The organism is Halolactibacillus sp. JCM 19043 (assembly GCF_001310395.1).
Classification (GTDB): domain Bacteria; phylum Bacillota; class Bacilli; order Bacillales; family Amphibacillaceae; genus Halolactibacillus; species Halolactibacillus miurensis.
Genome location: NZ_BAXD01000007.1, coordinates 57,672 through 101,903, shown reverse-complemented (window position 1 = coordinate 101,903; position 44,232 = coordinate 57,672). Strand labels below are relative to the sequence as shown.

At 39.6% G+C, this 44,232-nt stretch carries 36 protein-coding genes, 8 pseudogenes and 1 riboswitch (1 of these 45 cut by a window edge); of the genes and pseudogenes, 5 read left to right on the top strand and 39 right to left on the bottom strand.

The window, feature by feature from the left end; translation table 11 throughout:
- Positions 1–137 precede the first annotated feature (137 nt).
- The 22 genes and pseudogenes from JCM19043_RS05975 to pflB all read right to left on the bottom strand — a co-directional run bounded on the left by JCM19043_RS05975 (position 138) and on the right by pflB (position 21,844).
- Positions 138–560, bottom strand: a complete 423-nt coding sequence (locus tag JCM19043_RS05975) for a hypothetical protein (RefSeq protein WP_062320852.1) — start codon at positions 558–560, stop codon at positions 138–140.
- 387 nt (positions 561–947) lie between these two features.
- Positions 948–1,475 carry a type 1 glutamine amidotransferase domain-containing protein gene (locus tag JCM19043_RS05970; RefSeq protein ID WP_062320855.1) on the bottom strand — a complete coding sequence of 176 codons (528 nt, stop codon included), beginning with the start codon at positions 1,473–1,475 and terminating at the stop codon, positions 948–950.
- 84 nt (positions 1,476–1,559) lie between these two features.
- Complete coding sequence (gene thiE / locus JCM19043_RS05965; protein WP_062320850.1) at positions 1,560–2,195, bottom strand: thiamine phosphate synthase; 636 nt, start codon at positions 2,193–2,195, stop codon at positions 1,560–1,562.
- Positions 2,195–2,916: pseudogene (gene thiM / locus JCM19043_RS05960) on the bottom strand (hydroxyethylthiazole kinase). The gene thiE and the pseudogene thiM overlap by 1 nt, the downstream one beginning before the upstream one ends.
- A 65-nt stretch (positions 2,917–2,981) precedes the next feature.
- The gene (gene thiD / locus JCM19043_RS05955; RefSeq protein WP_062320846.1) at positions 2,982–3,830 is read right to left on the bottom strand and encodes a bifunctional hydroxymethylpyrimidine kinase/phosphomethylpyrimidine kinase; all 849 of its coding nucleotides are present in this window, start codon (positions 3,828–3,830) and stop codon (positions 2,982–2,984) included.
- 97 nt (positions 3,831–3,927) lie between these two features.
- A riboswitch (TPP riboswitch) is annotated at positions 3,928–4,033 on the bottom strand.
- A gap of 53 nt (positions 4,034–4,086) precedes the next feature.
- A complete protein-coding gene (lepB, locus tag JCM19043_RS05950; protein ID WP_062320845.1) occupies positions 4,087–4,623 on the bottom strand; it encodes a signal peptidase I in 537 nt (178 codons plus the stop codon).
- 179 nt (positions 4,624–4,802) lie between these two features.
- Positions 4,803–5,408 carry a YesL family protein gene (locus JCM19043_RS05945; protein ID WP_062320842.1) on the bottom strand — a complete coding sequence of 202 codons (606 nt, stop codon included), beginning with the start codon at positions 5,406–5,408 and terminating at the stop codon, positions 4,803–4,805.
- A 19-nt stretch (positions 5,409–5,427) separates the two neighbouring features.
- Positions 5,428–6,390 carry a carbohydrate kinase gene (locus JCM19043_RS05940; RefSeq protein WP_197274753.1) on the bottom strand — a complete coding sequence of 321 codons (963 nt, stop codon included), beginning with the start codon at positions 6,388–6,390 and terminating at the stop codon, positions 5,428–5,430.
- Between the two features lie 10 nt (positions 6,391–6,400).
- Positions 6,401–7,849: a glycoside hydrolase family 32 protein gene (locus tag JCM19043_RS05935; RefSeq protein WP_231631420.1), complete on the bottom strand. Its 1,449-nt coding sequence runs from the start codon at positions 7,847–7,849 to the stop codon at positions 6,401–6,403.
- A gap of 22 nt (positions 7,850–7,871) precedes the next feature.
- Positions 7,872–9,467: an extracellular solute-binding protein gene (locus JCM19043_RS05930; RefSeq protein WP_062320838.1), complete on the bottom strand. Its 1,596-nt coding sequence runs from the start codon at positions 9,465–9,467 to the stop codon at positions 7,872–7,874.
- A 16-nt stretch (positions 9,468–9,483) separates the two neighbouring features.
- Positions 9,484–10,377: pseudogene (locus tag JCM19043_RS05925) on the bottom strand (carbohydrate ABC transporter permease).
- An 18-nt stretch (positions 10,378–10,395) separates the two neighbouring features.
- On the bottom strand, positions 10,396–11,349 hold the full coding sequence (locus JCM19043_RS05920; RefSeq protein WP_062320836.1) for a sugar ABC transporter permease: 954 nt from the start codon (positions 11,347–11,349) through the stop codon (positions 10,396–10,398).
- A gap of 188 nt (positions 11,350–11,537) precedes the next feature.
- Positions 11,538–12,500 carry a LacI family DNA-binding transcriptional regulator gene (locus tag JCM19043_RS05915; protein WP_062320833.1) on the bottom strand — a complete coding sequence of 321 codons (963 nt, stop codon included), beginning with the start codon at positions 12,498–12,500 and terminating at the stop codon, positions 11,538–11,540.
- Between the two features lie 172 nt (positions 12,501–12,672).
- Positions 12,673–13,116, bottom strand: coding sequence for a flavodoxin (locus JCM19043_RS05910; RefSeq protein ID WP_062320831.1), 444 nt, complete (start codon positions 13,114–13,116; stop codon positions 12,673–12,675).
- Positions 13,117–13,165: 49 nt separating this feature from the next.
- A complete protein-coding gene (gene proC / locus JCM19043_RS05905; protein WP_062320829.1) occupies positions 13,166–13,966 on the bottom strand; it encodes a pyrroline-5-carboxylate reductase in 801 nt (266 codons plus the stop codon).
- 255 nt (positions 13,967–14,221) lie between these two features.
- The gene (locus JCM19043_RS05900) at positions 14,222–14,641 is read right to left on the bottom strand and encodes an organic hydroperoxide resistance protein (RefSeq protein WP_062320827.1); all 420 of its coding nucleotides are present in this window, start codon (positions 14,639–14,641) and stop codon (positions 14,222–14,224) included.
- 109 nt (positions 14,642–14,750) lie between these two features.
- A complete protein-coding gene (locus JCM19043_RS05895) occupies positions 14,751–16,073 on the bottom strand; it encodes an APC family permease (protein ID WP_062320825.1) in 1,323 nt (440 codons plus the stop codon).
- A gap of 152 nt (positions 16,074–16,225) precedes the next feature.
- A complete protein-coding gene (locus JCM19043_RS05890) occupies positions 16,226–16,549 on the bottom strand; it encodes a hypothetical protein (protein ID WP_218161163.1) in 324 nt (107 codons plus the stop codon).
- Positions 16,550–16,652: 103 nt separating this feature from the next.
- Positions 16,653–17,468 (bottom strand): ZIP family metal transporter, encoded by an 816-nt coding sequence (locus JCM19043_RS05885; RefSeq protein ID WP_062320822.1) that lies wholly within the window; start codon positions 17,466–17,468, stop codon positions 16,653–16,655.
- A 452-nt stretch (positions 17,469–17,920) separates the two neighbouring features.
- Complete coding sequence (locus JCM19043_RS05880; RefSeq protein ID WP_062320820.1) at positions 17,921–18,520, bottom strand: nitroreductase family protein; 600 nt, start codon at positions 18,518–18,520, stop codon at positions 17,921–17,923.
- A 236-nt stretch (positions 18,521–18,756) separates the two neighbouring features.
- Entirely contained in the window at positions 18,757–19,509 is a 753-nt protein-coding gene (gene pflA, locus JCM19043_RS05875; RefSeq protein ID WP_177220730.1) for a pyruvate formate-lyase-activating protein, read from the bottom strand.
- 78 nt (positions 19,510–19,587) lie between these two features.
- Positions 19,588–21,844, bottom strand: a pseudogene (pflB, locus tag JCM19043_RS05870) (formate C-acetyltransferase).
- A 448-nt stretch (positions 21,845–22,292) separates the two neighbouring features.
- On the opposite strand from pflB, the pseudogene JCM19043_RS05865 reads away from it, so the two are divergent.
- Positions 22,293–23,455, top strand: a pseudogene (locus JCM19043_RS05865) (iron-containing alcohol dehydrogenase).
- A 103-nt stretch (positions 23,456–23,558) separates the two neighbouring features.
- On the opposite strand, the gene adhE reads toward JCM19043_RS05865, so the two are convergent.
- The 4 genes from adhE to JCM19043_RS05850 form a co-directional block, all read right to left on the bottom strand.
- Positions 23,559–26,168, bottom strand: coding sequence for a bifunctional acetaldehyde-CoA/alcohol dehydrogenase (gene adhE, locus JCM19043_RS05860; RefSeq protein WP_062320817.1), 2,610 nt, complete (start codon positions 26,166–26,168; stop codon positions 23,559–23,561).
- A 55-nt stretch (positions 26,169–26,223) separates the two neighbouring features.
- Positions 26,224–26,460, bottom strand: coding sequence for a hypothetical protein (locus JCM19043_RS05855; protein ID WP_062320815.1), 237 nt, complete (start codon positions 26,458–26,460; stop codon positions 26,224–26,226).
- A gap of 342 nt (positions 26,461–26,802) precedes the next feature.
- Positions 26,803–26,973, bottom strand: a complete 171-nt coding sequence (locus JCM19043_RS16315; RefSeq protein ID WP_156321348.1) for a hypothetical protein — start codon at positions 26,971–26,973, stop codon at positions 26,803–26,805.
- Between the two features lie 83 nt (positions 26,974–27,056).
- Positions 27,057–27,833 carry an ABC transporter ATP-binding protein gene (locus JCM19043_RS05850; protein WP_062320813.1) on the bottom strand — a complete coding sequence of 259 codons (777 nt, stop codon included), beginning with the start codon at positions 27,831–27,833 and terminating at the stop codon, positions 27,057–27,059.
- A gap of 178 nt (positions 27,834–28,011) precedes the next feature.
- Between JCM19043_RS05850 and JCM19043_RS05845 the strand changes: the two genes are divergently transcribed.
- A complete protein-coding gene (locus JCM19043_RS05845; RefSeq protein ID WP_062320809.1) occupies positions 28,012–28,452 on the top strand; it encodes a YueI family protein in 441 nt (146 codons plus the stop codon).
- 29 nt (positions 28,453–28,481) lie between these two features.
- Here JCM19043_RS05845 and JCM19043_RS05840 read toward each other — a convergent pair whose 3' ends face one another.
- The 10 genes and pseudogenes from JCM19043_RS05840 to JCM19043_RS05795 all read right to left on the bottom strand — a co-directional run.
- A complete protein-coding gene (locus tag JCM19043_RS05840; RefSeq protein ID WP_062320807.1) occupies positions 28,482–29,666 on the bottom strand; it encodes a PLP-dependent aminotransferase family protein in 1,185 nt (394 codons plus the stop codon).
- A gap of 54 nt (positions 29,667–29,720) precedes the next feature.
- A complete protein-coding gene (locus tag JCM19043_RS05835) occupies positions 29,721–30,515 on the bottom strand; it encodes an ABC transporter ATP-binding protein (RefSeq protein ID WP_062320805.1) in 795 nt (264 codons plus the stop codon).
- Positions 30,515–31,500 (bottom strand): annotated as a pseudogene (locus tag JCM19043_RS05830) (ABC transporter permease). The gene JCM19043_RS05835 and the pseudogene JCM19043_RS05830 overlap by 1 nt, the downstream one beginning before the upstream one ends.
- Before the next feature lie 76 nt (positions 31,501–31,576).
- Positions 31,577–32,566 carry an ABC transporter substrate-binding protein gene (locus tag JCM19043_RS05825; protein ID WP_062320802.1) on the bottom strand — a complete coding sequence of 330 codons (990 nt, stop codon included), beginning with the start codon at positions 32,564–32,566 and terminating at the stop codon, positions 31,577–31,579.
- A gap of 237 nt (positions 32,567–32,803) precedes the next feature.
- Positions 32,804–33,634, bottom strand: a complete 831-nt coding sequence (locus JCM19043_RS05820; RefSeq protein WP_062320800.1) for a sulfurtransferase — start codon at positions 33,632–33,634, stop codon at positions 32,804–32,806.
- Positions 33,635–34,165 (bottom strand): hypothetical protein, encoded by a 531-nt coding sequence (locus JCM19043_RS05815; protein WP_062320798.1) that lies wholly within the window; start codon positions 34,163–34,165, stop codon positions 33,635–33,637. It lies immediately after the preceding gene.
- A 45-nt stretch (positions 34,166–34,210) separates the two neighbouring features.
- On the bottom strand, positions 34,211–35,236 hold the full coding sequence (gene fni / locus JCM19043_RS05810; RefSeq protein ID WP_062320797.1) for a type 2 isopentenyl-diphosphate Delta-isomerase: 1,026 nt from the start codon (positions 35,234–35,236) through the stop codon (positions 34,211–34,213).
- Between the two features lie 44 nt (positions 35,237–35,280).
- On the bottom strand, positions 35,281–36,111 hold the full coding sequence (locus tag JCM19043_RS05805) for a phytoene/squalene synthase family protein (RefSeq protein WP_062320795.1): 831 nt from the start codon (positions 36,109–36,111) through the stop codon (positions 35,281–35,283).
- A 3-nt stretch (positions 36,112–36,114) separates the two neighbouring features.
- Positions 36,115–37,551: an NAD(P)/FAD-dependent oxidoreductase gene (locus JCM19043_RS05800; RefSeq protein ID WP_062320793.1), complete on the bottom strand. Its 1,437-nt coding sequence runs from the start codon at positions 37,549–37,551 to the stop codon at positions 36,115–36,117.
- 132 nt (positions 37,552–37,683) lie between these two features.
- Positions 37,684–39,101 (bottom strand): annotated as a pseudogene (locus tag JCM19043_RS05795) (phytoene desaturase family protein); the annotation flags it as partial.
- Positions 39,102–39,398: 297 nt separating this feature from the next.
- Here JCM19043_RS05795 and JCM19043_RS05790 point away from each other — a divergent pair.
- The 3 genes and pseudogenes from JCM19043_RS05790 (at position 39,399) to JCM19043_RS05780 (ending at position 42,457) form a co-directional block, all read left to right on the top strand.
- On the top strand, positions 39,399–40,271 hold the full coding sequence (locus tag JCM19043_RS05790) for a MerR family transcriptional regulator (RefSeq protein WP_062320790.1): 873 nt from the start codon (positions 39,399–39,401) through the stop codon (positions 40,269–40,271).
- Positions 40,272–40,540: 269 nt separating this feature from the next.
- Positions 40,541–41,786: pseudogene (pepT, locus tag JCM19043_RS05785) on the top strand (peptidase T).
- Positions 41,783–42,457 (top strand): phosphatase PAP2 family protein, encoded by a 675-nt coding sequence (locus JCM19043_RS05780; RefSeq protein WP_062320788.1) that lies wholly within the window; start codon positions 41,783–41,785, stop codon positions 42,455–42,457. Before pepT ends, JCM19043_RS05780 begins: the two are co-directional and overlap by 4 nt.
- A gap of 190 nt (positions 42,458–42,647) precedes the next feature.
- Here the strand turns inward: JCM19043_RS05780 and JCM19043_RS16755 are convergent, their stop codons facing one another.
- The 3 genes and pseudogenes from JCM19043_RS16755 to JCM19043_RS05770 form a co-directional block, all read right to left on the bottom strand.
- Positions 42,648–42,791: a hypothetical protein gene (locus JCM19043_RS16755; RefSeq protein ID WP_177220700.1), complete on the bottom strand. Its 144-nt coding sequence runs from the start codon at positions 42,789–42,791 to the stop codon at positions 42,648–42,650.
- A 105-nt stretch (positions 42,792–42,896) separates the two neighbouring features.
- A pseudogene (locus JCM19043_RS05775) lies at positions 42,897–43,426 on the bottom strand (HD domain-containing protein).
- Positions 43,427–43,596: 170 nt separating this feature from the next.
- Positions 43,597–44,232 carry the 3' portion of an ROK family protein gene (locus tag JCM19043_RS05770; protein ID WP_062320786.1) on the bottom strand. The gene runs 246 nt beyond the window's last position, so 636 of the gene's 882 nt are visible here — the last part of the coding sequence; the start codon falls outside the window, past its right edge; the stop codon is at positions 43,597–43,599.

Genomic DNA, 44,232 nt, shown 5'->3' with positions numbered 1-44,232 from the left:
ACCTTTGTGGTGTCCTTATGGAATCCCCTTCCTCAAACATTCGTGAGAATGTTAGGTGGGGGTAGTTCAATAACTCAACAATAGCGATTCTGCTTATTCACTTATCTAACTAACGCACCATTTATCTGGATTAACTTTTAATTGATAAGTTCCTCAAAGAAGTTCTCTAATTCGGGCGCATCATCAAGGAATTCATACTGTAAATTACTTTCACCAACATCATATCTACTCACATATATTCTCCCATCTATGTAATTAATAATGATCGTTGCCCCTTCTACTGTATCAACAACTACTTGAGCATTAGAAAGCGGGACTTTTTCTTCTGAGATTTTCTGTGGGTCATACTGATTAAACCATTCAACAATTTTTATACATTCACTTTTTGGTACTCTTTTTATATCTGTACCCTTTTCCCATAAGTGAATCGCCTCAACTTGATTTATTGTGATAGGTTGATGAAAATTGGTTAATTCTTTATTTTGCTTATATTGACCCCACCAAAGTGCTGCTATTATTAAAAATACGACAACTGTAAGGATATACATTTTTCTTTTCATATTTACCGCTCCATTATTAATTATAACCAGTTCGTTAGTTGAACAAGTAATAACAGTTAATTTTATCTAATCTAAGTGTATCATAGCGTTCAGTTTTCGCACCAAATTCCTTTTAATAATTATTTTTCTATATCCGTTTTGATTCTCTAGTGTTAAATACTTAAAACCATATAAGATAATTGTCCACATGTTTAATTACAACAGCATAAAATCTCTGTATACATTCTTTTAAATGGCTTGATTTAACTTTTCCTTTTGTTAATCTATCCATTTCTAATCCTCTAAAAAATCAATGAGTCACAATCAATCTCCATTTGACAAAGAACCCATTTTTTTAATTTAACAACATAAAAAGACCGATAGGCTCTAAACCTATCGATCCATTTTTTATAAATCTTTAACGACCGCTTCGATAATTGTTTCCATATACTGCGGCAAGTCACTTGGTCTCCGACTAGAAATAATATGCCCCGATTTGACGACTGGTTCATCAATCCAGGTGGCACCCGCATTTTTTAAATCATCGATAAGCGCTGGTGTACTTGTCATTGTTACATCCCTAACAATATCAGCTGAGATCAGCACCCAACCTGCATGACAAATCTGACCAATCACTTTCTTATCTTGATCCATCGCTTTGACAATATTCAACACACTGTCGTAACGGCGCAGTTTATCTGGCGCCCAGCCACCTGGGACGAGTAACACATCATAATCCGCTGGGTCAATATCTTCAAAGGCATGCGTTGATTCACACGGCACACCGTACTTCCCAGTGTAGACTTTACCTTTTTCCGTACCAGCAATATCGACCGTAGCCCCAGCTTCTCGCATTCTTAGGACAGGGTACCATAATTCTAAATCTTCAAACGCTTCGTCAACAACTTGTAACACGCGTGTATCTTTTAACTTCATCACACTTTAGCCTCCTTAAGTTTTGTCGCTCTTCTTTATGTTTAACCGTAAAATACCCGAGTTAAACTCCACCTTTTGTTGGATTTAATTGTATGACGAAAGAAATGATATAACACTAGCCGAAACATCTTGTTGGTAACCAATCTCTGAAATAACCGCCGCGCCATCAATATGATACTTCTTTAACCGAGGCATATCTCTGGCCCTTAAGCCACCAATCGCAACTATAGGGGTATCTCCTACATGATCTTTAATTGCTTTTAACCTTGAAAATCCAATGGGTATTTTTGCATCTGCTTTAGTTAAGGTTGGATAAATTGGACCTACCCCAATATAGTCAGCGCCTCGTTTTTTTGCTATGATTGCTTCTTCAAGATTCGTTGCCGATATCCCGATAAACATCTCTTTTGGCAACACGGCTCTTGCTTGTTCAATCGACACATCATCTTGACCGAGATGAACGCCATCAGCACCTAGTGCCATCGCCAGTTCAAGATCATCATTCACAACAAATGGTACACGATATTGTCTACATAACGCTTTCACTTTATATCCGTATTCAATAAGGGCAGTACCCTTGAGCGCAAAGGGACCTTTCTCTCGTAACTGAAACATTGTCACCCCACTCTTAAGTGCTGCCTCAATAATCGGTAAACTAGCTTCTTCTATATAAGCCTCACCAAAAATAAAATATAACCTCAACCATTCACGCTGAAACATTAGCTACTCACCTCAATCACAGCTTGTTTTTTCCATTCAGAAATACTCAGGGTAGCTAAACAATCGATAAAATGCATTTGAAAAGAACCTGGTAGTTCGCTTCTTTCTGCCGCTACCTCACTTGCGACAGTATAAAAACTGACTGCTTCTGCCGCAGCTTCGATATAATGATCATCATCAGCTACGGCTAAAAAAGCGGCGATGACAGAGGTAAGTAAACACCCCGTCCCAGTGACCTGTTTTAGTATTGGCGAGCCGTTTTTCAATCGGTAAAGTGTTTTGCCACTATAAATCATATCTTCTTTCCCCGTCACAACAACCGGGATACGATAGCGCCGATAGAAGGCTCTCGCAATCGTCCCTACATCCGTATCAATATCCCCTTCGACACCCTTACCAGCTTGTTTAAGTGAGACAAGGGTCATAATTTCTGCCGCATTGCCTCTGATGAAACTAATCTTTAACGTCTCAAGTAAATGTGTAACGACACGCATCCGGTAATTTGAAGCGCCAACACCAACGGGATCTAACACAATAGGAATCCCTTTTTCCTGAGCTTTTCTTCCCGCTACTTGCATCGCCTGAAACACCGGTTCTGTGATTGTACCGATATTCAAAACAAGCGCATCTGAAATATTTATAATGTCATCCATTTCTTCTTTTTCATGCGCCATAAGCGGCGAAGCACCGAGGCATAAAGCCCGTTTGCGGTAACATTCATCACGACTTGATTCGTGATGTTGTGAATGAGAGGTGCGCGTTCTTTTACTAATTCTAAGTAATGCATTATACCTCACCCCCTCTAGTATCTTGACAAGTGTTTATGTCATTGGGTACCCCTTTTAACCGGTAACCAAAATGATTCGTCGGCCCGTTACCACGTCCGAGGTCAATCCCGTAAAAAATTGCAGCATGAATAAACGCTTTTCCTAAACTGACCGCATCAAGCATCGATTGACCTTTCGCAAGTTCTGCGGTAATAACCGCACTATACGTGCAACCTGTCCCATGTGTATGTTTCGTCTTGACTCTTTCTTTCGTTAAATAGTGCACTACGCCCCCGTCATAAAAGACATCAGTAGCTTCCTCAGTTAAATGCCCACCTTTTACAACTGCAGCGCTGGCACCTAACACATGCACCAGATCTTTCGCGGCTTGTGTCATCTCCTCTAACGTTGTAATCGAACGGTCCAATAACAAACTTGCTTCTTTTAAATTCGGTGTCACAAGTGTTGCTTTTGGAATTAATACTTCCCGAATAACCGCACGAGAACTCTCTTCCATTAAGACATCGCCACTCGTTGCGACCATGACTGGGTCTAATACATACGGAATATCGGGGTATTTTGTTAAATAGTCACCAATCAATCTCATCATTTCTTCGGTCGCAATCATGCCTGTCTTTATCGCATCTGGTTGAATATCATCAAAGACACAGGCCAGTTGCCTGTCAATCATCTCAATTGGTTGATGATGAATTAACGATACACATTGCGTATTTTGCGCAACAACAGACGTAACCACACTCATACCGTAGACACAACGTTCTTCAAATGACTTGAGGTCCGCTTGAATACCCGCACCTCCTGTTGGATCGGTCCCGGCAATCGTTAATGCTGTTTGAACTTTTTTCATTTTCTCCACTCCTTGTAGACGCAAAAAACCGCTCCTCATAGGTCGAGGAACGGTTGTGAGTGTATGATTAAAACGAACGCCAATAAAGACGCTAGGTTTCACAAGAGTCCCACTTCCCTACGTTGGTACTAACCAAATCAGGTTCAAAGGGACCAAAGTGATTCACTTTATCTCAGCACACATGTGCGCCCCTAGCGGTTTCATCCGTATTTATTTGTTAACTTAACCATAGTGAATATGAGAAAGTTTGTCAAGCTTATTGAAGCAAGCCAATATCTTCTGGCGGCCAAATCCGAAAGACGATTTCACCAATCACACTGTCTTCTTCAATCACACCAAAATAACGACTATCCCGGCTATCCGGTCGATTATCTCCTAAGACAAAATACATCCCTTCAGGTACTTCCGTTAAGCCTAATTCATTCATACTAAAATCATCGGTATACGTGTAGCCATCCAACTGACTTAAGACATCTTCTAAATAGACTTCTGGATAACTGACCCCGTTAATGAATAACACATCATCTTTTACTTCAACATAGTCACCCGGTAACCCAATGATGCGCTTCACATAATTCTCTTCAATAACTGAATCAGGTGCAACAAAAGCGATTTGGTCAAACCGTTCTAACTCGCCCAATTTACTTATAATAATTCGGTCACCATCATGCAAGGTCGGTTCCATTGACGTTCCTTTAACAACAGACGGCGTCATCACAAATTCTCTCACGACAAGCACAATCACCAATGCAATCACAATGGCTTTGATCCAGGAAATCAATTCTTTTACCATCTCTAACCCTCATTTATCTTTTTTTCTTATTATACGCGCTTTCCATAAGAAAATCCATGATTTCACTGAACAGACAAAAAACCTCATGCGTAGAAAGCACGAGATTTTAATTTGACTATTTAATTTATGACGTAACCTTTTGATCATCACTCACTATTCATTACGTGATACCACTCAATCTAATCATCCACTTTTAAAAAATGTGTGGCTGCGACTCTCATGAGAACATATGCCATTAAACTGACGCCAAGTAACAAGAATAACGCCGCATAAGCCAACATCACTTGAGCTAACACATAGACTAGACCGACAGATATAATCGTTTGAATCGGTCTTGCGACAGAATAAATAAGCGCGACTTTTGGATAATCTCGTAAAGGAAAATGATAGTGAACAAATACCGGAAATACCGTCATCAAACTTAATATAACGATAGCGGTTAGAAGAATAATGATAAAGAAATAGCCTTTTGAAAATAAGGCGTGATCGATTAATAAGGCCACGCGGTAATTACCATAGAGTATCGCCACGGCTAATACATACAGGTAACCTAACAGATTTGCTTTCAATAGATTTTCTTTATAACTCTTCCAATATTTTTTGAACACATCATCGTCATCTTTAAAGACAATCATTTGTCTTAAAACGTAGAAAAGGGCTGCTAAACTAGGGAAAAAGCCGATAATACCTAGCCCCAATACACTCCCTAACCAAAAACAGATATTTAATAGAATGAGGTGGAAACCAAGTGTACCTACTTTTATAAACCAGCTTTGACGATACATTTTAGTCCACCTCTTTCCATTAATTGATGTATGCTAACACTTTGTCTGCTTCAGGTATTGATTCAATGGCGCCAACTTTGGTGCATACAAGCGCTGCGGTCACATTAGCATAAGTAATCATCTCTGTTAATACTGCTTCATTTTTAATCACTTCAAGCGGTTGAGCATAAGTTGATAACTGAGATAATAATGCGCCAACAAACGCATCTCCTGCCCCCGTTGAATCGATTGCTTCAACTTTAATACTGTTGATTACTTTTTTAAAGTCACGCGTAGACACATAAGTCCCTGCCTTACCTAGTGTCACTGTCACGAGAGACACGCCCTCATCATGAAGCCGATCAACTGCCTCAGCCATATTATCTTGTTGCGTTAATAACAATAATTCCTCTTCACTTACTTTAACATAATTAGCATAAGGTAAGCAGTGATACACCCACTCAACAAAAGCTGGTTGATCATTACCCCAAAGATCCGAACGGTAGTTAGGATCAAAGGCGATAAATTGCTGCCTTTGCTGTCCTTTTTTCATCATGTTGATATACGTTTTGCGAAAAGGATCCGTTAATAAAGCTGTGGCTGAGCCAAAATGCAACGTATGCATCGAATCAATTAAGGTTTGATCAAGATCCTTTCCCTCTAATAATCCATCCGCTCCTCGCATAAATTCAAAATCTCGTTCACCACTTGAATCTAATGATACAAAAGCTAACGTTGTTTTAGCAAGGTTTGTTTTTAATAAATGATCTGTTTTTACTTTTGCGGCTGTTAAGGATTGTTCGAGGAAGGTGCCAAAAGCATCTTCCCCTACTTTTCCGACAAAGTACGCCGCACCACCATGTCTAGCAATAGCCGCCGCCACATTTGCAGGCGCACCGCCTGCTTTTTTCTCAAACGACTTACCTTCCACTAGTGAAACATCTATATCTGTACAAAAAAAGTCAATCAGTAATTCACCAATACATGCGATATTATTCACCATACCTTTTCGTTCACCCCTTACTCAGTCTCATGACTTTACCTGAAACCAATGACGAACGCTGATTAACTGATGTTACCATTAAGTCAGAAAAGCGCTCAAGTGGATAGACAAGGCTTGTTAGTGCTGATGTACCACCGTCAACAAATAGTTCAATCGATGACCGATCTAACACGATCGATAACTGAACATGTCCCGTATTGATTGGTGCCGTTTGCACTTCTTTGAATAATGGCGAAAAGTCTATTTGTCCTGCTTTACTTCGGTCAAGTATTAATATTCTATCATGAGCGTCTAGTGTCAACGTTAATTGATCATCTTCTTGTGACTGGAGTGTGATCACAACCTGATCGGCAGCATCCAGTTGTAACTCTAAATCAATCTGCATCGCTTCTTTAAATGTTGGTACAGTGACGACATCTGTTAAATCACGTGTTGTCATCACTAACTGATCAGTCACATAGGGTGATAGTTCGCTCACTGGCTCCTGCTTAGCAATCAGTGAGTCGCCTTTATGTGTTAATGATAACACGCGAGGTAGTGTCATTTGACTACGCCAGCCACCCGTTGGTACGACATTCGCATAACGCCAATTGCTCATCCATCCTAAGTAAATTCTTCTACCGTCTTCTTCTGGTATATCTGAAAAACTAACACCAGCATAATTATCCCGGCCATGGTCAAGCCAGCGAACATTTGTATCAATCGGTGAAAACACTCGGCCGTCAAAGTCCCCAATGAAATATTGCGTTTTTGAACCTACATCAAGTTTGTCATTATCACCGACACTAACAATCATAAGCCACTTCTTATCAGTGGTTCCGTCGATAGGTAGTTCGAATAAATCCGGACATTCCCAGACCGCTTCTTGATAGCCAACACCTTCACCAAATTCACTTTCAAATCGCCAATCCTTTAAGTCCTTAGATGAATACATCATGACGGTTTGTCCGGTCGCTAAAATCATCACCCATTTATTTGTTTCTTCATACCAAAATACTTTAGGATCTCTAAAATCTATTTTTTCTTCACTTATTAAAACGGGATTCTGTTCATATTTTATCCACGTCTCTCCTTCATCAAGGCTGTAGGCTAAACTTTGATATTGTTCTGGTGGTTGTTGTTCCCGGTCTAAATGATGGGTGAAAATAGCCACTAAGCCATGTCCACCATTAAAAAATCCGGTTGTGTCATGCCAGTCAACAACGATACTTCCTGAGAAAATCATTCCTAGTTCATCAGGGAAAAGAGCAATCGCTCTTTCTTCCCAATGAACCATATCCTCACTTACCGCGTGTCCCCAGTGCATAGGACCCCAAACGGTGCTATCAGGATTATGTTGAAAGAATAAATGATATTTCCCTCGATAAAAGACCATGCCGTTCGGGTCATTCATCCAGTTTTCTTTAGGTGCAAAACGAAGCTGTGGTCGATAATTCTTTCTCTGTTTAATTTCTAGCAAGCTAAACATCCTCTCTATTTTATTATTGCGATCGATCGTATCCTTCTTGTTTAATTTCTAACCATTCTTGCACATTTAATCGTTCTAATTCTGCAAGGTAAGCATCCCATTCTTCATCCGCTTTCCCGTTCGTAATCCATTCCGCTTTAATGCGGTGAATATATGGAATGAGATCTGCTTCAATCGTTGATATACGATCTAATTCATCTTCATCAAAAAACACTTTTGGATAGATATTTTCAGCACTCATGTGCGGTACCATCACGTCATTCATTAAATCAAGTCGCCAAGCAGCATCATCTGGCATAGTTGTATCTTTACCATAGTAACTATCTAAAATAGCAAGCGGCCCGCCTATCGATGTTTTCTCTCTTAATTCTACTGGCGCCGCTCCGTCTAACGGCAAGTGACGTAACATATCTGCGGCTTCATCATATTCAAAGATATTTTGAAGTTCATCATCACCATAGGTTCCCCAGTTGTTTTGAACGGATTGTTTCGGTGCATAAAGCTGATCAATCCATTTGGCCGTAAGTTCTAAATTCTCGTTAGCGCTCGTAATAACCATACGTGAACGATCAAATCCCATCCCATTTGTCCGCGCAACATTCACTGTTCCGTCAGGTCCAGCAAGTGGATTCATTAAGTCATAATTATCACCCATACCGGTAATATTTCCTTTATCCCACGTAAAGTACATACCGTAGCGACCTTCTTGTCCTTTTGCGACGTAAGTTGGCCAATCATGTTCAAATGCTTCGATATCAATTAATTGTTCTTCATACAATTCATTCATAAAATTAATCGCATCTTTATAGCCATCTTGCATAGATGTTAGTAGCACTTCACCGTCATCTGTCACAACGGTATGATCCCAGTTGTCACCAAGGCCAAATGAAGCAAATAAGAAGCCTGGGTCTTGCCCGCCGTCATTAATAATAAATGACATTGGAATTGTTTGACCATCACCTGCAGGGTCGTTGTCTCTAAAAGCAATCAATACTTCTTTTAACTCCTCAGTTGTCTGGGGCATGTCTAACCCTAACTCTTCGATCCATTGAACATTTATCCAAGGGAAATTATCAACTGAGTGAATACTTCCTTTCCCTTCACCAAGTTCTTCAATCCAAGGGAAGGAATAAATATTACCATCAGGTGCAGTCATCATCGCCTCATATTCTGGCGCTTTCTCTAATACCGCTTGTAAATTCGGCATATACTGATCAATCAAGTCATTTAATGGAATAATCGCGCCGTCATTGGCGTAGTTTAATAATTCATAATCACTAAAAGCGGCGTTCATGATTGCATCTGGCATGTCACCAGTTGCTAGGGCAAGGTTTCTTCTTTCACCAAACGTGTCACCGGTAAAGTTTAACCAATCAACATGGACACCTGTTTCTTCTTCTAAACGTTGGAAAATTAATTTATCATTAGGGTCCTCAGGTGCTAACGTTGAGCTTGATGTCATAAACTTTAATGTGACATCCTCTTCCTCTAAAGGAAACTCTATATTTTCTAATTCATAATCATCAGAATGCGCTTGTTCATTACCTCCACCACAAGCTGTTAAAACAAGACTTAACATAACGAGTAATAATCCCATCACTTTTTTCATTTTTATAACCCCCACTTTATTTTAGTGAACCTACCATAACACCTTTTTTCGAAATACTTTTGGAAAAACGGATACATGACCATGAGCGGTAAACTTGCGACAACAATCGATGAGTACTTAATCATTTCAGCAATTCTTTGCATTTCAGCGCGTGCTAATTGATCGGCAATCATACCCGGCGGTACTTCGTTTTGGACTAATATTCGCGAAGTACTAACTGTAATGGATAGAGCGATTGATCATCCAAATAAATCATCGCATTGAAATATGAATTCCATTGACCAATAAAAGCAAACAACGCAATGACGAAAATAATTGGTTTTGATAGTGGTAAAATGACACTTAAAAATATCTTCAAGTCACTTGCACCATCAATTTGCGCTGCTTCTTTTAATTCGTTTGGCACCCCCTTAAAGAATGTTCGTGTAAGAATAATATTCCAGACGCCAACGGCTCCCGGCAAAATAATCGCCCAAGGGGTGTTTAACATCCCTAAGTTTCGGACAACGAGATAGGTTGGAATCATGCCACCATTAAAGAACATCGCGAATAAAAAGAAGATCGTAATGACTTTTTTACCTACGAGTGTTTCAACTGATAAAGAATAACCAGCCAAAACAGTGAAGACTACCGCAACAAACGTAAAACCAGACGCATAAAAGACTGAGTTTAAAAATCCTCTTACGATTGAACCGTCTTCAAAAATTCTGCGGTATCCATCTAACGTCCAGTGATCTGGATTGAATGAAATTCCTTGATTGAGTAGGATATTTGGTTTTAAGAACGACCCTATTAAGACATAGGCAATGGGAACAATAACAGCTAGAACAATTAACACGAGCAATACCTTATTGACGAATAAAATCAGTCGATCAACAGGTGAATTATTTATTAAAGAATGACGTGCCATACAATCAACCTCCTTGTTTTAGTAAAGTGTTTCTCCATTTAATCTTTTTACAACAGTATTCGCAATGACGAGTAAGATCAGACCAATAACTGTATTAAATAGTCCAACAGCGGCACCAAACGACCAGTCACCAGCTAATAACCCACGTTTATAGACATACGTATCAATAATTTCTGATGCCGGTATATTCATATCTGTTTGTAAAAGATATGCTTTTTCAAATCCAACACCCATAATGCCACCAATCGCTAAGATGAATAATACCGCCATGATTGGTTTAATCACTTGCACATCAATGTGCCAAATCCGTTGAAGTAACGATGCCCCGTCAAGTGTTGCGGCGTCATGTAATTGTGGATCAGCATTTGACAATGCGGCGACATAGACGATAGATGAAAAGCCCGCTCCTTGCCATATACCAGAAGTAATAAAGATAGTTCTAAAATAAGCAGGATCAGATAAAAATGATACCGGGTTACCAGTAAACTGCGTAATCAAAGCATTAATTGGACCTGCCGGTGATAAGAAAATAAATAGCATACCAACAATAACAACGGTTGAAATAAAGTGTGGTGCATAAATAACTAACTGAATATTTTTCTTAATATTCATCCGTCGTACTTGATTCAGCATAAGCGCCAGAATAATCGGTACTGGAAAACCAATAATTAAGCCGTAGACACTTAATTTAATCGTATTCATAAAAATTCTAATAAAGTTAGGTGATGTGAGAAAACTTCTAAAGTGATCTAACCCTACCCAGTCACTTCCGAAGATCCCTTTCGTTACACTAAAGTCTTGAAAAGCAATTAACACCCCATACATCGGAATATAATTAAATATAAAAACTAACAATACAGCTGGAAGTAAAAATAGATAAAGAACATAATTCTTTTTAATATAAGCCCATTTCGATTCTTTTTTATCGATGCGGCTTTTCCCACCTTTTCCTCTGCTTGGCTTTTGTTTCATAACGTTTAACACTCTCCCTTTACTTAGTATGCGCTTACAATAGAAGGCGATTAATATGTCAACCGGTTGACATATTACGTAATAAAAACTTGAAATTTATATCTTGATTATAATGACCGCAAGAAAGAATGTCAACCGGTTGACATAAAATAATTTTAAAAAACAACATAGTTTAATAATTGAGGGAACTATGTTGTTTTTCCTTTAATCAATTCTACTGGTAATGTCACATTTTTAACTTCAAAGTTATCTGATTGATTGATTTGTTCCATCAGTATTTCTACAGATACTCGTGCAATTTCTTCAATCGGTTGTTGAATCGTTGATAAATCCGGCAATAACATGCGAACCGCCTCAGCCCCATCATAACCAATGACTTTTAAATCTTCTGGTACACGGATTCCTCTATTCTTTGCCTCATTTATAACCTTCGAAGCAATCATATCATCACTAGCAAAGACAGCTTCTAGATCAAGGTTCTCATTAAACAAGTCTTCTAAGTAAGTATCTGAGATTTCATACGTTCTGTAAGGAAGGTTATTCTTTTTCATCGTATCTTCATAGGCATCTCTTCGCAGGTTTGCGGGGGTTTCTAATTCTCTTGGCCCATTAATATGAATGATTTTTTTACATCCTCGATCAATTAAATGTTGTGTTGCCAGTTCACCACCACGATAGTTATCACTAGAGACAACAGGAATGTGATCGGCTAAAATACGATCAAAACTGACGATAGGCATGCGCGATTTTTTATATAAATCAATGCCACGATTGTGTGCACCTGCAATAATGCCATCAACTTGGTGTCGTTGAAGCATCTCTAAGTATGCACGTTCCTTATCTTCACGCCCGCCACTATTACAAAGCAATACTTTATACCCTAGCGATTCACAAACATTTTCTAAATGATAGATTAACTGTCCATAAAACGGATTACTCGTTGTTGGAAAGATCACACCAACGATAAAGGTTTTATTAATGAATAACGATCGCGCAATCTCATTCGGGTAATAATTAAGTTCTTCCATCGCAGCGTACACTTTTTTACGTGTTTTTTCACCAATATATCCTCGGTCGTTGAGCACACGCGACACGGTTGTTGGTGATACTTCAGCCAATTTTGCTACATCGGCCAATTTCGGTTTTTTCATGACAAATCTCCTATACCTTTTAGTAATGAAACAATCGCATAGTCTCATTGTAAATTAAATTAATTTTTTTGCAAATATATTAACCATCATTTTTCCAAAATGAGTCTATCTTTCTTCTTTCTGCACTAAAAAACCTAACGTCTCATTTAACGTTAGGTTTTTGATTAGCACTTTACTTCGACGCTAGTACATCATCAACCATCGCCCGAGTATGCTTCAGATCTTCTTCGTCTGGATCTAAGTCAACTTTAACGAGTTCACCGTAAACTGTAGCACCGACAGACTCAAAACGTTCTTTAAATTGATCAAGCGCGACGCCGTATAACGGATAAAAAGAATCACATGAACCGAATAAGCCAATGCGTTTACCTGATAAATCCTCATCTTCAACCTCATCATAAAAATCCATCAACTCAAACGGTAAATCCCCGTCACCGTACGTGTAACTACCAAAGAAAATCACATCGTAATCGGCTAAATCGAAGGCATAAAACTCATCACTTGGAATATGGAAGGTACTATGTTCGAGATTTTTCTCGTCTAAGTAACGCTTTATTTCATCAGCAATACACTCCGTATTACCTGTCATACTTGCATAAGCTACTGCTATTTTCATAAATATTCACCTCATCATTATCATAGTGATAATGATTTTCACTGTCAAGTTATTCTTCGTCACCAGAAGCAAAATCAACGCACTTCCGAATTGCCTCTTGAATCATCTGATCAAAGTTATGTTCATCTAATACTTGTAAGCCTTTTTCCGTCACACCACCTGGTGTCGCCACTTCATCCATTAAGTCTTGTGGACATTTTAAATCAGACGTTAACATTTCTGATGCCCCTTTGACCATTTGCGCCACGAGCTGTTTAGCCACAACTTCTGTTACACCAGCTTTTTGCACCTCTTTAATTAACACATCCGCAAACCGGTAGACAAAGGCCGGACCACTCCCGGTAATCGGTGTAATTTGATGCACTTGTTGCTCGGTTAATTTTTTAAACTGACCGATACTAAACAGGATTTTTTCAATATAATATTCATGTTCATCTGTCACATGATGCCCTAAAGTAAAGAGCGTCATCGACTCTGCTTTTGATGCTGCCGTATTTGGCATGAGCCAGCTGACAGGTGTCCCTTCTGGTAAATGTGATTCAAGATATTTTACATCAATCCCTGCCGCAACCGTAAGCACGAGTTGACCATCAATAACGTCACTGAGTGACGCTAATACTTCTTCATGCGCTTCAGGTGGAACGGCTAAAATAATAATATCTTGGTCTGAGACGTGATTTTGCCACTGATTAGTCGTTCTCACACCAAAGCGTGCTTCCACTTCTTCTAATCGTTCACTGTTTCCATTATTTCCAACCAAGATTTCACTAAAATCTGCATGTTTTAAACCATCAATGATCGCTTGCGCCATACGTCCGGCACCAATCATTAAAATCTTTTCTTTTGACATGAAAGATTCCCCCTAGATTCATTTTAACGTACATAGGCTACGTGAATAATTACCCGTTTTTACTCTATTAAAAACAAGCCTCACTCGTTTCTCCATTCTTTACTATACAAAAAAATAATCTTCGAAACAAGGTCATTTAAAAAGAAATCCAACAGGAAGGCATCCAGTTGTATCTTTACATTGTTAGCTTGATTCATAACAAAACAACAAGCACCAAAAGGCACTTGTTGTTTTGACTGAAATATTTAAACGCCGTTACTTACCTGTTACTTTTAACTCAACATCGATGTTACCCCTGGTTGCTTTAGAGTATGGGCAGAAGTTGTGAGCAAGTTCTGCGAGGTGTTCTGCTTCTTCTTGTGAGACCCCTTTAATCTCTACATGTAATACGACACCAATTTTAAAACCGTTATCGCTTGGGTCTTTTAGTAAACTCACATCTGCCGTTAATGTTGATTCAATCTCTTTCTTTTGGCGTTCTGCCATTAAATTTAATGCGCCATCATAGCAAGCGGCATAACCTGCCGCAAATAGCTGTTCAGGGTTAGAGCCTGTTTCACCACTACCTCCGGCTGGGTTCACTAAATTTAAATCGATCAAACCATCATCTGATTTTACATGACCATCGCGGCCACCTGTTGCTGTCGCATGGGACGTAAATAAAACATTACTCATAACTTGATCCGCTCCTTTATAATTAGTTTCATACTATGTTTACCTTCTTAATCGGGTTTCTAAACCCTTCCGTATAAAAATAGTGAATTTAAGTCTTTCTCACTAGTTGTTAGTGATGAGAATGATTTAACTCTCCCTGTTCCCGCTTATGTTTAAGAAAGAATTTTTCCATCAGATAGGTTGCCACCAACACAAGTAATGACACGCCGACAATCAGTAAATCGGTCTGGAATTTATAGATGACAAAAGCAATTAAAACAATACTATCAATCAATATTGCACCACCTACGATGACACGATGACTATTTACCTCATCTTTTAGCTTATAGAATAGTCCCCAGTGGATTAAAATATCCATCACTAAATATAAAATCGCCCCCATCGAAGCAATCCGACTAAGATCAAAGAGCACTGTTAACACCATCGCAATAACGACCGTATAGACGAGTGTGTGTTTTTGAATACTGCCTGGCATACCAAAGTGTGAGTGTGGAATGAGCGACATATTGGTTAGCATCGCCAGCATTCTCGATACCGCAAATACACTCGCGATAATTCCTGAGATTGTGGCAATAATGGCAATAATAACTGTAAACCACACACCAAGTGAACCAAGTGCCGGTTCAGCTGCTGCCGCTAAGGCGTAATCTTTTTGGTTAATAATCTCAGCTAGAGACAAGTTTGTCGACACAGCCCAAGCAATCAAGAGATAAACAACGAGACTAATGATAATCGATAGCGTAATCGCACGCGCAATATTTTTCTTCGGTCTTTCAATTTCTTCCCCTTGATTGGTGATGGTCGTAAAACCTTTAAAACTTAGAATCGTTAACGCAATCGCCGCAACAAAACTGATGCCTGTCACTTCCGGTGTTTGGGATGACGATTCAGGTAATTGAAAACTAAAATTCACAAGCACAAGCCCGGCTCCAGCAAATATCAACAATCCGATAATTTTAAGTAACGAGACAATCGACGTAAATGACTGAATAAAAGCATTACCTGATATATTGACTAAAAAAGCAAACAACAACAGACTAACACCTAAAATTTGTACCCAGTACGAACCGGTATCCGCGTCAAATAACTGAAGCGTATACGTACCGAAGGTACGAGCAACGAGACTTTGATTAATGACCATTGAAAAAGCCATCAGTAACGACGCAAATGCCGCAACCGTTCCTTTTCCATATTCTTTGACTAAGTACATACCAATTCCACCAGCTGATGGATAAGCTTGACTAAGTTTTTGATAAGAGTACGCACTAAAACCGGTGGCGATCCCACCGAGAACGAAAATGAGCGGAAACCATTTCCCACTTAATTCTGCGACTTGACCAAGCAGGGCAAAAATACCTGCGCTAATCATGACACCCGTACCAAGGCCGACCGCACCAATTAGTTTAATGCTATTCTCTTTATATTCACTCATGCTTGACCTCCTTTTGAACGTCATTAAATAACTGACTACTATTAACTTTACCTTCATTATTGGAATTAAAACCAATTTATAAGTATTAAATAAAGAAATGACTTTCGTCGCTTCTTTTTTACAAGTTATCAACTTATATTTAGACGATACTACTATTCATAACGTTTTAGCCATACTTCTAAAATAATGCCGTACACAATACCCGCGAGAAAACTAACGACATCAACATAACCACTCGTCGCATAGAAGGCAAACGACACGAGAAGACCAAGGACTGCACCTCGTAAGGCTACTTGTTTCTTAGTCACTTTCGGCCAAGCAGCACCAATGACGAGCCCCATTATGACCCGGTTATACCAAAGCGCAAACACAAACGTAAGCGATGCATCAAATCCCGAACGAATATAAGCACCAACAACACAGAAAAGCCCTAAAATAATCCCACCTATCAACGACATTTTTAAACGTTTTGTCATCACGCCAAATCACTCCTCCATTTTTTTGAACCATTATATTTAAGTATAGCCTCTTGATATGGATTCAAAACAAAAAAGCCACACTCTACGTGTGACTTTACCTTTAACCTAATGCAACATCTAAAACCATCATCACAGTAAAACCAACCATTAACGCCATGGACGCTAAATCTCGGTTACCATTTTCTTGCGATCCTGGAATGACTTCTTCTGCGACAACGAAAATCATCGCACCGGCCGCAAAGCTAAGCGCTAACGGTAAAATTGGTTCCATCCAGGTCACAAGTAACACACCAATCACTGCTGCAATCGGTTCGACCATCCCAGAGAACTGACCATACATAAAGCTGCGTCTTCTTGACATGCCTTCACGTCTGAGTGGCATTGAAACAGCCGTTCCTTCTGGGAAGTTCTGAATTCCAATACCAATACCAAGTGTGACAGCTGCCGCAAGTGAACTTGTGTCAAATCCAGCCGCAACCGCACCAAAAGCAACCCCAACCGCTAAACCTTCCGGAATGTTATGAAGCGTAATCGCGAGCACTAACAGTGTACTACGACGCCGGCGATCCGGGTGAATCCCTTCTGCCGTATCCAGTCGAGCGTTCGGGTGAACGTGGGGAATAACTTTATCAATCCCCCATAAAAAGATACCCCCTAACATAAATCCAACAGCCGCTGGTAACCAAGCAGGCCACTTATCTTGTTCTGCCATTTCAATAGCCGGTGCTAACAGTGACCAATAACTTGCCGCAATCATCACACCACCCGCAAAACCTAACATCGCATCAAGAAACTTTTGATTCACGCCCTTCGTGGTAAAAACAAGGGCTGCCCCAAGCGCCGTCATCCCCCAAGTAAACAGTGTCGCAACGAGCGCCTGCATGACCGGTGGTAACTGAGTAAAAAACTCTACCATACGTGTAACTCCTTTCTCTTTCCAAATATACTTTGATTTCTTACTATAGTTTTATATTTTCATCTCTATTATGGATTATACCAATATTTTTGCCTTAGGTAAACTTTTTTAAAAAAAAGTATCTTTCATTTGTTGGATATCGTTATTCATAATTTATTCATACTTTTTTTATCCGTGCATCCATTCGTCATTTTTTTAAACACTTAATCAAGAAAAAGCATTCAACTTTGTCGTAGTTGCCGGTTCGTAGTAATGTGTCACATGGTCCATTTTAATCTTATTAAGACGGGGAAGTCCCATCCCTTGCCCAAAGGCGATTCATCCCCACTTACTCATTGGGCTTAGCCATAACATTCCTTGAAGATGGGGGTTTTCTCGCCTAATTTAGATAAAAAATACCTCAATACTGAAGTAGTATTGAGGTAGGCATTATTCCGTCTTCTCGCTTTTTACTATTTAAAAACTTTGATCCGCTCATCTACTGATTGGAAAGTTTTTTCGCCCGGTGCTTCTTCTGGTTTGCCAAACGGCATTTGCGCACGTAAGCTCCATGCTTTTGGAATATCAAAGCGTGCTTTGACATCATCGTCAATCAACGGATTATAATGCTGCAAGGAGGCACCTAACCCTTCTGCTTCTAAGGCTGTCCAGACGACATATTGCAACATACCCGACGCTTGTTCCGACCAGGTTTCGAATTTATCTTTATACAATGGCATTTGTTCACCTAGGCCTTTGACTACCTCAGTATCTTCGAAGAACAACACCGTTCCATAACCCGCTTTAAACGAGTCAATTCGCGCTTTTGTTTTATGAAAATTTTCTTCTTTTACGAGTGGACGTAGATGTTCTTTCGTTAGATCCCAAAGTGCTTTGTGATGGTCATTAAACAAAATCACCACCCGGCCACTTTGTGAATTAAACGCATACGGCGAATGTTTCACCGCAAATTGGACGACTTCCTCAACGTTTTCTTTTGAAACAATCTCTTCATCGCTAATCGCGTAATATGACCGACGTTCCTCAATAGCTTGTCGCAATAATTTTGACATAGAAATATTTCCTCCTTCAGTATGATAAAATTTTTCTGTTATCTGTACTATTACCGAACGATCCCTCCTTTAAACACTGACGATTTTCATTTGTAAGCAACTTATATTGATTCCAAATTAAAATTGGACGCATGTAAAAAGCAATCACCCTTTCACCATCGTTAGCTCACTGCCACACCGTGAGCTAACTCAAAAAGACCTACAAGCAAAAGGCTTGTAGGTCTTGATTATTCTATTTAAGATTGTGGGATCGCAATGGTTTTTTCACGATTTAAAATCGCTTCTGCATTTTTCACTCGGTCTTCAGTCGGTGGTTCAACACCTTCTAATTGATAATCTAAACCGAGGTTTTCCCATTTATACACACCTAACTTGTGATACGGCAACACGTCAATTCGTTCAACGTTAGACAGCGTGGCAATAAAGTCAGATAAGCGTTGTAATAACACATCATCATCACTACCGCCAGGAATTAGCACGTGACGTACCCAAATCGGGACATTCTTTTCATCTAAGTAACGGGCCATGTCTAAAATATGATCATTTGAAACACCCGTAAGAACTTTGTGTTTCTCAGGATCAATTTGTTTTAAATCGTAAAGGATTAAATCAGTGACATCCATTAATTTATCGAGTGTTTCAATAAAGCGAGGGGCACGACTGAAACATCCACCTGATGAATCGATACATGTATGAATATCATGTTTCTTCAGTTCAGTAAACAATTCAAGTAAAAATTCCGCTTGAATTAAAGGTTCCCCGCCACTTACTGTTACACCTCCGCCTGATGAATCGAAAAAATCCTTGTATTTCACAATATCTGTGACAAGTTCTTCCACAGTCATCTCTTTACCGCCCGACATCTTCCATGTATCTGGATTATGACAAAACTGGCAGCGTAATAAGCAACCTTGTGTAAAAATAATATAACGTAAACCTGGGCCATCTACTGTACCAAGTGTTTCAATTGAGTGAATGCGTCCTTTCATGTGAATACCCCCTGATGATAAAAGATATAGGAGGAGACAAGTCTCCTCCTATACGATTATACCTTATTTCAAACCGACTTACATGCTTTCGTGGAAAGTACGGTTAATAACATCGATTTGTTGTTCTCTCGTTAACTTGATGAAGTTAACAGCGTAACCTGATACACGGATCGTTAATTGTGGATACTCTTCTGGATGTTCCATCGCATCAAGTAATGTTTCACGATCAAATACGTTAACATTTAAGTGGTGACCATTTTTCTTCGCATAACCATCAAGCATTGCTGCTAAGTTAGCTTTTTGAGTGTCAGCATCTTTACCAAGTGCTTTTGGTACGATTGAGAATGTGTTTGAAATACCATCCATTGCGTACTCATATGGCATTTTAGCGACTGACATAAGTGACGCTAATGAACCATTTTCGTCACGGCCGTGAAGTGGGTTAGCCCCTGGTGCAAATGGTTCACCTGCCCGACGTCCGTCTGGTGTATTACCTGTTTTCTTACCATATACAACGTTTGATGTAATCGTAAGAAGTGATTGCGTATGTGTTGAATCACGGTAAGTTTTGTGTTGTTTTACTTTATTCATAAAACGCTTCACTAAGTCTGCCGCGATATCATCTACGCGATCGTCGTTGTTTCCGTATTTAGGGAAGTCGCCTTCGATTTCATAATCGACAGCTAAACCGTCTTCGTCACGATGGTACGACTTTTGCGTATTTAATTGCTGAAAGTGAGTCAGCTACAACTGAAAGACCTGCGATACCACATGCCATTGTACGGAATACTTCACGGTCATGTAGAGCCATTTCAATTCTTTCATAGCTGTACTTATCGTGCATGTAGTGAATGATATTAAGAGCATTCACGTAAACGCCTGATAACCAGTCTAACACAGTGTCATATTTACTCATCACTTCATCGTAATCTAAGTACTCAGAAGTAATTGGTGCGTAAGCTGGCGCTACTTGTGCTTTAGATTTCTCATCCACACCACCGTTGATTGAGTAAAGTAATGCTTTTGCTAAGTTAACACGAGCCCCAAAGAATTGCATTTGCTTACCAATACGCATCGCTGATACACAACAAGCAATACCGTAGTCATCGCCATAATGGCTGCGCATTAAATCGTCATTTTCATATTGAATTGAGCTGGACTGAATCGACATTTTTGCACAATATTTTTTATAGTTTTCTGGTAAGTTAACTGACCATAAAACAGTTAAGTTTGGCTCTGGAGCTGGACCTAAGTTGTCTAATGTGTGTAAGAAACGATAAGAGTTCTTAGTAACAAGTGGACGACCATCTTCCGCCATACCAGCAAGTGATTCTGTTACCCATGTTGGGTCACCAGAGAATAATTCATTGTATTCAGGTGTTCTTGCAAACTTCACAAGACGTAATTTCATAACGAAGTGATCCACAAGTTCTTGTGCTTCTTCTTCTGTCATCACACCATTAGCGATATCACGTTCAATGTAGATATCTAAGAAGGTTGATGTACGACCAAGACTCATTGCCGCACCGTTTTGTTCTTTAATCGCTGCTAAGTAACCAAGGTATAACCATTGGAAAGCTTCTTGAGCATTTTCAGCTGGGCGAGAAAGATCAAAACCGTAAGTCGCACCTAATTGTTTTAATTCATTTAAAGCACGATATTGTTCTGAATGCTCTTCACGATCACGAATCACATCGTCACTCATTACACCGTTGCCACCAATTAAATCGTAATCAGCTTTTTTAGCTGCCATTAACTTATCAATACCGTAAAGGGCTACACGACGGTAGTCACCGATGATACGTCCACGACCATAAGCATCTGGAAGTCCTGTTACGATACCAGCACGACGCGCCGCACGAATGTCTGGTGTGTAAGCATCAAAAACACCTTGGTTGTGTGTTTTGCGGTAATCTGTGAAGATTTTTTCTACTTCTGGGTCTAATTTATATCCGTAAGATTCAGCTGAAACTGATGCCATGCGGATACCACCAAATGGTTGTAAAGAACGTTTGAATGGCACATCTGTCTGAACACCAACAACCTTTTCTTTATCTTTGTTTAAATATCCCGCATCGTGAGAAGTGATTGTTGAAACAATCTTTGTATCTAAGTCATAAACGCCACCACGTTCGCGTTCTTCTTTTGTAAGTTCCATTACTTGATCCCAAAGATCTTTCGTTGCCTGAGTTGGACCTGCTAAGAAATCTTCATTTCCTTCATAAACAGTAAAGTTTTTGATGATAAAGTCACGCACATCAATTTCTTTTTTCCAGCGACCGTCAACAAATCCGTTCCAAGCGCTACTCTTTGCTACTTCTTCTACAGTTTTCATTTACGCTTCCTCCTCGAGTGTTTATATCATTTAAAATTGTGAATGAATTAACTTATGCTTCTAGTATATACCCTGAACCAAAAAAATAAAGTGAATCTCCTCACATTTTTGAACTGTTATAGTCAATGTTCATAATTTGTTCAAATTTTATCGGGGTAAAGGATTCTGATAAAACAGATAAATATACATTTGATAAAACCTTGATAAATAAGGGTTTATCACTTTCAATACGAATAGTACAGCTACAAGGAAATTGTGACAGATAAATTCTGTATCAATCTGTTATAGTATGACTTACGCCTTATTGTATTACAGTGAAGCGCTTACATATACAAGGGTTTATTAACATTCTTAACATATTTGTTTATTTATTCTTTAAATTCATGATTGCATATGACTTTACTTCTTTTTCTAAACGTATCATTATATAGGATAGGAGGCGATTGAATTGAATAATTTTATTTATCATAACCCAACAAAGCTCATTTTTGGTGAAGACACTTTAACAGAATTACCAAAGTTATTAAACGGAAAAGGTAAAAATATTTTACTTGTGTATGGTGGCGGGAGTATAAAGAAAAATGGTTTATACGATAACGTCTTAGAACAATTAAAAGCGATTGATGCGCATGTGGTTGAATTAAGTGGCGTTGAGCCTAATCCACGACTAACAACTGTCAGAAAAGGTATTGAACTCGTCCATGCCCACGGTGTTGACTTTATTTTAGCGGTCGGTGGTGGGAGTACGATTGACTGCACGAAAGCGATTGCCGTTGGTGCTAAATCAGATGCAGATATTTGGGATATTATCACCCGAAAGAAAGCAGCTAAAGGGGCCGTACCATTTGGTACTATTCTAACACTCGCGGCGACGGGTTCAGAAATGAACGCCGGTTCCGTTATTACCAACTGGCAAACAAATGAAAAAGTCGGCTGGGGCAGCGCCTACAGTTACCCGGCATTTTCTATCCTTGATCCAAAGCATACGTTCTCGGTACCGAAAAACCAAACGATTTACGGTATGGTCGATATTATGTCGCATGCACTTGAACATTATTTCCACCATGAAACAACACCACTACAAGACCGCATGGTAGAAGGCATTTTAAAAACAGTGATTGAAACCGCACCAAAATTACTAGAAGACTTAGAAAATTATGAACACCGCCAAACCATTCTTTATGCGGGTACCATGGCGTTAAACGGGATGGTTAGCATGGGTTATAACGGCGACTGGGCCACACATAACTTAGAACATGCGGTGTCAGCGATTCATGATATTCCGCACGGTGGAGGCTAGCCATTTTATTCCCTCACTGGATGGAACACGTTCTAGACGCCGATATTCATCGTTTCAAGCAACTGGGACGACGCGTCTTCGACTTAGAACAAGGAACAGAATCTGATCGTGACTTTGCTTTACGTGCGATTCAAGCGTTACGTGATTTCTGGACATCGATTGGGGCACCATCAACACTTAAAGATTACGACATTGATGCCTCATCCATTGAAGATATGGCCGACAGAACCGTTCAACTAAGCGACACATTCGGCGGATTCAAATCACTTAACCGTGATGACGCTGTCGCCATTTATAACGCTAGCCTTTAATGAAAAACAGTTAAATACGTCTATTTAAAGGGAAAGCCCCCTTGTCAACCTAAACTGACAAGGGGCTTTTTGGTATATAAACATTTAAAAAGGGAAGCAGGAATTAACCTTTAAAGGCGTTACGGTATACTTCAGCAAGTTCAGTTACAAGTGGTAACTTAGGGTTAGCTGTTGTACATTGATCTTCGAAAGCTTTGTCTGCTAAGTAATCTACTCTAGCTTCAAAGTCTTTCTTCTCTACGCCGTTTTCACGGATAGACATTGGAATGTTAAGTTTTTTCGCTAAGTCATAGATTGCGTTGACTAAGCTTTCAACACCCTCTTCAGTTGTGTTCGCTTTTAGTCCTAAGTGTTTTGCGATTGCCGCATAACGCTCATCAGCGATAAAGTGCTGATATTTAGGGAATGAATTAAACTTAGACGGTTTTGTCGCGTTATAACGGATGACGTGCGGCATAAGGATAGCGTTCGCACGACCGTGAGCGATACCGAATTCAGCACCTAATTTGTGCGCTAAACTGTGGTTAATACCTAAGAACGCGTTCGCGAATGCCATACCTGCAAGTGTTGATGCGTTATGCATTTTCTCACGAGCAAATTCATTCGAACCATCTTTATATGCCATCGGTAAGTTTTCGAATACTAACTTAATCGCATGTAAAGCTAAACCATCTGTATAATCATTCGCTAACACTGATACATACGCTTCAATCGCGTGTGTTAACACATCCATACCTGTATCTGCTGTGACAACAGGTGGTACGGTCATAACAAATTCCGGATCGATAATCGCTACATCTGGTGTTAATTCATAATCAGCTAATGGGTACTTAATGTTATTTTCTTTATCGGTGATAACCGTAAATGATGTTACCTCAGAACCTGTACCTGATGTTGTTGGAATCGCGACAAATTTCGCTTTGTGTCCTAACTCAGGGAACTTGTACACACGCTTACGGATATCTAAGAATTTTTGTTTAATACCGTTAAAGTCAGTTGTTGGGTGTTCGTGGAATAACCACATACCTTTTGCGGCATCCATTGCTGAACCACCACCAAGAGCGATAATCACATCTGGTTGGAATTCATCCATTGCTTTTGCTCCGCGCATAACCGTATCTTTTGATGGATCCGGCTCTACATCAGAGAAGATTTCACAGTGGACATAGTCCGCACGCTTACGTAAGTGATATAACACTTTATCAACGTAACCAAGTTTCACCATCATTGGATCTGTTACGATAAACGCTTTAGAGATCTTCGGCATTTTCGCTAAATATTGTACAGAGTTTTTCTCAAAGTAGATTTTTGGTGGAACTTTGAACCATTGCATGTTGTTATTTCTGCGCGCCATTTTCTTCACGTTAATCAAGTTAGCTGCCCCCACGTTTGTTGATACTGAGTTACCACCATAAGAACCACAACCAAGTGTCAGTGATGGAATGTATGCATTGTAAATGTCACCAATCGCTCCTTGTGAAGATGGTGCATTCAAGATAATACGGCCCGCTTTCATACGGCTAGCAAACGCATCAACGATGTCTTGGTTATTTGAGTGGATAACAGCCGAGTGACCTAAACCACCAAACTCAAGCATTTCTTCCGCACGATCAATACCTTCTTCAGCACTATTTACTTTGTATGCTGCAAGCACTGGGCTTAATTTTTCACGAGATAGTGGATGATCTGGTCCCACACCTGTTAATTCAGCTACTAAGATTTTCGTGTCTTCAGGTACTTTAACGCCTGCCATTTCAGCAATCTTCACTGGTTTCATACCAACAATCGCTGGGTTAACCGCACACGTATCTTCATTAATGACTAACTTTTCAACTTTAGCTTTTTCAGCTGGCGTTAAGAAGTGGACTTTATTCGCAATCATTTCTTGTTTTACTTCATCATAAATTTCTTTATCAACGATCATCGCTTGTTCTGACGCACAAATCATACCGTTATCAAATGTCTTAGACATGATAAGATCATTTACCGCACGTTTTACGTCAACTGATTTTTCGATATAACAAGGCACGTTACCAGCACCTACACCTAGAGCTGGTTTACCAGAGCTATACGCTGACTTAACCATACCAGGACCACCTGTTGCTAAGATAGTTGCTACACCAGGGTGTTTCATTAACGCTTGTGTCCCTTCGATTGATGGTTTTTCAATCCATTGGATACAGTGTTCAGGCGCACCCGCTTTTACTGCTGCTTCATAAAGAATACGCGCAGCTTCAGAACTACATTTTTGAGCTGAAGGGTGGAACGCGAAGATGATTGGGTTACCTGTTTTAATTGAGATTAAAGATTTAAACATCGTTGTTGATGTTGGGTTTGTTACAGGTGTAACCCCAGCAACGACACCAATTGGTTCTGCAATATTCACAATGCCTTCATGTTCATTTTCATCGATCACACCGATTGTGCGATCATACTTAATGTTGTGGTAAACATACTCAGTTGCGAAGATGTTTTTGATAATCTTATCTTCATAAACACCGCGACCTGTTTCTTCAATAGCTAATTTTGCTAAATACATGTGCTTGTCTAATCCAGCAAGTGCCATTTCCTTGACGATGTGGTTGATTTGATCTTGGTCTAACTTCTTCATTTCTTTTAATGCTTTTTGTCCGTTTACTGCTAATTTGTCAATTGCCTCTGCGACAGTTGGCTCAGTTACTTCTGTGTTTTTCTTTTCTGCTTTTGTGACCATGTTAAAACCCTCCTAAGATTATATGTGAAATATTGAGCATTTAAACTCAAAAAAATTAAACAAAATTCATGACCGACGGGTTACGAGGAATCTTAATGAACGATACGTCATTAAACATGCGCGTGTTGTTTTTAATGACAACAACATGTTGATCGGTCCAAATAAAATTCGGGATGTCTTTACCATCTTCTAAGCTCATCGCTTGGAATCTGTCACCGACATGTTTCTCAAAACTCTCTTGCGTATAAAATTCAGCATCAGTACCAAAGTCTTTCCACTCTGTTAATATCATTTTATACCCCCCTCGTTCTTTCTGATTACATCATATCATCTGTATGCGCTTTCAAAACAATATAATTGTGACAGGTTTGTGAAATGTTTCACATTAAACGCTTACATAAAAGTAAAATAAGTATAAACATTGATATATCAACGTTTATAGTGATAAACAGTATATATAAAATAAAAAAATCAATAAAATACTGTCTTATTTTTAAGTAATATTTGAAGTAACACAGACTGTAAACGCTTAGATTTCATACTTTTTAAGTGAATTAATGAACAAAGTATCTCTATCATTACAAAAGACCATCTCTCAAGATTACAATATCTTTGATGCGACGGTCTATTTTGTCTAGCGAGTTTCATCTTTTTTTTCGTCCAGTTTCTTCCCTATGTAAGATAGGACAAAGGCTAAAAGCGATATCATCATCAACCAGTTTTCCGGTAATTTGTTGTCACTAAAAAGATTGTATAGTAAGACAATCAGAATAATTAACGCCAAAAGTCGAATTAACCTTTTCATGATCGATGCCTCCTGAAAACAATAGTTGTTAACACCTTACATTTTATCACAAATTAAATGGAACAAGTCGTTAATATCATGCTTTACTTTTTAAATAAGTACGGCCGTTCGTGTTGCCACATCATGTCTAATGGTAATTGAAAGAACGCGGACAAACTTTTTTCAGTCAGTAACACCTGTCTTTCACCTGATTGAAACACTTTCCCGTCTTTTAACATGAGTACATGAGTAAAGCCCGGCAAAATTTCATCTACGTGGTGAGTCACATACAATACCGTCGGCGGATTGTCTTTTTTCATAATCGACTCAACCGTCTCAAGCAACTGTTCTTTTGCGACAAAATCTAAACCTGTTGTTGGTTCATCTAAAATTAACAGCTTCGGGTTCCGCATTAAACTACGCGCAATCATCACCCGTTGCTTTTCTCCTTGTGATAACTTTTCATAAGCTTGATCGGCATAATGAAAGATACCAACGTCTCTGAGTAGTTGTTTTGCTTTTTGCCGCATTTGATCAGTTGGTGTTTCATAAAGTCCAATCGAACTAAACCCACCACTTAAAACAATCTGATAAGCGGTGTCTTCAACGTAAAACCGCTGCTTTAACGTTTGTGATACAAGACCGATGTCTTGCCGTAATGCTTCACCTAGTGGATCTTTACCAAATCGGCGACCTAATACTGTGACTTCGCCTGTGACCGGAAAGTGAAACGCACTTAACATATGAAGTAAAGCCGTTTTCCCCGCACCATTTAATCCGAGCACAACCCACTGCTCACCCGGTTTTACTTGCCAGTTAATATCATCTAAAATCCATGTCCCTTGTCGTAATAGACCGACGTGTTCTAATTTAATCATAATTGAGTCGCTCCTTTACCATATATGTCGTTAAAATCCATGTAAGTTTTTCACGCGCTACTTAACTAATATTAACATGCTTTAAGCGGTTTTCTTCTATATAATAAGAATCTATTACTTTAGGCGAACCGTTTCTTATTTTTTCACCGAAACATGTTATACTAAACATGAGGTGAGAACGATGTCAAAAAACATGGACGATTATCTACAAGAAGGCATTTACGGATCTAAACAAACGAAACCCGATGAACGCCGCTTATTTTTAGGTAGTTTAAGAGAACGCGCCGCTTTTGTCTTAACCCAAGAACAGGTGAGTCAACAAAAAGGAATACAAGCATTTGACGAAGCACTTAAAAAACATCACGATGTAGAGCTGTTATTTAATGCCCAGCACTCACTAAACACACTAAGCCCGTACCGCCGAATAGCCTTAAAACATGAAAAAAATTATACCATTATTGATGAAGACTCAAATAAACATGCTTATGGTATCGTCGTTGCCTATAATCATGCGGTAGACCTTGATGATATCTTTTACAAAGAAGCTACACCTGTACAAAAAGATAAAGAAGCACCAAAATCAAAACCATCTTTCTTTGATAAATTATTCGGAAAAAACTAAAGCCTAGCCGGAAGCGACTAGGCTTTTTATTAAGCGTGAACTGACGTTAATAATGCTGTCAATCGTTTCATTCCCTCTTCAATCAATTCTGGTGAACTATTGGTAAAGTTTAACCGCATGGTTGAGCGCTTTTTGTCATCCACATAGAACGGTTGTCCCGGTACAAAGGCAACGTCATTCTCAACAGCTATTGGTAACAAACTTTCCAGGTCCATATGTTCCGGTAACGTCACCCAGAAAAACATCCCGCCTTTTGGCTCTAAATAAGTGAGTCCTTCAATATCTGCCTCATCTAAGCAACGCTTCATCACCTCCATTCGCTCTTTGTACGTTGAACGAATCGTTTCAATATGTGCATCTAAGTCATAATCGTTCAGTAAATGTAAGAGTGCATGTTGACTAATTGAGTTAGTATGCAAATCGGCGGCTTGTTTTGCTTGCGCGATGAGACGAATGATTTGATGTGGGCCGGTAATCCAACCAAGACGCATCGCTGGTACTACGGTTTTAGAAATCGTACTCGTATAGACAACATATTCATTGCCCTTATCCATTGCCGCCAAGCTATTAGGCATGGAAGCTGGATCAAACTGAATATCGCCATAAGGATCGTCTTCCATAATCACGACATGGTACTGTTCAGCAAGCTTAAGTAACATCTCGCGGCGTGCTTGTGACCATACTTTTCCTTCCGGATTTGAGAAAGTTGGCACGACATAAATACATTTAGGCTTATATGCTTTAATCTTCTCTTCTAGATCGCTTTCAATCATACCATCTTCATCTGAATCAACAGGGATCACTTTCGTTTCATAAGAACTAAACACTTGAAGCGCCGCTAAATAGGTCGGATTCTCTGTTAAGATAATGTCTCCGGTGTTAAACATGACGCGAGAGAATAAATCAATCGCTTGTTGAGAACCTGATGTAATCAAAATATCATCAGGTTCCTTGTTGATACCTTTTTTTAACATTCGATTCGCTAATTGTGCTCTTAATTCTAGTAATCCTTCTGTTTCAGCATATTGTAGGGCTTTATTGCCTGAGGTAATCGCCTTATGAAAGGCGGCATCAACGGCAGCTACCGGAAAAAGTTCTTCATCTGGTAAACCTCCCGCAAAGGAGATCACATTCCCTTTATTTACTACTTTTAATATATCCCGTACCGCTGATGAACCGAAATAACGAACGCGATCAGCAAAACCATACTTCATTGTAGTCCCTTCTTTCTATTATCTATAGTGATGCTTGTTATTGTATCATTGCTATTAACCAAGAATGGCTCGATCATTATCCATATCGGTCCCACGAATCCGCTTAAACTCTTGGAGTAATTTTTCAATCGTTAACGCTTGTTTTTTCGCACCATCGATATCTAGAATAATCTGGCCCTTATCCATCATAATCAATCGATTCCCAAGGTCCAATGCTTGTTGCATGTTATGCGTGACCATTAACGTTGTCAAGTGCGTCTCTTTCACAATCTCACCGGTGAGATTGGTGATCAACTCCGCTCGCGACGGGTCAAGCGCGGCAGTGTGTTCATCTAGCAGTAAAATATCTGGTTGTGTAAAAGTTGCCATTAACAGTGATAACGCTTGGCGTTCACCACCTGATAGTAACCCCACTTTCGCAGATAATCGGTTTTCTAAACCTAAATGCAGCCGCTCTAATTCTTCTTTAAATAGAGCGCGCCGTTTTTTATTAGCTCCAGGTTTTAACGTTCTTGTTTTGTTACGAGCATAAGCAATGGCTAAGTTTTCTTCGATCGTCATTTTAGGTGATGTGCCTGCCATTGGGTCTTGGAAGACGCGCCCAATCTTTTTCGCTCGTTTATGTTCTTTTAACGTGGTCACATTTTGATTGTTTATTTCAATGATACCGACATCCGGAAAAAGCGCCCCTGAGATCATATTCATTAAGGTTGATTTGCCCGCACCATTACTACCAATAACCGTGACAAAATCACCGGGTTTTAATTCAAGTTGAATGTTTTGAAGCGCCTTTTTCTCATCTGGTGTCCCTTCATTAAAAGTAATCGATAAATTCTCTACTCGTAACATTACGCACCCCTCCTTACTTGTTGGTTTAATGCTTGTCGTTTCTTGCGCTTACGACTACTTTCTTTCACAGTTTCAACAACTTTTGGTACAACGAGGCTAATACGACGAGTAAGGCTGTGATTAACTTCGTATCACCGTTATCTAAAAAGTCAGACCGGATGGCTAACGTGATAACGATACGGTAAATCACGGCACCAACAACAACCGCAAGCGTCGTCCGACCGATTGTCTTTGTGCCAATGATTGATTCACCGATAATGACTGAGGCCAGACCGATGACGATCATCCCAATCCCCATATTTAAATCAGAAAAGCCGGTAAACTGAGCATACAACCCACCAGCTAAAGCGACAAGGCCGTTTGAAACGCCTAGTCCTAACACTTTTAAGTGATCGGTATTGGCTGAGAAACTACGAATCATTTGTTCATTGTCTCCAATTGCCCGAAGCGCCAAACCAACTTCTGTCTTCAAGAAATAATCCGTAATGAATTTAATGATAAAGGTCACAATAAGCATAATTAAAAGGGCGGAATATGTTGAAGGAAGATTTTCTATCCCTAAAGCCGTTAACCCTTGATCGAATGCTCGATCAATACCAAGTGACTCAAAGATTGAGCGCAATTGTGTAAAAAAGGTCTCTTGATTTAGGAGCGGAATGTTCGATTGCCCCATAATGCGCAAGTTAATCGAATAGAGTGCCGTCATCATTAAAATACCTGAGAGGAGCGGATTGACTTTACCTTTTGTGTTCAGTAATCCCGTTATACTACCTGCTAAAAAACCTGCCAATAATGCTGCTAAAATCGCAAGACCCGTCGGCATACCGTTCACAATCAGTAAAGCTGAAACAGCAGCCCCTGTCACAAAACTACCATCCACAGTTAAATCAGGAAAATCTAAAATTCTAAACGATAAGTAGACACCTAGAGCCATAATCGCAAAAATGATACCTGATTCTACCGCATTAAACATTGAAATAAACATAAGAACTCCCCTTCATGATAAGAAAAATCGACTAAACACAACGATAAGCTTGTTTAGTCGACCGTTCTTTTATCTTTTATTCAGTGGCCGCTTCTTCGTCCCAAGCGTCTTGCCATGTAATATTTTGTTCTGTTGCCGCGTCTTTATTAATAAATAATTGCATTTCCGGCGGGTATTCAACCGCAATCTCATTTGGTTGTTTGTCACCGGTTAAAATATCCGCGGCCATTTCACCTGAACGGTAACCGATCGTATAATAATCAATGCCATATGTCGCAAAACCACCACGCGCAAGTGAATCTGGTTCACCGACAATCAGTGGGATATCTTGTTCATTCGCCACGCCAACCACACTCTCTAGCGCTGATACGACCGTATTATCTGTCACAATATAAAACACATCTGCTTCACCGACTAAAGACGTCGCTGCTTGTTGCACTTCAGCCGACGTTGATACTGTACGCTCAACAATAGAAAGACTTGTTCCTTCTGCTGCTTTTTTAACCGATTCGATTTGTACAACAGAGTTTTGTTCACCCGTGTTATAAATCATACCAATCGTCGCACCTTCAAAATATTGATCAATAAACTGTATCGTGTTTATAACCGCATCCGGATGCATATCGACAACACCCGTAATATTCTCCCCTGGTTCATCCATAGTCGATACAAGTCCTGCACTGACCGCATCAGTGACTGACGTAAAGACAATGGGAATATCTTTTGTCGCTTGTAAAGCTGTTAAAGCACTTGGTGTCGCATTCGCAAAAATCAAATCGACTTGATCTGAACTAAAACTTTGCGCGATCGTTAACGCATTCGTTTGATCCGCTTGCGCACTTTGAAAGTCGTACTCTACATCTAATCCTTTATCTGAAAGAGCTTGTTTAAACCCTTCAAATGCCGCATCAAGCGATGGGTGTTCAACAAACTGACTCGCACCAATCGTATACGTTTTATCTGTTTCTTGTTCACTATCTGCATTTGCTTCTTCTTCTGTGCTACCACAGGCTGTTAAACTGATAGCAATAATAAGTACCATCATTATGCCTAACCATTTCTTCATGTTTTGTCTCCCCTTTTATTGTGTCTCTATTTTAAATTTTCAGAATATATGACGATTATTATAACACAAACTTCTTTATTAGGGTATAGCGTTTTTTAAATAATCTAAAAATTCCGTTTACATATGCTGACATATTTTAATACTACCCAAATAAGTTCAACATAAAAAAACGGAAAAGGGGATGGTAAACACCAAAAAATAAAACACACAAGTACGGGTCACTTGTGTGTTCATGATCTATTCTTGATTTGTTTCCACTGGCAACTCAGGATGACTAATCCAGTCACTAAAACTACCAGGATAAAGTTTCACGTTTTTATACCCGAGTGACTTTAAAGCGAGATAGTTCATACAGGCCGATACACCCGATCCGCATGAAAGAATGATTTCTTCGTCTTTATTTAAATCTTTAAACACCTCTTCAAGTTCAGCGGTTGATTTAAACGTTCCGTCACTGTTTAAAACTTGCTGCCAATCAAAGCATTTTGCCCCTGGAATATGTCCTTTTTTATGATAGAGCGGCTCCGTCTGGCCGAGGTAACGCTCTAAACTACGAGCATCCGTTAAGGTAATGTTAAAATCATCTTTATGTTCAATCACATAATCAATATCAACAATCAGTTCATCATTTCTCACGAATGGCGTTGATGACATTGGTTTTCGCTTAACGACAGAAGTCACAGGATAACCAAGTGCCTTCCACCGATCAAAACCACCATTAAGTACTCTCACCGTTGGATGTTGATAATGATCCAATAACCAGTAAAGCCTTGCAGCAAACATCGCATTCCCTTGATCATATATGACAACCTTCGTCTCAGGTGTAATGCCAATTGACCGTAATTTATCCGTAAAGGTTGTTTCATCAGGCAGCGGATGATTCCCCCCATGTTTTTTCGGCACGCTTGATAAGTCTTTATTCAAATCGAAATAAACAGCCCCTGGAATATGTGATGATTCATATAACTGTTGCCCTTTTGTTTGATCCATCAACTCAAAACGGGTATCAATAATCGTATAGTCATCAATCGACTCAAGCAAGGTTTCTGGCTCAATTAAAAACGACATCTATAAAACCTCCAATGTACGAAACTTATTAATTCTAAAGATAATCCTGATCTCGGATATAATTAACAGAACAATAAAGATCAAGGCGACAATGCCTGTCACGATATTTGGTAGAAGGAGTGTCACCATATTTAAGCCAAAGCTCACACCAAAAATAAGTTGATAGCTTCTTTTTAAATTGTCAACACCATCTTTAAAATCTTGATACTGAAGCGCTTGTGCACGATTATGTAACAGTTTTAATATTTCTAGCACAACAAGGAAATGGATGATACTAATGGCACCCCAGCTAAGTGAGGCAACTATACTCGTCGGATTATAACGAAGAAAGGCATCCACAAAGACGAGAATAGCGCCTAAGACAGGAAAAACAATCCGCAAATCGGTCCCTTCCGTTTGATTGTACTCATGCAAACTATATGCGATGAGCCCATATCCTATACTATCAATTAATAAGTCAAAATCATTAATCTCAATATCAAATAAGATAATGATGTAACTAATGATGAGTGTCGTTAATATTTTTTTCATATACAACCTCTTTCCGAACATGCTTTTTTATATCAACGTGACGCCTTAATCGATTATGACACGACTAGATTGTTTTAAATCATTAATCGTTTGATGTCCTAAACCAAACATCGCCATTTTAAGCTCGAGTTCTCGAATGGCCATCGTTTCCATAACCGCTTCAACAGAATCCGTTGCTTCCTTAAGTATACCACGCGCATAACCAACCAGATCGGCACCTAGTCCTAACGCTTTAACCGCATCCACGCCCGTACGCATACCACCTGATGCAAACACAGGTTGATTGGTATTTGCTCGAACGGCGCGTAAACTTTCTACCGTCGGGATCCCCCAACTCGTAAATGCTTCAGCTGCTTGTTTTTTGACTGGGTCTTGTGAGCGTAACTTTTCTACTTGTGACCAACTCGTCCCACCAGCACCGGCAACATCAATAAATTGAATCCCAATGTCTGTTAGTTGCTTAGCAAGAGCCCCGTCAATCCCGAAACCAACTTCTTTCACGCCCACAGGAACATCAACGGCTTTGACTAGCGATTCAATCTTCGGTAATAGTGATTCAAAGTTTGTGTCTCCTCCGGTTTGAATTAATTCTTGAATAGAATTAAGGTGAAGCACAAGTGCCGTTGCTTCTGTCTCATCGATAATGGTTTGACACATCTTTTCAGTAAAGCCATAGTTAAGTTGCACCGCACCTAAGTTAGCGATAATCGGAATCGTCGGTGCGAAGGGACGGACTTTAAAAGATTGCCTAAATTGTTCATCTTCAATCAAGGCGCGAGTAGACCCAAGCGCAAACACCCAACCACGGACTTCACAAGCACGGGCTAAATGTTCATTAATACTTCCCGCAAGTGCTGCACCACCTGTCATCGAGCTGATCAAGAACGGGGTTTGTATGGATTGGTTAAATAAAGATGTCTCTAATGACACGTCCGCAAAATTTATTTCTGGTAGCGCGTTGTGAATCAGGCGGACGCTTTCAAATCCAGTCGTAATCCCTTCACCTAGTACCTCATCTGTTAAACACCATTTAATATGTTCTGCTTTTCGTTGGTGAATTGATTCTGTCATACACCATTGCCTCCCTCTCTAGCTCTGACCTTTCTCTTTTTAGGTTACTGATTGATTTGATTAAACAAAGTAAGCTTACGTTTATCTGTCACAATCGCTCGCTTGTTAAATACTTGATAATTATTTTCTTTAACAACTTGAATAATCTCACGGTAGTAACGGGCCGCTAATTTTAACGTAAAGGCACTTTTTTTCGGGTACTGATCAATATACGCGATACCTTCTGTAAACCAGCGGTCCGCTTGGTCGGTTAAATCATCAATCACTGCCTTAAACTGCGCATTGACTTCTTGATTATGAAACATCGTTAATGTATAACCATGCCGATCAAACACTTCAAGTGGAAGATAGCGCCGGTTTAGGGTTATATCCTGCCCCACATCGCGAATAATATTAACAATCTGCATCCCTTTACCTAATTGTATGCCTGCCTTTATTAACACATCACTTGGGTTTGGATGAAGGATGGGGATTAACATTTCTCCCACGCTGCCTGCCACCCGGTAACAATAATCCTCAAGTGCTGCCATTGTGTCATATTCTGTCTGTTTAAAATCTAATAATTGACCACTCATTTGGATATAGTATGGTTCTTTCGTAAGCGGAAACGCTTGAAAAGCCCAGCGCAGCGCTGGCCAAATAAAATGTCCTTCTGCACTATCTAGCTGGTCAAAGTGGGCACTTATCTCATCAATCGTATAAAAGGACGCTTCGGGTTCATCGACCGCATCATCAATTAAACGACAAAATGCATAAACAACGTAGACCGCTTCTCGTTCTTTTCTCGGTAAAAATTTAAACGCGTGATAAAAACTCGATGACCCTTGCTTCATCATTGCTTTCGCTTGTTCACGTAAATCTTTCGATAAATACATGCCCTACTCTCCTCTTTCTATTGCTTCTTTCAACAATTTCGCTCCTTGCATCACAATCGGGACGCCGCCACCAGGATGGACACTTGCGCCCACCGCATACAAACCTTTAATGGTTGGGTGAACAATTTGGGGCCTAAAAGCACCTGATTGAGATAATAACGGACTCACACCAAAACTTCCCCCTAAATATAAACCATCGCGTTCAGCATCACGTGGGGTTCTGATCTTTTTCCACTCAATATGCTTCGTTAAATCTTCATATGCTGTTTCTTCTAACCACCGTAGTTGATCATCAACAAATGCATGAAGTTCTTCCTCCGTTGGATTAATGGCGGTTGGCACAGGTATGAGAATATACAACGTACTCCCCTTACTATTCGTGTCTTCAACCGCGGTAGGGTTAAATACATATAGGGACGGATCTGTCGGTAACGTCTGTTTAGACGTGACACTTTCCATGTAGCGACTAAAGTCATGTGACATTAAAAATTGGTGGGTGAGTTGGTTCGTGTATTGTTTAGATAAACCTAAATAAACCATGACACAACCACTCGATGGTTTTAACGGACGATCCAACACTTTATGACCGTCAATCAACCCTTCTATCGTTGGATAATCTCCGTTATACACTACTTTATCATAAAACTCAGGGCCGTCGGAAGAAATCAGTCCTTTTATCTGATTATTTTCGACAATTATCTTCTCAACCGGTGTTTGTTTCTTAATCGTGACACCTAGTTCGTGTAAGTACGCTTCTAATTTAGGAATGAGCGAATAATACCCACCTTTCACGTACCACACACCAAAAGCGTGTTCACTATATGAAATCAACCCGTATAACGCGGGTACTTGATGGGGCGCACCACCAATATACAGTGTTTGTAAGCTATACGCGTCCCTAAGACGCTGATCTTTGAAGTACCTGGATAAATAGTCAGTTACGGTCCGGTATGATTTTGACTTTAAAACAAACTTTAAATTGGTCAATGATAAAAAGTCTCGTTTTGATTGAAAATCTCTTGACAGAAAAGCATCGACACCAAAGTAATAAACATCTTCCATTTCTTTTAGATAACGTTCAAAACCATCACCATATCCTGGAAATTTGGCTTCGATTTCGGCTTTTGTTTTCTCTTGATTACGATACTTTCGAAAAGTTGTCCCATCTTTAAAATGAATATCATACACAGGGTCAATCGAGATTAGTTCATACTGATCTTCTTCAAAGCCAACATCATTAAAAATGTCTTTTAACAACTCCGGCAATAAGACAATCGTTGGACCTTGATCGATTTCAAAGTCCCCATTACGTTCATATGTTAGCCGACCACCTAACCGATCAGATTTTTCATAAAGTGTCACCTCATAACCTAAACGTCTTAAATATAAACTAGCGGTGATACCACCGATACCACCGCCAACAATCGCAATATGCTTCATCTGTTGCGACAAGTAAACCTTTTTACTTGTCTCCCTCCTTTTTATATGTCCTTCATTGATTGAATGAAAAAGCGAGACTTTCGCCTCGCTTTTCCTATTAACTATTCACTTTGGCCATGATTGCTAGGGTTAACGCTTGTCTCTTATGACATATTGTTCATCTAATAGGCGCGCGCTAATAAGTGCTGATTGATAAATCGTTGGTAAGCCGCTACCTGGATGCGTGCCACCACCGACTAAAAAGACGTGATCGACATCGTCAAACTTATTATGCGGACGGAAATACATCATCTGTGACAAGTTATGTGCTAAATTAAACGTCGCACCTTTATACACGTTATAGTCATCTTGCCAGTCTTGTGGTGTAATCATTTTTTCTACTTCTATATGGTTACGTAAACCTTTTAGTGCCGGTTCTTGTTCTAAGCGATGTAACACTTTTTCTCGTAAAACAGGGGCTTCTTTCTCCCAATCAATATCCGCTTCTAAATTCGGCACTGGAACTAAGACGTATAGCGACGATTTCCCTTCGGGAGCGAGTGTCGGATCAAGCTTAGACGGATTATGAACGTAAATGGAATCATCATCTGAGAGCGCCCCACCCGAGGTGACATTCTTCACGTTTTGTTCATAATCATCCGCAAATAAGATTAAATGATGCGGTAAATCAAGCGGCTTGTCTACACCTAAATACAACATAAAGGTTGATAACGATACGCCTTTTTTATCCACTTTCTCTTTTTTGTATCGTTTTAAGTGTTTTTGATTAAAGAGCTGCGTCACGGCATAGCCAAAATCAGCATTAATCACGACATCATCTGAATACTTTTTCTCTCCAGTACTTAGTTCAACCCCTACCGCTTTTTTATTTTCTACCAACACCTGTTTAACAGGGGTATTTAAATGAATCTTCCTCCAAGCTCTCTTACGACATCAGCCATCACTTCCGATACTTGACTCACGCCACCGGCAGGATGGAACAGTCCACCTGAGTGTTCTAAATAAGACAACATAGTGAACGTTCCTGGACAATCCCAGGCAGACATACCTAAATATTTTGATTGGAATGAAAAAGCCCATTTTAAACGCTCATCATCAAAATACTTCGATAAGCAGCTATAGACTGTCTCAAAAGCGTCTAAGTGCGGTAATGCCCGCAAAGCTTCTTTTGATGTATAGTCGGTCAATGATCCGAATGGTTTTCTTAACAAATCACTAACTACCTCAAATTTTTTACTCTCGCGCTTTAAAAAGCGCCAGTAACCTTCTCCGTTACCTGGAAATAACCGTTCAATCTCCTCATACGTTCGCTCATGATTTCGACTCGGTTTAAATGCAACTTGTCCAAATTTCAATGTATACAATGGATCAATTTCAGTCATCTTAATATAATCACTAATCTCACGGCCGCTTTCATGGAAAACTTCCTCTAAAACAGATGGCATCATATAGAAGGTCGGACCTAAATCAAAATGATACTCACCTACTGTTAAACGTGACGTTCGTCCACCTACACGCGCGGCTTTCTCATACACATCGACTTGGTAACCTTTATGTAGTAACTGCATCGCAATGGCTAGACCACCCGGCCCTGCGCCAATCACACTGACGGATTGATTTAACATGAGCTCTCGCACCTTCCTCTTAACTGTTCATGTATTTGTCGTGACTTTTCTTTACAATCATTATATAATACTTGTATAACTTTTGTATAGAATTATACTTTATTTTGTCGAATCTTATCCTTTTTGATTAAAAAAGTTTAAAAAGATGGATCGTTTCCGTCTAAGATCATGACAAACGAATGGGGATTTTGTATACTTTTTAATAGAAAAAGGGGTGGAGCTATGTACGGTATTAAACGTATCGCAGAACTAACAGGCGTTTCTCCTATCACACTTCGCGCGTGGGAGAATCGTTACGGCGTTATTTTACCTGACCGGACAGACGGTGGGACTCGGGTTTATACCGATGAACATTTAGAAGATTTAAAGTGGGTCATTAGACAAAAAGAAACGAACCACTTAACGATCGGACAAGCGATGCAAGCGCTTGAAGATAAACGTCAACATATTAAGAAAGCACAAATATCAAAAGAAGACTATCCGCGCTTTATCGATGGGTTATTTCTGTTACTCAAACACCATCAACTAGATGAAGCCAGTAGTTACGTCGAAGAACTCAAAGAATTAATTGAAATCGACATTCTGTTTCATCACATTTTTATTCCTATCTTAATACGGGTAGGGAATGAGTGGGAAAGTGGTGATTTATCTGTCGCAGAAGAACATTATATGAGTCACTTTATTCAACAACAAATCGCCCATTACTTTTACCATTATGATGTTAAATCAAAACGAGCAACAGCCGTCGCTTTTTGTCCAATTGATGAAATGCATCAAATCGGCTTACTGTTATTCTCTATTTTCTTAAAACAACACGGCATCGATGTTTTATTTATCGGTGAAGCAACGCCACTTAAAGATGTGAAAGACATGATCGCTGACAATGATATTAGTTTAGCAGCCTTCTCTCTAACAACATCAAAAGAACTTGATTCTGTGATTGACTTTTTAGATGCATTAAATAAGGACTTCCCTAACGTCAAGTTCGCCATTGGTGGACAACAAGCACCAGAACTACCCAAGCGTTTTCACCCTTATTTGATCAGTCCTGACCCAGTTGATTGGGCAGCATGGGTGATGAATACAATGGCATAATTTTATTCCCGACACAAATTAACATCACTAAGACACCTAATCGTTCTTAGTGATGTTTTGTTATGAACGGATTACGTCATTAAGACAGCTTTACGTTAGATTTAATCACCTTATACGTCTAACCACTTTTACTATGAGGGCTAACAGAAAAGCGGGCGCGATGAATGCGAAGAAACAAAAAAATGAAGCGTGACTTAAGTGGTGCTCTACTTCATTTCACGATGAATTCGTGCTACACTAATGAAAAAGACTTTGGAGGAATGACTAGTATGAAAGCCGCTTTATTGAATCGCTTTATCTCTTACGTGAAAATAGATACCCAATCAGACGAATCAAATGATACGTGTCCCTCAACAGATAAGCAATGGACCTTACTCAAACAATTAAAACAAGAACTCATCGAACTTGGAATGGAAGACGTGACACTGGATGACTACGGTTACTTATTCGCGACGTTAAAAGGGAATACCGCAGATACTGTGCCAACCGTTGGATTTTTAGCCCATGTCGATACGGCAACAGACTTCACTGGGACAAATGTGAACCCACGAGTCATTGATGACTATCAAGGAACTGACATTGTGCTAAACGAAGCTAAACACATTGTGATGAAAACAAAACACTATCCTCAACTGCATAATTACCTCGATCACACCTTGATTACAACCGACGGGACGACACTGCTTGGTGCGGATAATAAAGCTGGCGTGGCTGAAATCATGACTGCCATGGATTACTTAATCAACCATCCTGAAATCCCGCACGGCGATATTAGTATTGGTTTTACACCCGATGAAGAGATTGGCCGCGGGCCACATAAGTTTGATGTGAAAGCTTTCCATGCTGATTTCGCTTATACTGTTGACGGTGGACCTATCGGCGAGTTGCAGTACGAGAGTTTTAATGCCGCTTATGCTAAAGTCCGCTTTTTTGGTAATAACGTCCATCCAGGAACAGCTAAAAATAAGATGGTCCATGCGACAAAGATGGCGATGGCCTTTCATGACCGGTTACCAAAAGACGAGGCGCCTGAATTTACTGAAGGCTATGAAGGTTTTTATCACCTTTTATCGATGTCAGGCGATGTGGAACAGGCTGAACTTTATTATATTGTTCGCGATCATGACACGGATCAATTTAACAGTCGTAAAGATCGGTTGAACAAGATGGTGCTAGAATTTAAACAAAAATATGGCGATGCGCGATTGAGATAGAGATGGGCGATCAGTATTACAATATGAAAAATAAAATCGTTGAAAAAATGGCCATTGTCGATGTGGCGAGCGAAGCGATGAGGTCACTCAATATTGAACCCATTATTGAACCGATTCGCGGAGGGCAGATGGGGCACAACTTTCTTACATGGGATTACCTACCCCTAATATTTTCACCGGCGGCGAGAACTTCCATGGCAAGTTTGAATTTGCATCACTGGATGACATGACAAAATCTGTTCAAACCATTTGTAAAATCGTAGAATTGATTACTGACTATCATAAAGCGGGTAAATTATGATTGCACAAATCCAAAGATTTATCAAAGCTCATCGCTCTTTAGTCTTCTTAGCTCTTAGCTTTATCACGTTGTATCTTGCTGGCGCTCTTTTTATCGAACTCGCCGAGGAAGTTTTAGAAGGTGAAGGATTTTATATCGACCGCTTAATCGAAGACGCGCTTGTTTTAGAGGAAAGTCAGGGGCTCTATACGTTCTATAGCTGGGTCACTGAACTCGGTTCTGCCTGGTTTCTTATCGTTGCCTCACTTGTGACGGTGTTAGTATTAGTGAAGTTTTATCAACAGCGCTTTCTTGTGACGCTATTTCTCATTAATATGGCCGGAACGTCTGGATTAACACTTTTATTAAAGCAATTTTTCGGTCGTGACCGACCGAATGTCATTGAAGCGTTAGACGGCATTGGTTATAGTTTTCCAAGTGGCCATGCGACAGGCGCGATGGCTTTTTATGGCTTTCTCATCTTTCTCGTCGTTATTAGTCATCAAACACGTACCATCAAGATTTCGCTCAGCATCTTGTTAAGTATGATTATCATTAACGTCATGATGAGTCGCGTATTCTTGCACGTTCACTACTTTACTGATGTGGTCGCTGGTGCTACGCTTAGCTTTATTTGGCTTGGTGTATCCATTCTTAGTATTCTCTATATCTGGCGGAGAAAAAGAATCTAGTCACGTGATAACTTTTTAATTCAGTCATACCCTTAATTTTTAACAGATGTTAAATACGACAAAGCCACAAGCGATGCTTCCATCACTTGTGGCTTTGTCTAACATTAACGCTATATTGATGTTCTTTTCACATTAACTTTCTACCGTTGATCTTTCGTTTCACTGGTCATTTAAAGAAAAATCATCTCATTTACAGTACATAGTTAATTAAAAACCAAAGAATCCCAAAGAAAATGACAAGATAGGCGCCATACTTAATAATGGCAACACCTACTTTACTTGAATCGGTTTTCTTCTCATGTTTTGTTACTTCTACATCTTTATTTTCAGTCATTGTTTATACTCCTTTTTATACGTTTTAGTTAATTAACAATTCCCTCCAACATATAAGAGATAAACCTATCTTTATGCTTTTACCTAAAAATAAGACTTTCGTACATTATACCTCTGAGTCTTCTTCACTAAGAAAATAATCAATTTGACGATCAAGCGCTTGAATTCTTGCGAGTGCTTTTTCATGACTAATTTTACGATAATGATGATTGCCACCGACTTCTTCTACTTTCGTATCCGCTTCATGAACAAGCTGTTGTAATGGCGTTAAATTCAATTCACCTTCTGGTAAATAAGAATCTGTATGCAGCAGAATGGCTAACGCAATCGATTTGGCTTTTTTACGATCCTCACCTAAGCGAATGAGCAGTTTATGTGCTCTTTCTGCCCCTTTAATCGCATGAATATCATTTTCTTTATATAAATCATAGTCCCACTTGCCGTCACGATACCATTCATAATGACCGATATCATGTAAAAATCCAGCTTTCGTCGCTAGATCCGGATCAACCCCAAAATCTTCAGCAATCTCTAGGGCGACTTCTGCAACATCAATGGCATGAGCATACCAGAGCGGTTAACATATTTTTGAACAATATGATGATGATATAATTCTTCAAGCGTAACGTGTCGCAATTAAATCGCCCCCCTTATTTTTTTCTTACTAACCTAGCATGATTTTCACAAAGAATCAAGTTAGTTATCCATTCCCACTTGATAGCATCGGCAAACTAGAGGGGGACTTATACAAGTCCGGTCTGTTAAAAGAAAAACGCTTATCCTGAAATAGGATAAACGTTTTGGTATTACTGATATTCGAGTAAATGTTGATAAAGCGCCCCATAGATATTTGATTGACTTCTATAGTGACACGTCGTTAACTTAGGTTTGGCTACGTGATGAGGATTGCGTGTTAATATCTCATCGATTGCTTTTCTTAATCGATCCAAAAAGAGCGGTTGTACACTAATGCCCCCACCAATCGCAAAAATTTCAGGATCAAGCACGTATTGTAGATTAATGATTTGGGCCGCTAAATGATGACAGAAGCGATCAAAGATGGTGAGCGCTTCTAAGTTCCCTTCATTTAAATATCGAAACACACCTTCACCATCTTGCGGCTCTAATCCTATCACATCAGCAATAGCCTTTACCGTTAATGAGGCTGAACATGTTTCACCGACAAAAGTTGCTTTCTTCGTCTCAACATCATAATGATCCATCACATAACTTGCTTCACCCGCTTCTAAATGCGCCCCGCGGTAGAGGGAACCATTTATAATGACGCCTCCCCCAACACCAGTACCAATCACAAGTACCACACTATTAAGATGGTCCTTAACACTTCCTTGCCAAAGTTCAGCTAAAGCGGCACATTTTGCGTCATTTTCAATAGAGACAGGTACATGTAAAGCTTTCGACACGTGTTCTTTCATGTTGAC

Excerpts from the sequence above, each read along its gene's own strand:
- thiD (WP_062320846.1), bottom strand. The coding sequence starts at position 3,830 with ATGAAAAAAGTTCAAACAGCATTAACGATTGCCGGGACCGATCCAACA.
- JCM19043_RS05915 (WP_062320833.1), bottom strand. The coding sequence starts at position 12,500 with ATGAAAAAACCGAAATTGGCCGATGTAGCAAAATTGGCTGAAGTATCA.
- JCM19043_RS05920 (WP_062320836.1), bottom strand. The coding sequence starts at position 11,349 with ATGAAACAAAAGCCAAGCAGAGGAAAAGGTGGGAAAAGCCGCATCGAT.
- JCM19043_RS05945 (WP_062320842.1), bottom strand. The coding sequence starts at position 5,408 with ATGTATCGTCAAAGCTGGTTTATAAAAGTAGGTACACTTGGTTTCCAC.
- JCM19043_RS05895 (WP_062320825.1), bottom strand. The coding sequence starts at position 16,073 with ATGAGTGAATATAAAGAGAATAGCATTAAACTAATTGGTGCGGTCGGC.
- JCM19043_RS05970 (WP_062320855.1), bottom strand. The coding sequence starts at position 1,475 with ATGAAGTTAAAAGATACACGCGTGTTACAAGTTGTTGACGAAGCGTTT.
- JCM19043_RS16755 (WP_177220700.1), bottom strand. The coding sequence starts at position 42,791 with ATGACTGAAAATAAAGATGTAGAAGTAACAAAACATGAGAAGAAAACC.
- proC (WP_062320829.1), bottom strand. The coding sequence starts at position 13,966 with ATGTCAAAAGAAAAGATTTTAATGATTGGTGCCGGACGTATGGCGCAA.
- JCM19043_RS05820 (WP_062320800.1), bottom strand. The coding sequence starts at position 33,634 with ATGTCGTTTTTAATTGAGCCAGAAACCTTGCTTGAGTCGATTGATGAC.
- JCM19043_RS05900 (WP_062320827.1), bottom strand. The coding sequence starts at position 14,641 with ATGAGTAATGTTTTATTTACGTCCCATGCGACAGCAACAGGTGGCCGC.
- JCM19043_RS05930 (WP_062320838.1), bottom strand. The coding sequence starts at position 9,467 with ATGAAAAAAGTGATGGGATTATTACTCGTTATGTTAAGTCTTGTTTTA.
- JCM19043_RS05845 (WP_062320809.1), top strand. The coding sequence starts at position 28,012 with ATGTCAAAAAACATGGACGATTATCTACAAGAAGGCATTTACGGATCT.
- JCM19043_RS05815 (WP_062320798.1), bottom strand. The coding sequence starts at position 34,165 with ATGAAAAAAATATTAACGACACTCATCATTAGTTACATCATTATCTTA.
- JCM19043_RS05780 (WP_062320788.1), top strand. The coding sequence starts at position 41,783 with ATGATTGCACAAATCCAAAGATTTATCAAAGCTCATCGCTCTTTAGTC.
- JCM19043_RS05940 (WP_197274753.1), bottom strand. The coding sequence starts at position 6,390 with ATGGTGAATAATATCGCATGTATTGGTGAATTACTGATTGACTTTTTT.
- JCM19043_RS16315 (WP_156321348.1), bottom strand. The coding sequence starts at position 26,973 with ATGAAAAGGTTAATTCGACTTTTGGCGTTAATTATTCTGATTGTCTTA.
- JCM19043_RS05825 (WP_062320802.1), bottom strand. The coding sequence starts at position 32,566 with ATGAAGAAATGGTTAGGCATAATGATGGTACTTATTATTGCTATCAGT.
- pflA (WP_177220730.1), bottom strand. The coding sequence starts at position 19,509 with ATGAAAGGACGCATTCACTCAATTGAAACACTTGGTACAGTAGATGGC.
- JCM19043_RS05885 (WP_062320822.1), bottom strand. The coding sequence starts at position 17,468 with ATGGTAGAGTTTTTTACTCAGTTACCACCGGTCATGCAGGCGCTCGTT.
- JCM19043_RS05890 (WP_218161163.1), bottom strand. The coding sequence starts at position 16,549 with ATGACAAAACGTTTAAAAATGTCGTTGATAGGTGGGATTATTTTAGGG.
- JCM19043_RS05835 (WP_062320805.1), bottom strand. The coding sequence starts at position 30,515 with ATGTTACGAGTAGAGAATTTATCGATTACTTTTAATGAAGGGACACCA.
- fni (WP_062320797.1), bottom strand. The coding sequence starts at position 35,236 with ATGACAGAATCAATTCACCAACGAAAAGCAGAACATATTAAATGGTGT.
- JCM19043_RS05840 (WP_062320807.1), bottom strand. The coding sequence starts at position 29,666 with ATGAAGTATGGTTTTGCTGATCGCGTTCGTTATTTCGGTTCATCAGCG.
- adhE (WP_062320817.1), bottom strand. The coding sequence starts at position 26,168 with ATGGTCACAAAAGCAGAAAAGAAAAACACAGAAGTAACTGAGCCAACT.
- JCM19043_RS05880 (WP_062320820.1), bottom strand. The coding sequence starts at position 18,520 with ATGTCAAAATTATTGCGACAAGCTATTGAGGAACGTCGGTCATATTAC.
- JCM19043_RS05805 (WP_062320795.1), bottom strand. The coding sequence starts at position 36,111 with ATGTATTTATCGAAAGATTTACGTGAACAAGCGAAAGCAATGATGAAG.
- JCM19043_RS05910 (WP_062320831.1), bottom strand. The coding sequence starts at position 13,116 with ATGAAAATAGCAGTAGCTTATGCAAGTATGACAGGTAATACGGAGTGT.
- JCM19043_RS05790 (WP_062320790.1), top strand. The coding sequence starts at position 39,399 with ATGTACGGTATTAAACGTATCGCAGAACTAACAGGCGTTTCTCCTATC.
- JCM19043_RS05975 (WP_062320852.1), bottom strand. The coding sequence starts at position 560 with ATGAAAAGAAAAATGTATATCCTTACAGTTGTCGTATTTTTAATAATA.
- JCM19043_RS05855 (WP_062320815.1), bottom strand. The coding sequence starts at position 26,460 with ATGATATTAACAGAGTGGAAAGACTTTGGTACTGATGCTGAATTTTAT.
- JCM19043_RS05800 (WP_062320793.1), bottom strand. The coding sequence starts at position 37,551 with ATGAAGCATATTGCGATTGTTGGCGGTGGTATCGGTGGTATCACCGCT.
- lepB (WP_062320845.1), bottom strand. The coding sequence starts at position 4,623 with ATGGTAAAAGAATTGATTTCCTGGATCAAAGCCATTGTGATTGCATTG.
- thiE (WP_062320850.1), bottom strand. The coding sequence starts at position 2,195 with ATGTTTCAGCGTGAATGGTTGAGGTTATATTTTATTTTTGGTGAGGCT.